Source organism: Synechococcus sp. R55.4, from assembly GCF_047461935.1.
In the GTDB taxonomy this organism is placed as follows: Bacteria; Cyanobacteriota; Cyanobacteriia; order Thermostichales; family Thermostichaceae; genus Thermostichus.
Window position 1 is genome coordinate 1 of the sequence record NZ_JANSIF010000024.1, and the last position, 41,799, is coordinate 41,799.

At 59.5% G+C, this 41,799-nt stretch carries 31 protein-coding genes; 17 read left to right on the forward strand and 14 right to left on the reverse strand.

All coding sequences use genetic code 11. The features are described from left to right. Positions 1 to 119: 119 nt before the first annotated feature. Positions 120 to 1,652, reverse strand: a complete 1,533-nt coding sequence (locus NW842_RS07165; RefSeq protein ID WP_414373682.1) for an ABC transporter ATP-binding protein — start codon at positions 1,650 to 1,652, stop codon at positions 120 to 122. A gap of 119 nt (positions 1,653 to 1,771) precedes the next feature. Between NW842_RS07165 and NW842_RS07170 the strand changes: the two genes are divergently transcribed. From NW842_RS07170 to NW842_RS07180, 3 genes are all read left to right on the forward strand, one after another. Further along, entirely contained in the window at positions 1,772 to 2,770 is a 999-nt protein-coding gene (locus NW842_RS07170) for a ribose-phosphate pyrophosphokinase (RefSeq protein WP_011433256.1), read from the forward strand. A 299-nt stretch (positions 2,771 to 3,069) separates the two neighbouring features. Beyond that, on the forward strand, positions 3,070 to 5,991 hold the full coding sequence (locus tag NW842_RS07175; RefSeq protein ID WP_414373685.1) for a PAS domain S-box protein: 2,922 nt from the start codon (positions 3,070 to 3,072) through the stop codon (positions 5,989 to 5,991). After that, a complete protein-coding gene (locus NW842_RS07180) occupies positions 5,988 to 6,998 on the forward strand; it encodes a response regulator (RefSeq protein ID WP_414417761.1) in 1,011 nt (336 codons plus the stop codon). The genes NW842_RS07175 and NW842_RS07180 overlap by 4 nt, the downstream gene beginning before the upstream one ends. On the opposite strand, the gene NW842_RS07185 is transcribed toward NW842_RS07180, so the two are convergent. After that, positions 6,999 to 8,165, reverse strand: a complete 1,167-nt coding sequence (locus NW842_RS07185) for a septal ring lytic transglycosylase RlpA family protein (protein WP_414417762.1) — start codon at positions 8,163 to 8,165, stop codon at positions 6,999 to 7,001. A gap of 144 nt (positions 8,166 to 8,309) precedes the next feature. Here NW842_RS07185 and purM point away from each other — a divergent pair, with 144 nt between their 5' ends. The 5 genes from purM to NW842_RS07210 all read left to right on the forward strand — a co-directional run bounded on the left by purM (position 8,310) and on the right by NW842_RS07210 (position 14,464). Further along, a complete protein-coding gene (gene purM, locus NW842_RS07190) occupies positions 8,310 to 9,374 on the forward strand; it encodes a phosphoribosylformylglycinamidine cyclo-ligase (protein WP_414417763.1) in 1,065 nt (354 codons plus the stop codon). A gap of 215 nt (positions 9,375 to 9,589) precedes the next feature. Then, positions 9,590 to 10,600 (forward strand): ABC transporter ATP-binding protein, encoded by a 1,011-nt coding sequence (locus NW842_RS07195; protein WP_414417764.1) that lies wholly within the window; start codon positions 9,590 to 9,592, stop codon positions 10,598 to 10,600. Continuing rightward, complete coding sequence (locus NW842_RS07200) at positions 10,597 to 11,382, forward strand: ABC transporter permease (protein ID WP_414343288.1); 786 nt, start codon at positions 10,597 to 10,599, stop codon at positions 11,380 to 11,382. Before NW842_RS07195 ends, NW842_RS07200 begins: the two co-directional genes overlap by 4 nt. Before the next feature lie 47 nt (positions 11,383 to 11,429). Next, positions 11,430 to 12,989 carry a GldG family protein gene (locus tag NW842_RS07205; RefSeq protein ID WP_414417765.1) on the forward strand — a complete coding sequence of 520 codons (1,560 nt, stop codon included), beginning with the start codon at positions 11,430 to 11,432 and terminating at the stop codon, positions 12,987 to 12,989. A 14-nt stretch (positions 12,990 to 13,003) separates the two neighbouring features. Beyond that, the gene (locus tag NW842_RS07210; RefSeq protein ID WP_414417766.1) at positions 13,004 to 14,464 is read left to right on the forward strand and encodes a DUF4340 domain-containing protein; all 1,461 of its coding nucleotides are present in this window, start codon (positions 13,004 to 13,006) and stop codon (positions 14,462 to 14,464) included. Between the two features lie 4 nt (positions 14,465 to 14,468). Here the strand turns inward: NW842_RS07210 and NW842_RS07215 are convergent, their stop codons facing one another. The 4 genes from NW842_RS07215 to rpsF all read right to left on the reverse strand — a co-directional run bounded on the left by NW842_RS07215 (position 14,469) and on the right by rpsF (position 16,706). Further along, positions 14,469 to 15,002 carry a universal stress protein gene (locus tag NW842_RS07215; RefSeq protein ID WP_414343284.1) on the reverse strand — a complete coding sequence of 178 codons (534 nt, stop codon included), beginning with the start codon at positions 15,000 to 15,002 and terminating at the stop codon, positions 14,469 to 14,471. 209 nt (positions 15,003 to 15,211) lie between these two features. Next, complete coding sequence (locus NW842_RS07220) at positions 15,212 to 15,916, reverse strand: M14 family zinc carboxypeptidase (protein ID WP_414350642.1); 705 nt, start codon at positions 15,914 to 15,916, stop codon at positions 15,212 to 15,214. A 27-nt stretch (positions 15,917 to 15,943) separates the two neighbouring features. Beyond that, on the reverse strand, positions 15,944 to 16,342 hold the full coding sequence (locus NW842_RS07225; protein WP_414417767.1) for a single-stranded DNA-binding protein: 399 nt from the start codon (positions 16,340 to 16,342) through the stop codon (positions 15,944 to 15,946). Positions 16,343 to 16,415: 73 nt separating this feature from the next. Then, positions 16,416 to 16,706 carry a 30S ribosomal protein S6 gene (gene rpsF, locus NW842_RS07230; RefSeq protein ID WP_011433268.1) on the reverse strand — a complete coding sequence of 97 codons (291 nt, stop codon included), beginning with the start codon at positions 16,704 to 16,706 and terminating at the stop codon, positions 16,416 to 16,418. A 240-nt stretch (positions 16,707 to 16,946) separates the two neighbouring features. Here rpsF and NW842_RS07235 point away from each other — a divergent pair, with 240 nt between their 5' ends. From NW842_RS07235 to NW842_RS07250, 4 genes are all read left to right on the forward strand, one after another. Continuing rightward, the gene (locus NW842_RS07235) at positions 16,947 to 17,192 is read left to right on the forward strand and encodes an acyl carrier protein (RefSeq protein WP_414343279.1); all 246 of its coding nucleotides are present in this window, start codon (positions 16,947 to 16,949) and stop codon (positions 17,190 to 17,192) included. Between the two features lie 45 nt (positions 17,193 to 17,237). Beyond that, positions 17,238 to 18,518 carry a beta-ketoacyl-ACP synthase II gene (gene fabF / locus NW842_RS07240; protein WP_414417768.1) on the forward strand — a complete coding sequence of 427 codons (1,281 nt, stop codon included), beginning with the start codon at positions 17,238 to 17,240 and terminating at the stop codon, positions 18,516 to 18,518. 12 nt (positions 18,519 to 18,530) lie between these two features. Further along, positions 18,531 to 18,800 carry a hypothetical protein gene (locus NW842_RS07245; protein WP_414350639.1) on the forward strand — a complete coding sequence of 90 codons (270 nt, stop codon included), beginning with the start codon at positions 18,531 to 18,533 and terminating at the stop codon, positions 18,798 to 18,800. A gap of 77 nt (positions 18,801 to 18,877) precedes the next feature. Then, on the forward strand, positions 18,878 to 19,690 hold the full coding sequence (locus NW842_RS07250; protein ID WP_414373706.1) for an HAD family hydrolase: 813 nt from the start codon (positions 18,878 to 18,880) through the stop codon (positions 19,688 to 19,690). Here NW842_RS07250 and queA read toward each other — a convergent pair. From queA to NW842_RS07270, 4 genes are all read right to left on the reverse strand, one after another. Then, positions 19,687 to 20,865: a tRNA preQ1(34) S-adenosylmethionine ribosyltransferase-isomerase QueA gene (queA, locus tag NW842_RS07255; RefSeq protein WP_414373709.1), complete on the reverse strand. Its 1,179-nt coding sequence runs from the start codon at positions 20,863 to 20,865 to the stop codon at positions 19,687 to 19,689. The two genes, NW842_RS07250 and queA, sit on opposite strands and share 4 nt — an antisense overlap. A gap of 142 nt (positions 20,866 to 21,007) precedes the next feature. Further along, entirely contained in the window at positions 21,008 to 21,589 is a 582-nt protein-coding gene (dcd, locus tag NW842_RS07260; RefSeq protein ID WP_414344682.1) for a dCTP deaminase, read from the reverse strand. A 73-nt stretch (positions 21,590 to 21,662) separates the two neighbouring features. Next, positions 21,663 to 22,370, reverse strand: a complete 708-nt coding sequence (locus NW842_RS07265) for a cob(I)yrinic acid a,c-diamide adenosyltransferase (protein ID WP_414356112.1) — start codon at positions 22,368 to 22,370, stop codon at positions 21,663 to 21,665. 1,042 nt (positions 22,371 to 23,412) lie between these two features. Further along, positions 23,413 to 24,624: a phosphodiester glycosidase family protein gene (locus NW842_RS07270; RefSeq protein WP_414417769.1), complete on the reverse strand. Its 1,212-nt coding sequence runs from the start codon at positions 24,622 to 24,624 to the stop codon at positions 23,413 to 23,415. Between the two features lie 336 nt (positions 24,625 to 24,960). On the opposite strand from NW842_RS07270, the gene NW842_RS07275 reads away from it, so the two are divergent. Then, complete coding sequence (locus NW842_RS07275) at positions 24,961 to 25,887, forward strand: D-isomer specific 2-hydroxyacid dehydrogenase family protein (RefSeq protein ID WP_414417770.1); 927 nt, start codon at positions 24,961 to 24,963, stop codon at positions 25,885 to 25,887. A gap of 56 nt (positions 25,888 to 25,943) precedes the next feature. On the opposite strand, the gene NW842_RS07280 is transcribed toward NW842_RS07275, so the two are convergent. From NW842_RS07280 to gltX, 3 genes are all read right to left on the reverse strand, one after another. Beyond that, positions 25,944 to 27,026: an isocitrate/isopropylmalate dehydrogenase family protein gene (locus NW842_RS07280; RefSeq protein ID WP_414417771.1), complete on the reverse strand. Its 1,083-nt coding sequence runs from the start codon at positions 27,024 to 27,026 to the stop codon at positions 25,944 to 25,946. A 166-nt stretch (positions 27,027 to 27,192) separates the two neighbouring features. Beyond that, positions 27,193 to 30,507, reverse strand: a complete 3,315-nt coding sequence (locus tag NW842_RS07285; RefSeq protein WP_414417772.1) for a GAF domain-containing sensor histidine kinase — start codon at positions 30,505 to 30,507, stop codon at positions 27,193 to 27,195. Positions 30,508 to 30,529: 22 nt separating this feature from the next. Next, positions 30,530 to 31,969, reverse strand: a complete 1,440-nt coding sequence (gene gltX / locus NW842_RS07290; RefSeq protein WP_414356106.1) for a glutamate--tRNA ligase — start codon at positions 31,967 to 31,969, stop codon at positions 30,530 to 30,532. A 234-nt stretch (positions 31,970 to 32,203) separates the two neighbouring features. Between gltX and NW842_RS07295 the strand changes: the two genes are divergently transcribed. The 4 genes from NW842_RS07295 to NW842_RS07310 all read left to right on the forward strand — a co-directional run bounded on the left by NW842_RS07295 (position 32,204) and on the right by NW842_RS07310 (position 41,270). Next, a complete protein-coding gene (locus tag NW842_RS07295; RefSeq protein WP_414356105.1) occupies positions 32,204 to 32,554 on the forward strand; it encodes a hypothetical protein in 351 nt (116 codons plus the stop codon). Positions 32,555 to 32,665: 111 nt separating this feature from the next. Next, positions 32,666 to 35,455 carry a cation-translocating P-type ATPase gene (locus tag NW842_RS07300; RefSeq protein ID WP_414417775.1) on the forward strand — a complete coding sequence of 930 codons (2,790 nt, stop codon included), beginning with the start codon at positions 32,666 to 32,668 and terminating at the stop codon, positions 35,453 to 35,455. 198 nt (positions 35,456 to 35,653) lie between these two features. Beyond that, positions 35,654 to 40,003, forward strand: coding sequence for a PAS domain S-box protein (locus tag NW842_RS07305; protein ID WP_414417773.1), 4,350 nt, complete (start codon positions 35,654 to 35,656; stop codon positions 40,001 to 40,003). Between the two features lie 34 nt (positions 40,004 to 40,037). Next, positions 40,038 to 41,270 (forward strand): response regulator, encoded by a 1,233-nt coding sequence (locus NW842_RS07310; RefSeq protein WP_414417774.1) that lies wholly within the window; start codon positions 40,038 to 40,040, stop codon positions 41,268 to 41,270. Positions 41,271 to 41,305: 35 nt separating this feature from the next. Here NW842_RS07310 and NW842_RS07315 read toward each other — a convergent pair whose 3' ends face one another. Then, a complete protein-coding gene (locus tag NW842_RS07315; RefSeq protein ID WP_414341999.1) occupies positions 41,306 to 41,677 on the reverse strand; it encodes a HesB/IscA family protein in 372 nt (123 codons plus the stop codon). Positions 41,678 to 41,799 lie beyond the last annotated feature (122 nt).

Below are 41,799 nucleotides of genomic sequence, written 5' to 3' on the forward strand. Positions count from 1 at the left end.
TGGTAGTAATCCGTACTGAACATATTATACATTATTTTCAGTATAGTTGAGCTTATTATTGACTAGAGTCATGCTCTTGCTCCGGCAGAGTGTCAGTTCCTGCTGATGCGACCAGCCCTCTAAACCTCAGTCGGGATCCCTGGGATCTCGCTGCTGTGAGTGCTGCGCAAGACGGGAAGCGTCATCATCTGTCCCAGGCGTGAAACGGTGAGCTCCGCCGCCGGAATGGGCTCCGAGACCTGTCCGCCGCTGAACACCATCACCCGGTTGCTGTACAGCAGGATCTCGTCCAAATCTGTAGAGGCAAAAAGAATAGCTGTACCCGTTTGGGTGCGTTCTAGCAATTGCCCCCAGACCCACAGCGCCGACTCGATGTCCAACCCTCGCGTTGGGTGCTCCATCAGCAAAAGACTCAGGGGTGTGGGCAAGAGAGCCAACTGGCTGCGCTGCTGGTTGCCCCCCGAGAGTTGCTCCACCCGGCTGTAGGGGTGACCCCGAATGCTGAAGTGTTCGATGGCCGCTTGGGTCTGCTGACGGGCCAGAGCCCAGTTGATCCAGGGATCCTGCTGCTGGAGGGCAAAATGCTCCTGCAACGTTAGGCCGGGGATCAGCCCTTCCCGCAGCCGATCCGCCGGAGAAAACCCCACCCCACAGCGCAGGTAGTCGACGTAAGGACGGCCTGTCATCTCCTGCCCCCTCAACAAGATCTGGCCCCGCCTGGGCGGCAACAACCCTGCACAGGTGAGAAGGAAAGAGCGTTGCCCACTGCCCTCCAAACCAGCCAACCCAATCACTTCCCCCGGCTGCACCGCCAGATCTGGCAAAGCCAAGGCAAACGGCTCATGCCGCACCACCAGGGAGCGCAACTCCAACAGGGGATCCGCCCTCCTTTGCGGAGAATGGGGCCGAGCCGGGGGTGCCAACTCCCGCCCGAACATCCAATCGATCAACCGCTGTTCCAGCAGGGCAATGTCCTCACCTCTAACAGGCAGCTCCCCCACCACCTCCCCCTGCCGCATCACCGTCACCCGATCGCAAAGGCACTCCACATCGGCCAGCTTGTGGGAGACGAAGATCACCGATTTGCCCTGCTCCGCCAACCTTCTCAGAGCCGCGAACAAAAGATCTTTTTGCGCTGCAGAAATGCCCGTCGTCGGCTCATCCAAAATCAAGGTGTTGATCCCCAGGGAAAGCAACCGCAGCATTTCCAGTTGTTGCCGTTCCCCCACCGTCAAGCTGCCGATGGCTCCATCGGGGTTGAGGTTGAAACCAAACTCTTCACAGGCTTTCTCAAGACGTTTCCGGCTTTCTCGCAGCCCCAAACCCAAGCGCCCTCGTTGCCCGGCAATAAAGTTTTCCAGCACCGTCAGAGAAGGAAAATCCAAGGGATCCTGGTGCAACATGCCAATGCCCAGGCGAATGGCCGCTGCAGGGCTGTCGATGCGAACCGGTTGCCCATCGATCCAAATCTCCCCCTGATCGCAGCGCAGAAAGCCGCTCAGGATTTTGACCAAGGTACTTTTGCCGGCCCCATTCTCCCCAAGCAGGCCGTGGATCGTGCCCGCCTCCACCCGTAAGGACACATCGCGGTTCGCCTGTACCGCCCCAAAACGCTTGTGGATGTGCAGCAGCTCGACCTTCATTCTGCTCATAGTAACCTGCCTCCCCAGAAAATCCCCAAGAATACAGTTGCTGAGGTTGCAAGTGCTGGTGCTACGATAGCGACAGCTCGCCGTTAGGCGTTGGCTGCGGACGAGTTCAGCATCGATCTGTGGTTCGCCCTGCCCCTCTTCTCCGCCCTTCCCCCCTGCCACCCATCTCGGATAGCAACCGCCTCAAAATCTTCTCAGGCAGCGCTAACCCGGCTCTGGCTCAAGAGGTGGCGCGTTACTTGGGCATGGATCTGGGCCCGATGTTGCGCAAGCGCTTTGCCGATGGCGAGCTGTACATCCAAATCCAAGAGTCGATCCGGGGTGCCGATGTCTACTTGGTGCAGCCCACCTGCCGCCCCGTCAACGACCACCTAATGGAACTGCTGGTCATTATTGACGCCTGTCGCCGTGCCTCTGCCCGGCAGATCACCGCCGTCTTGCCTTACTACGGCTACGCTCGTGCCGACCGCAAAACGGCAGGCCGAGAAGCGATCACCGCCAAGCTGGTGGCCAACATGATTACCCAGGCGGGAGCTCACCGCGTGCTGGCTATGGATCTGCACTCGGCCCAGATTCAAGGCTACTTCGACATTCCCCTCGACCACGTCTACGCCCAGCCGGTATTACAGGCTTACCTCAAGGAAAAGGGCTTGCTCGACGAAGACATTGTGGTCGTCTCTCCCGATGTGGGGGGTGTGGCTCGTGCCCGTGCCTTTGCCAAAAAACTCAAGGAAGCCCCTCTGGCAATCATTGACAAGCGCCGCCAAGCCCACAACGATGTGGAAGTCATGAATCTCATTGGGGATGTGCGGGGGAAAACTGCCATCCTTGTGGATGACATGATCGATACCGCAGGCACCATCTCGGAAGGGGCAAAATTGCTGCGCAAGCTGGGAGCCAAAGCGGTTTATGCCTGCGCCATTCATCCTGTTTTTTCTGAGCCGGCCATTCAACGCCTGCGGGGTGGTCTATTTGAAGAGGTGATCGTCACCAACACCATCCCTATCCCTCCAGAGCAGCACTTTCCCGAGTTAACCGTTCTCTCGGTAGCCAATGTGCTGGGGGAAGCGATCTGGCGCATCCATGAAGATAGCTCCGTCAGCAGCATGTTTCACTAAAGTAAGTTTCAAAGTAAGTTTCTCCAGAGTATCGCTAGAGTAGAGTGGGTGCAGAATGGGTGCGCCTGCTCCTTTTCCCTGTGGAGATCAGCCCAACCAGGCACCCCCGATCCGTCGTGATGGACTGGGTTGAGCCAGCTCCTCGGCCAGGTTTTCCCATGTCACCTCCCATTTCTCGCTCGCCAAGATCCGTTGTGCACGGTTTTGCTTTCCCGCGGACTGCTCCCAGGGAAGGGCAGTCCCTTCAAACCGAACTGGGTACAGCGCTGTACCCGCTGTTGCAATTACTGGGTCAACTGTTGAAGGTACCTTTGGTCTATCTAGAACTGGCCCAGCCGGGATCCGATCCCCACTCGCCTTCAAAAGGGATCCTCTACCGGGATCCGCAAGGGATCCCAGCCGGAGAACCTTTCAACCCCGATGTCGGCTCTGAGCAATGGCCTTTTCATGAGTCCTTTCTCTTGCAAACTGAGCAGGGGATCCGGTTGGCCGATCTGCACCTGCTTGACTGCCATCCTCGCCAACTGAGTTCCTTTGAACGGGAACAGATTGACCTCGTTGCCCTCAGCCTGAAGCACATTCTTCTCCAAGCCCAGGAGCATCGGCAAACCCTCGAGCAGCTCCAATCCCAACTGCAGGACAGCCGCAGCACTGCTGCCCGCTACCAGCAGATCTTCGAGAACGCCGTCGAAGGCATTTTTCAAACCACCCTAGAGGGCAAATATCTGGTTGCCAACCCGGCCTTGGCCCATATTTTCGGCTACGAATCCCCTGAGGATTTGATGCACAACGTCTCCGATATTGGCACCCAAATCTATAGCGATCCGGAGCAACGAGCCGAATTCATCCAGCGCATGCTGAGAGAAGGTCAAGTTGTGAATTTTGAACACCAAGTCTGCTGCAAAGATGGCAGGCTAATTTGGATTTCTTTAAATGCCCGTACCATCTACAACGACCAAGGGGATCCCCTCTATTTTGAAGGATTTGTTACCGACATCACAGCATCCCGTCAACTGAAAGAACGACAACAACAATTGGAAGAGGCCCGCCGAGAGAGCGAGCATCGTTTTCTGCAACTGGCAGAGAATACGCAGCAACTGTTTTGGATCACAACACTCTACAGCAAAGAGCTGATCTACGTCAGCCCAGCCTGTGAAGCCATTTGGGGCCTTTCCGCCGAAGAGGCCTACGCCAACCCCCAAGCCTGGATGCGCCAAATCCACCCCGACGATCGCTGGTTGTTCCCCACCATCCTCAAAGCCCAATCGGAGGGCAAATCCACCGATGTCGTCTTCCGCATTTATCGCACCGATGGCCGCCTGATTTGGCTGCGGGAACGCACTTTTCCCATCGCCGACAAAGAGGGCAAAATCTATCGGGTGGCAGGGATCGTCGAAGACATCACTGAGTCCAAGCAACTGGAAGCCGAACGGCGTCGTATAGAGCAAGCCTGGCAACAAAGCGCCAACCATTTTCGGCAGATTTTTGAGCTGGCCCCCAATGGAATTGCCCTTGTGGACTTGCAGGGGCGATTTATCCAGGTCAACGATGCCTTTGCCCAGATTGTCGGCTACACCCCCGAAGAATTGAAGCATCGGCAGCAACTGGACATTCTCCACCCCGAAGATGTCAACCCACTGCTGGGGGCCAATGAGGCTTTGTTGGCGGGGAAGGTCTCCGTCAGCCAGCGCCAGATTCGCTACACCCATCGTTCCGGTCAGGTTGTTCATGTGCTGTTTCAGGCCACCCTGCTCACCGACGAGGAAGGACAGCCCACCCAGTTTCTCAACCAGGTGATCGACATCAGCGCCCGCGTGGAGGCAGAAATTGCCCTCAAAGAAAGTGAAGAACGCTTCCGCCAATCCTTTGAATGGGCCCCCATTGCCAAGGCCATGACCCACCTGGATGGCACCTATTTGCAAATCAACGCCGCTTTTACCGAAACCCTGGGCTACACCCTGGAGGATCTCAAAGGGAAAACCGTCCTCGACATCACCCATCCCGACGACATCGCCACCACTCTGGAAAACAGCAACCGCCTGCTGGCCGGCCAGGTGCATCAGTGCGAACAGGAACAACGCTACATCCACAAGAACGGCCAAATAGTCTATGCCATTCTTCGCATCACCCTGGTGCGCACGGCCCAAGGGGATCCCAGCTACTTTCTGAGCCAGATTTTGGACATTACCGAGCGCAAGCAAGCTGAGGCAGCCCTTCGCCAAAGCGAGCTGAGTTTGCGGGGCATTTTCGAGCAGTCGGCCCTGGGCATTTCCATCGTCGATCACCAGGGCCATTACCTAAAAGTGAACCCTGCTCTGGAAGAGATCTTGGGCTACAGTGCCGCCGAACTAACCCGCATGAGCTTCTGCGACCTCACCCATCCAGAAGACATTCAGGAAGATTGGCGCCTTTTCCAGGAGGTTTTGAACGGCCAACGGGATCGCTACCATCTGGAAAAACGCTACATCCACCGCAGCGGAAAGGTGGTTTGGTGCCGCCTGGCGGTCTCTGCAGTCCGGGATCCCGAGGGCAAAAACCTCTTCATCATCGGCATTTGTGAAGACATTACCGAAGAAAAACGGGCAGAGCTGCAGATCCAGGCCGCCCTTCAGGAAAAAGAAGTTCTGCTGCGGGAGATTCACCACCGCGTCAAAAACAATCTGCAAATTATCTCCAGCCTGCTGCGGCTCCAAGCTGACCAGATCAAAAGCCGCAAGTACGCCCGCGTTTTTAAGGATGCCGGCAGCCGTATTCAAGCCATGTCTTTGATCCACGAAGGTCTGTACCAATCCAACAATCTGGCCGCTGTGGATCTCAAGCAGTACTTGCACAATTTGATCTCCAACCTCTTTCACTCCTACGGGGTGAACCCCGAGAGCATTCGCGCCAGCATCCGTGCCGAAGGGATCCGCCTCAACCTCGACGATGCAGTTTTGTGTGGCCTGATCATCAACGAGTTGGTGACCAACAGCCTCAAGTATGCCTTCCCGAAGGGCCGCAGTGGAGAGATAGAGGTTTGTTTCAGCCAAACCCGCAAATATACTCAGTTGCGAGTCTCCGACAATGGCATTGGCTTGCCCCCGAACTTTGACTTCAAGGAAACTCAATCTCTGGGTTTACAACTGGTTGCAACCCTCACCGATCAGCTACAGGGCAAGATACAATTGAGAAGCAAATCGGGTACTACTTTCATCATTACCTTTCCGAGGAGCGAGCCTTGAAGAGAGTTCCACCCCTTGTCAAAGGCAGTATTCTGGTCGTCGAGGACGAGAAGATCATCGCCAAGGACATTGCCAACGTTCTGAAAAAATTTGGCTACGCTGTGCCCGCCATTGCTTCTTCCGGGGAAGAAGCAATCCGAAGGCTGGAAGAGATGCCGGTGGACTTGGTCTTGATGGATATCGTCCTAAAAGGCGATATCGATGGCATAGAAGCCGCCAAGCGGATCACCGAGCGCTTCAACATTCCGGTGGTGCATCTGACGGCCTACGCCGACGAAGACACCCTCTCCCGCGTCAAGGAGACCCGGCCCTTCGGCTACATCATCAAGCCTTTCAAAGAGCGGGAACTCTACACCACCATTGAAATTGCCCTGCACAACCACCGCCAGAGCCTCGAGAACCGCAAGCTGGAAGAAAAAAGAATCGAAGAGCTGCGGCAAAAACTGCAGCAGCTGCAGCAGTTCACGGACGTGAAGGGCACTCTGTTCAAGAAATTCTTGCAGGATCTGAGCGAGCCCCTCTCGAACCTCAGCTTTGCCTTGGGTCTGCTCAAGGATGCCGAGTCGGAGCAGAAGCGGGAGCACTATCTGCAGGTGCTGGAGGATGAGTTTCGCCGTGAGCTGGAGCTGATCCACCAAACCTCTAACCTGGAAAATCTTTTAAACCTGGAAAATGTTGGCCTGTTGAGCCAGTTCAGCCTGCTGCGTCCCCAGGAGCCCAGCCGTAGTCACCGGTTGGAGGAGGAAGCGCCCACCCCTGCAGCCACGGCCCCCCAAGAGTCGGCAGGCTCTGCCCCCGCACCCAGCCCCACTGCCGCCACAGCGCCACGGGCACCGCTGCGCCCCCTCAACCAGACTCAGTTGGCGGAACGGTTGGGGGTGGTGGTTTCCGCCATTACCTACTGGAAATTCAAAACCGGGTTTCCGGAGTGGAGCCGCAGCCGGGATCCCGACGGCATTTCTTGGCGCTATTCCCCCGATTCCAAGCGCTTTTCGCCCGTGCCCTAGCTAGCGTTGCAGCACTTCCACCCGCACAGGTGCCAGCCCCGAGCGCACCATCCCCAACACCTCTGCCGCCCGCAGGGAGAGGTCGATGATCCGACCGGGGATAAAAGGGCCGCGATCGTTGATGCGCACGACAGCCTGGCGTCCGTTTTTCAGGTTGGTCACCCGTACCTCGGTGCCAAAGGGCAGGGTGGGGTGGGCAGCCGTCATCTCATGGCGGGTTGGGTGCAGGTCATACCAAGAAGCAATGCCCTCTTGCACAGGCCCAACCACGCGGACAGGGGCGGGTTCCTGTTGAGGGGCTGTTTTCGGCTTGGAACCTGCAACAGCGGCTTTGGCGGTCAGAGCAGCCGGCTGGGGCAGGGCCGGAGCTGCAATGGGCGGGGCATCGAGCAGCAGACGGCGCAGACGATTGGCAGCCAAAACAGCCACATCCACCGGGCGCTGGTTGTCGATCAACAGCACTCCAGCGTCGATGCGCAGCAATTCCTTGTTGTTGACCTGAATGGTGTAGAGAGGAACACCCAAGCCTTGTTCGGCCAATTCCAGATCTGCCCAACCTAAGGTGATGGTGGTGTCTTTCAGGGATCCCTGGGCCATTTGGTTGAGCTGGGCCACAAGGGTGCTGGCCCGCATCAGCGGTGGTTCTAGCCCAGGGTGCTCGACAAAACTGACAATGGGCAGATCCCGCACATAGACAGTAACCACCTGTTGCCCGTCCATCTGATAGTCGTAGAGGGTGGAGATGGGCTGGCTGGTTTGCTGCCGTTGCTCGCCGATCTTGAGAATGGGATCCTCTTCCAGGCGGTGCGGGATTGCCTGGCGAGTTCGGTTCAAAGAAGGATCCAAGTTCAGGGTACCCAGTTTGGCAGGGGCAAGACCTTTGTGGTCGGAGATAGAGGTTTGGGGAATTCTCGGCAGCGTTCTGACTGGGGCTGCGGCAGCAGGGAGGGGTTGGGAAGGGGTGGCCGGGGGGGGCAATTTGGATGCAGGTGACAGCTCTGCTGCTCGGGTGTTGGGGGATCCGGTTCGCGTCGAGGCTTGTGCTCGCGAAGTCAAGCCGCCCAACATGCCTACCGGCAAGCCCAAAGCCGTGACACAGAGACAGCTGACCAAGCCCATTTTGCGGGCGGGATCCAGTCCCTGTCCAAGCTGTTTCCAATTTCGCATGAGGCCGCGCTCCTCTCCAATCCTGTACAACTTCCAAGGCGACGGTTAAAACAGAAGTTAATGTACCATAGGTTTCTGAGTTGACCAGTTTGCACAGTCGGGCACAAAAGCCCAAGTCTTGATAGCATAAGGGGTTTCGGCATTTTGGACTACCGCTCAGCAGGGGTTGACATCGATCTGGGCCACGCCTTTGTCAGGGGGATCCGCGAGCGCGTTGAACGGATTCAAATTCCGTCTTCAGGTTCTTCAGAAACCTTGGGTGGCATCGGCGGCTTTGCCGGCCTGTTTGAGCTGCCGACAGGGTATCAAGCGCCGGTGTTGGTGGCGGGCACCGATGGGGTGGGGACAAAGCTGGACATTGCCCAGCAGTGGGGTCAGCACCGGGGGGTAGGTGTTGATCTGGTGGCGATGTGCGTCAACGACGTGCTGACGGTGGGGGCCCGGCCGCTGTTTTTCTTGGACTATGTGGCCACCGGCAAGCTGGAGCCGGAAGCCCTGTTGCAGGTGATCGACGGCATCTTGGCGGGCTGCCAGGAGGCGGGCTGCCAACTGCTGGGGGGGGAAACGGCGGAGATGCCGGGGTTCTATCCCCCTGGGAAGTACGACCTGGCCGGGTTTTGTGTGGGAATTGTGGAGAAGGCGGCCATTCTGGATGGGTCGCGGGTACAGCTTGGGGATCGGTTGTTGGCTTTGCCCAGCAGCGGCCTACACAGCAACGGCTACAGCTTGGTGCGGCGGATTGTGGCCGACCGGGGTTGGCGCTGGGATCACCGGCCTCCCGGCTGGGATCGGCCTTTGGCGGAAGTATTCCTCACCCCCACCCGCATCTACGTGCAGGCGGTGCAGCGGCTGCAGGCAGCAGGGATCGCCATCCACGGCATGGCCCACATCACCGGCGGCGGGATCCCGGAAAACTTGCCCCGCTGTTTGGCCCCCAACCAGGCGGCGCGGCTGCAGCCCCATAGCTGGCCCATCCCACAGGAGTTTCTCTGGCTCCAAGAACAGGGCCAGGTGGAGACCTTGGAGATGTTCCGCACCTTCAACCTGGGGGTGGGCTATGTGCTGGTGATCCCCCCTGAGGCGGAAAATCAGGTGAGATCCCTGCTCCCCGAAGCCTTCCCCATTGGGGAGGTGGTGGCAGCCAATCCAGGGGAGAGCCGCGTTCTGGGACTGGAACAGTGGGGATCCCTCACAAGCCCTGCCGACTAGCCAACCGATGGATCCCCACCAAAAGGGGGAAAGGGATCCCAGTTCCCTCGACTCATCCTCGCCGTCGCTATGCTAAGTTGGCATGTGGCCTCAGCGCTGTTGCCCGCCTTCTTGCCCGAGCCTGCTTCCCGACATTTGTCCTCTTTGGGAATAGGGGTAACTCGGCCTTGGACCGTTTGCTAATCGCTGCTGACCCTCTAGGTTAGGAGTTGCTGATGACAGGTTTACCCACTGCTCGTGCAACCGCGGGTGCCATCGAAGTTGAGCATCTGAGCAAAACCTACGGCAGCTTCACTGCCATCCGCGATGTTTCCTTCCAGGTGAACGCCGGCGAGATCATGGGGTTTTTGGGGCCGAACGGAGCCGGCAAGACCACATCCATGCGCATTTTGGCCGGGTATCTGCCTGCCAGCGAGGGGACGGCGCGGGTGGCCGGGTTTGATGTTCACGAAAACTCGATGGCGGTGCGGCAGCGCATTGGCTATCTGCCGGAAAACCCACCCCTCTACCCCGACATGACGGTGGAGGCGTACCTGCACTTTGTGGCCCAGATCAAGCGGGTCAGCGCTGGCGATCGGCCCAGGCGGGTGGACGAGGCGATCCGGCGGTGCAGCCTGGAAGAAAAGCGCCACACCCTCATCCGCAAGCTCTCCAAGGGGTTTAAGCAGCGGGTGGGCATCGCCCAAGCTCTGGTTCACGACCCGCCGGTGATCATCCTGGATGAGCCCACCATTGGGCTGGATCCCAAGCAGATTATCGAGGTGCGCAAGCTCATCAAGAGCCTGGCGGGGGAGCACACCATCATCCTCTCCACCCACATCCTGCCCGAGGTGAGCATGACCTGCGACCGAGTGGTGATCATCAACCGCGGCCAGGTGGCGGCCATTGGCACGCCTGCCGAGCTGACAGCCCAGCTCCAGGATCGGCAGCAGGCAAAGCTGGTGGTGGGGGCAATCGAGGCAATGGCCATCCGGACGGCCCTGCAGCCTTTGCCCCAAGTGGAGGTGGTGAGCCTACAGCCCTTGGCGGCGGATCCCTCCCGCTGGCAGGTGCAGCTCAAGAGCAACGCTGCCGCGGACGGCTGGATCCCGGAGGTGGCCAGGGTGCTGGTGCAGGCAGGGATCGACCTCTACGAGATAGGCCGCCCGCAGGCTTCTTTGGAAGAGATTTTCCTGCAGCTCACTACGCAAGAGGGATCTGAGGGCGCATTGGAGGAAGCGGCATGAACGGAGTGGTTGCCATTTTTCGCAAAGAGCTGCGCGGCTACTTCACCTCCCCCATTGCCTATGTGGTGGCCGCGGTGTTTTGGGGACTGGCGGGGTTTTTCTTCTTTAATATTCTGGTGCGGGTGATCAGCTTTTCTCAGCAGGTGGATCTTTTCGCCCAGTTCGGCCAGGAGAACCCTTTTGACGCCGCCACCATCCTGTCGCAGCAGTTTCTCAACCTCTTGGGCACTCTTTCTCTCTTCTTATTGCCCATCTTCACCATGAGTTCCTATGCCGAGGAGCGGCGGCGAGGCACGATGGAGCTGCTGGCTACTTCTCCCATCACCAACTTGGAGGTGGCCCTGGGCAAATGGTTGGCGGTCTGGGTGTTTTTCATCACGCTGCTGCTGCCGCCGCTGGTCTACCATGTGCTGGTGCTGAGCAGCGCCAACCCGGCAGTGGACTACCGCCTGACCCTGATGGGTTATGTGGGCCTAACCCTGCTGGCGGGTAGCGTTATGGCTTTGGGGTTGTTTATCTCTTCTCTGACAGACAGCACCCTCATCGCAGCAGTGGCCACCTTTGGCTTGATTTTGTTGCTCTGGGTGATCGACGCGGCAGCCGGCCAGGAGGAGAACTGGATTGCCGCGACGCTGCGGCATGTGTCTTTGCTGCAGCAATATAGCAACTGGGTGCAAGGGATCCTCAGCAGCAGCAGCCTCATTCTTTTCTTGAGCATCATCGTCCTGGGGCTGTTTGCCACGGTGCAATCGGTGGAAAGCCTGCGCTGGCAACAGAGCTAGGGTCAGATGGGAGGAGTGTGGTGTTTGCGGCAGCGGTGCGGAGCATTATGAAGGACTGGCGCGCGTTAAAGGACTGGACAGGGATCCTGGGCATCGGCGTCATCGCCATTGGCCTGGTGGTGGGATCCGCCTTTACCGGTTGGACGGCTGTGCCCCTGAGCATGCTGGCAACAGGTTTGGCCCTGCTGGTGGCTTGGGGCATCACCCACCGGCAGGAGGTGGGGGTCTTCCTCGGTTTGCGTTCCACCCAGACCAACGCCAACATCCTGGTGGCGGCGGCGGCGATGGCCGTCATTCTGGTGCTGGTGAATGTGGTGGCGGTGCGCTACGACCTGCGGCTGGATCTCACTGAGGAGGGTCTGTTTACCCTGTCGCCCCAAACCCGGCAATTGGTGCAGGGATTGGCGCAGCCGGTCAAAGTTTGGGTGGCAACCACGGCGCCGGATCCCAACTTGCGGGAACAACTGGAGCGCTATCGCCGCCTCAACCCCAACCGCTTCCAGTTTGAGTTTGTGGATCCCAACCGGGATCCCCTGACCATTCAGCGGCTGCAGGTGACCCAGAACAACACCCTGGTGGTGGAGGCCGGAGAAAGCCGGCAACAACTGCCTCAGCCCCCTGCCCCTGATCTGGAGAGCAAACTGACCCCCGTCCTGTCCAAAGTGGTCAACCGAGGGGAGTTGCTGGCCTATTTCGTGCAAGGGCACGGGGAAGTGGGGCTGGAAGCGAGGGAAGGTACTCCAACTCTGGCCCAGGCGGCGGCAGCCCTGGGTCAGGAAGGCTATCGGGTAGAGCCCCTCAACTTGGTGCAATCGGGGATCCCAGAAGAGGCGGATGTCCTGGTGCTGGCGGGGCCACAGCGGGCTTTGTTCCCCGGCGAGGTGGAGAAACTGCAGGATTATCTGGCGAAAGGCGGACGGCTGCTGTTGCTGATCGGGCCGCGGGTGGAGGCTGGCCTGGATCCCTTGCTGGAAGAGTGGGGCGTGGTCTTGGGGGATGACATCCTCATTGAGGTGAGCAGCGTCAGCCAACTGTTGGGGACAGGGCCGGCGGTTGCCCTGGTTACTACCTACGGGGATCACCCCATCACCGCCCCCTTGGCGGCCCAGCGGCTAATGACCCTGTTCCCCCTGGCCCGCTCTGTGGAAACCGAAGCCCGCGAAGGGATCCAAGCCACGCCCTTGCTGCGCACCGGCCCGCAAAGTTGGGGGGAGACCAGTCCTGAGCTGGAACGTGGCCCCTTGCAATTCGATCCGGATCAGGACAAGCCCGGCCCCCTCACCTTGGGTGTTGCTTTAACCCGCCGTTTGGACGCCGACCAGGCCGACACAGGATCCCCGCAGGAGGCCCGCCTGGTGGTGATCGGCAATGTCAACTTTGCCCTCAACGGCAACTTGCGGCAGCAGGGCAACCGGGATCTCTTCTTGAACACCCTCAACTGGCTGACTGAGCAAACGGAGCAGATCTCCATCCGCCCCAAATCCATCACGGATCGCCGTCTCACCCTGACCGGTCAAAACTTCCGCTGGCTGGTGCTGGGATCGACGGTCCTTTTGCCCTTGGCGGCCCTGGGTTCCGGAGCTGCCCTGTGGTGGCAAAGACGGTAGGAGGAGAGTCCAGTATGTTCAAGCGAACCACCTGGGTTCTTTTGGGTTTGGCGGTGGCCTGTCTGCTGGGCTACTTCCTCTTGGACAACATCCAGCAACTGCGCCAGGAGCAACAGGCGGAGCGAGCGCGGCTGTTCCACTTTGCCACCGACACCATCGCCCGCATTGAAATCCGCCAACAGAAAGAGGGGGAACCTGTTCGCGGCAGCGGTGCGGAGTACTTGGAAATCCTTTTGGAGCGCAATCCAGAAGAAGAGGGATCCCACTGGCGGATCGTCGGTCCCATCCAGTCGGCGGCGCTGGACTTCCCCATTGAGCAGTTGCTCAACACCTTCTCCCGCCTCACTCCCCAAATCACCCTAGAGGGGGCCACCGACCTAGCCGCTTTTGGCCTGGATCAGCCGCGACACCAAATTGCCCTTTTCCCCAAAGAAGGGGATCCCTACCGCCTAGCCATCGGCAACGACAACTTCGACGGCTCTGGCTTCTACGCCCAGCCCGAAGGGGGACAGGTGGTGCTTCTAAGCAGTGCCCAGAAGGGATCCCTGTTGCCCTCTCTCTTGGCTTTGCGGGACAAGACTTTGCTTCAGTTTGATACAGCCGAGGTGAAAGCCCTGCAAGTGCAGTTGGCAGAGGCGGAGCCGGAAGTTGTTCGCCTGCAGCGGCAAGACGATACTTGGCAGATTGTCCAGCCCCGCGAGCTGCCTGCCGATGACCTCAACGTCGATCGTCTGCTCAATACTTTGTCTCGCCTGCAAGCCGTGGAGTTCCCCGCCGAGACCAAAGACGAGCTCGCCCCCTATGGCCTGGAGCAGCCTTCCGCCCGCCTGACGGTGGAGCTGGAGGGCGGCAAAACCCTGAACGTCGCTTTGGGATCGAAGAAAGATGGCCAGGTGTACGTCATCACCTCTGAGCACCCGGCAGTGGCCACCCTGCTCACCAGCACCGCCGATATTCTCCGCTCTGACTTGGAAGAGCTGCGGGATCACCGCATTGCCCGCCTCAATCCCAACCAGGTAGGTCAAGTGACCCTGGAGTCGCTGGGGGAGCGGGTTACCCTTAACCCTCTGCCGCAGGAGAAGGGATCCCTGGAGCTGCGCTGGGAAAACCCGGAGCAGCCGGGCCAGCCTGTGGATCTCAGCTCTCTGTTCTCCAGCCTAAATGCTGCCCGCGCCAAAGAGTTTGTGGAACAAGCTGATGCAGAAGCCCAGAGGGTGTTGTCTGATCCGGACCTACGGCTGACCTTTGAGCCCAAACCCGACGCCGAGCAGGATCCCTTGGCCCTGAGCTTGGCCTCCTCTGGCTTGCGGGCCTATGTGCAAAGCAGCCGCCAGCCGGACATTGCCGTGATCGAGCTGAGCACCTTCAACAGCCTGGAAACCGAAGTGAATCGCCTCTTGGAAGGCCAGCCGGAGAGCAAGGACTCCGCCCCACTCAAGCAACCGCCTTCCACCCCCTCGCCCCCGAGTTCCTAGAGCCTTAGCCAGCAGAGGTAGCTGTCTTCTCCTCCGCGGTTTGGGTTGCTTTTTTCAGGGCTTCCCCTTGTATCGTCAACACCGAGCAGGGGGCGCGGTGCAGCACGTAGTTGCTGACGCTGCCCAGAAACAGCTCGCTCAGGCCGGAGTGGCCGCGGCGGCCCACCACCACCAAGTCCGCATCCCAAGAGCGGGCCAGATCGCAGATGACCCGACCGGGGTTGCCGTAGTTGAGGGTGTACTCAGCGCGGATCCCGTGCTCAGCCGCTTTCTCCACCAGCGAGCGCAGGTAGTCCATCTGGTTTTGCTCGAAGATGGCACATTGCTCCCGGTAGGACTGCCACAGCTCGGCGCTGATGGTGGAGCTGTAATCTACCCCCAGGATCATCGGCGGCTCTGGGGCGCCCGGCTCTTCCTGAGACAGAACATGGAGAATCATCATCTGGGCCTGCATGGCCTTGGCCACTTGGACGGCCTTTTGAAATACTCCCTGGCTCAGCTCCGACCGATCCACTGCCACCAAAATCCTGCTGAACATATTGGCTTCCTCCAGATGGCTAACAGCGGGGCACAAGGCAGAAGCAGCGTGACTTCGGGGTTGACCTCTGACCCCTTTTCCCTCGACTCCAAGCTCCCCTCTGCTCTGCCCCACCTATCTGTGTTGTAGAAGATTTGGGCGAGAAAACCCCAGATATCTTGAACGAACTAGGCAGATTGGCAACGAAAGTTCAGAGATCTTGACACCGGTCAGAAGGCATCGCCTTGGGCTGCCCACTCCAACACCGCCTGCAGCGCCTCGGCCTGCTCTTGCCAGACTTGATCGAGGGGAGTGCCCCGCAGGATTTCCAGCGTTAGGGTTGGGATCCGCCGTTCCTGCCCTGCCCAAGTGCCCAGAGAACCAGGGGTAGGGTAGCCAATGTCGGCGGTAATGGGCAAGCCGTTGCAAGCGGCCATCACCTGGGCCAGCTCAAGGGCAGGGCCGTTGTAGTTCACACAGGGGTGTGCCTGACAGGAGTGGGCAGAAAGGATAAACTGGGGCCGCATCTGGGCCAAGCCCCCCAACAACGCCTGCGTCTCGGGCTCGGAGCCTGGGGCTGCTCCGGGCGGATAGCGAGCTTCCAAAGAGGCCGGGATCCAATCTTGGGTGGGCAGATTGCGGTTGAGATCGACGCCGTTGGCATTGAGACGTTGCCCCAGGGCACAGCCATCCGGGTTCAAGCGAGGGATCGCCCACAAGGTCGCCTTCCCGGCCAAGGATCCCCATCTCCCCGAGGCCACATAGCGCTCGATCAGAGTGTATCCTTCCACCTCGTCCCCGTGTACTCCGCCGATCAGCAGCAAGGAGCGGATCCCTTGGGTGAGCTGCCAAAGGTGAATAGGACGTCCCTGCACCGAGTAGCCGATGACCCGCAGGGATCTCAAAGGTTCACCCGCAGCAAGTTCCTGAGACATGGGGGATCCCGGCAAGTCTCGCAACCGTTAGAACGGGAGATCGTCCGGCTCCGGTGGAGAAACCACATCCCCTTCAGAGGATTCCCCAGTTGCCGGTTCACCCATCCCCGTCAGGGAGAGGACGCGAGCGGATCCCAGCTGATGGACACGGCGCGCGGTGATCTCGGCCAGCTTTTCCTTGCGCCCATCTCGCTCCACCACATTCATGTGCAGTTGGCCTTCCACTGTGATTTGGTCGCCCACATGGCAGGTGTCCACCACCCTTTTGGCCAGTTCTCCAAAAGAGGAAACACGCACCCGGTAGGGCGGCTCATCCGGGCGCAAGCTGGGAAAGCCAATCACCAAGGACGCAACAGCTAAGTTACCAGGGGTGTAGCGCAGCTCTGGCTCAGACAGAACCTCGCCCATCAACACAATCGAGTTCATAACGGAGCCATCCAGGGATAAGGGGCAGCTCAGGGCACTTCCATCATGCCCGCAGGCCAGGATGCCGTCAAACCTAGCCGACGCGGAGAGTCATGTGGCGCAGCACACTCTCGTTGATGCGCAGGTTTTTCTCCCAGGCAGCCACCGCATTGGGTTCGGCTTCGTAGTTGAACTGGATGTACAGACCCTCCTTGAACTTTTTCATCTCAAACCCGGCAAAGCGGCGCTTGCCCCTATTGGTAATCTCCACGTGGGTTACTCCGTTCTCTCGCAGGATTGCCTCCTGACTGCTGAGCAGTTGTTCGAGGGGTTCATCTGACAGATCAGGACGCACAATCAGCATCGTTTCGTAAGCGCGGGGCATGGAAGCGAGTTCTCCTTGAGGATCCAGTTGTAGAGATGCAGTAGACTATACTAGCTTTTCTTTCCTGCAACCGAAAAGGCCGCGGCTCAATCCCCACACCTCCATACTCTGGCCGCAGCAGCCAATGCAGGTGAGGCTGCTCACAAGAGGGGATCCATTGTCCGATACAATAGGGATTGCTTCATTGGCCGCTGGTTGGCCCGGCCAAGACACGCTGAATCGAGAGTTGGGATTCCAAGCATGAGCGCAGACGAAGTTTACAGCCGTGTTCGTAAGATCGTGTCCGATCAACTGGGCGTGGAAGATGACAAAGTGACCCCAGAAGCCAATTTCCAGAACGACCTGGGGGCCGACAGCCTTGATACGGTGGAGCTGGTCATGGCTTTTGAAGAGGAATTCGATCTGGAGATCCCCGATGAAGATGCAGAAAGGATCGCCACCGTGCAAGACGCTGTTAACTACATCCTCTCGAAGAAAGCTGCCTAGTCTGCCCCCAGTTCTGACTCTATACCCCCGGGCTAACACCGGACGATGGCTACCACAGATCCCGCCACTGCTTACAGACCAACCCGCCGCGTTGTGATTACGGGCCTGGGTGCGGTCACCCCTATCGGCAACTCTCCTGCCGAGTTTTGGCAGAGCCTGCTGGCAGGGCGCTCCGGCATTGGGCCGATTACCCATTTCGATGCCTCCCGCCACGACTGCCGTATTGCCGGAGAGGTGAAGGGATTTGATCCCCTCGACTACTTGGATCGCAAGGATGTCAAGCGCACCGACCGCTTTGTGCACCTGGCGATGGCGGCCACCCGGCAAGCCTTGGAGGACGCTGACTTTCGCATCACCGCTCTCAACGCTGAGCAAGTGGGGGTGATCTTGGGCACCGGCATCGGCGGCATCCGCGTCTTGGAAGAGCAGCAGACCATCTATCTGCAGAAAGGGCCAGATCGCTGTAGCCCCTTCATGGTGCCCATGATGATCGCCAATATGGCTGCGGGTCACCTGGCCATTCATTTTGGCGCCAAAGGCCCCAATTCCTGCACAGTTACGGCCTGTGCCTCTGGCTCCAACGCCATTGGCGATGCCTTTCGGCTCATCCAGAGGGGAGAGGTGCAAGCGGCGATTACAGGTGGCACGGAAGCGGCGGTCACCCCTTTGTCCATGGCGGGGTTCAGTGCCATGAAGGCCCTTTCCACCCGCAACGACACCCCGGAGCAAGCCTGTAGGCCCTTTGATCGGGATCGGGATGGCTTTGTCATGGGGGAAGGAGCAGGGATCCTGGTGCTGGAGGAGTTGGAGCATGCCCGCGCCCGCGGGGCCAAGATCTATGCGGAGATAGTCGGCTATGGCCTCACCTGCGATGCCCACCACATGACCAACCCTGCCCCCGGCGGCGAGGGAGCGGCCCGGGCGATGCGGCTGGCCCTCAAGGATGCCGGGCTTCAGCCTGGGGATGTGCAACACATCAATGCCCATGCCACCAGCACCCCTGTAGGGGATATCGCCGAGGTCCAGGCCATCAAGTCGGTCTTCGGCGAGCATGCCCCCCGTTTGGCCATCAGCGCCACCAAGTCCATGACCGGCCACCTGTTGGGGGGAGCGGGCGGCATTGCCACGGTGGCCACAGCTTTGGCCATCCACCACGGCTGGGTTCCTCCTACCCTCAACTTGGACAACCCTGATCCCGAGTGCGAAGGGCTGGATTTTGTACCCCACAAGGGGCGGCAGATGGCTGTTGAGGCCGCTTTGGTCAATGCCTTTGGATTTGGTGGGCACAACGTCACGCTGGCTTTGCGCCGCTACTCTCCCGATTGAAAGGCTTGGCCTATGTCTTCTCCCGAAAGTTCACTGCCCTCAGTTCGTCAACAAGCCTTGGCCGCTTTGACAGCGGAGCTGGCGCAGCAGGGTCACCCGCCCGAATATGCTCAGCACATGGCGGCGGCGGTTATTTTTCAAGCGGATTTGGATCTGTGTGCAGCTCAATTGGCGCGGGTGCTCAGTTGGCTGAAGCAAAACCATCCTCAGCTCTATCCAGAGGCAGTGCAATTGGTGGACACCACTCGGGAAGAGTTCGAGCGTCGCGTTCAAAATGGATAGACAAGCCATCTGCTGTGATCTGAAGCAGGGATCCGGCAGTTGGGTTGCGGTCGTTAGCAGAGGGTGATGTCCCCCCTATGGGACTGCAAGGGGTGATCTTGAGCTGGAGTGGAGTGGTGGCCGATGACGAGAGCCTGCACCTACAGGCCATCAACCAACTGCTGGTGGAAGAGAACCTGCGCCCCTGGAACCTGTGCTGGCCCAAGTCGGGATCCCCTGGGCAGTGGGAGCTTTACCGGCTGCAATACCTGGGCCGACCGGATCGAGAGCGCCTGCCGGCTCTGTGGGGGGATCAAGGGCGGGTGCTCAGCCCCAAACAACTGGAAGAGCTGCTGAAACGCAAGGCCCTATACTACCGACAGGCTTTGCAGGGGCAGAGGGAATTGCCTCTCATTCCCGGTTTGGCGGAAACTTTGGAGACGCTGGAGCGGCTGCAACTGAAGGTCGGCCTGCTGTGCGGCCAATCGGCAGCCGAGGTGGCCGCTTTTCTAGAGCGCTTCCAGCCATGCTGCCCGGCCCTGACGCGGTTGACCGATGGGGGATCCTACCGAGTGACGGGGGATGATGCAGGCCCAATGCTTTCCCCAGGACACTTGCACCGCCTGCTTTTGCAGCGGATGGAATTGCCTGCCCAGGAGTGCTTGAGCATTGAGGCCACCTACCCCGGCATTCAGGCAGCCCGTTCGGCAGGGATCCCAGTCCTGGCGCTGGCTACCTTCTTTCCTCTGCACATGCTGCAGCGGCGGGCCAATTGGGCGGTGGACGGCTACCACCAGGTGGAATGGGAGCGCATCCGGAACTGGTTTGCCGGCGGGCAAGACCGTCCTTCGACCCCAGAAGCGGAGGCCGGTTCCTTCAAGGGATCCCAGGGAGGTCAGCCCCAGCCCTAGGGCAGGATCAGCATGCCATCCCCAAAGGAATAGAAGCGATACCCCTGGTCGACGGCCTCTCGGTAGAGATCCAGCAGCCTTTGCCGCCCGATCAGCGCAGCCACCAGCATCATCAGGCTGGAGCGGGGCAGATGAAAATTGGTGACCAGTCCTTGAATCACCCGCCAGGAGTAGCCGGGGTAGATGAAGAGATCGCTTTTCCCCTGCCAAGGCTGCAAGGTGCCAGAGGCTGCCGCGGTTTCCAAAGAGCGCACCACAGTCGTTCCCACCGCGATCACCCGCCCCCCTCGGGCTTGGGCTTTTTGGATGGCTGCCACCGTTTCTGCCGGCACCTTGAGCCACTCGCTGTGGAGACGATGCGCGGTTACCCGCTCCGCTTCCACCGGTCGGAAGGTACCCAGGCCGATGTTCAGGGTGATGTAGGCCGTTTGGATCCCTTTTTGGGCCAGCCGCTCCAGCAGCTCCTGGGTAAAGTGCAGCCCTGCCGTGGGAGCAGCCACCGAGCCGGGGTGTTTGGCCCAGAGGGTTTGGTAGTCTTCAGGGCGAACTTGTCCTGAGCCCGGGGATCCGGAAGCCTTGATGTAGGGAGGAAGCGGGATCCGGCCCACCTGCTCTAGGATTTCCTCAAAAGGCTGTGCCCCCTCCCACTCAAACTGCACCACTCGCCCACCGGTCTCCGGATCCAAATCCAGGACAGTGGCTCTCAGCCCAGAGGGGGATCCCTCCTTGCTCCAAAAACCAATCCGATCCCCCACCTTCACCCGTTTGCCCGGCCTGACCAAAACCCGCCAGTTCCACGCCTGATCCGGCAGAGGTTGGGCGGCGGCAGGGATCCCTTCCAGGCAAGGCTCCAGCAGCAACACTTCGACCCGCGCCCCAGAGGGTTCCTTAGCCCCGAACAGGCGGGCCGGGATCACCTTGGTATCGTTGAGAACCAGCAGATCCCCTTCCTGCAGGTAGTCAGGCAGATGGCAGAAGCGGCGATGCTCGTGCCTATCCGGGTACACCACCAGCATCCGCGCCTGATCCCTGGGCTCCACCGGCGTTTGCGCAATCCGATCTGGAGGGAGGGTGTAGTCGTAGGAAGCTGTGAGCAGATCGGGATTGGACTCCCTATCGCCCAAAGGCTCAGCCTCACCGGGGGGAGCGGCAGCAGGCGAAAAAGAGTCAGGCATGGAGATGAATCAAGATGGGGTTCTACGTGGATCCAGCATAGCCAACCGGATCCCGCCAACTCTTTCCCTTTTGGAGGAAGAAAGACGGGTAACGCCCTCCCCCCAATAAACTGAGGGGGATTACTGGCATTCCCCCGTTTCGCTAAACCCTGGCCACCACCACCTGCTGCGGCTGATCCTGATACTTGCCGGCGCGGTCGGCGTAGGTCACTTGGCAGGGATCCCCTTCCAGAAACAGAAGCTGTACCACCCCTTCGTTAGCGTACACACGGCAGTCGGCGCTGGAGGCGTTGGAAAACTCCAGAGTGAGATAGCCCCGCCATCCCGCTTCAGCCGGCGTCAGGTTGGCAATCAGACCCACCCTGGCATAGGAAGATTTGCCAATGCAGATCACGGTAATGTTATCCGGGACTTGCAGCCGTTCCAAGGACACCCCCAACCCATAGGAATGGGCCGGGATGATAAAGTAATCCCCCATCTCGTCGTGGTGCAGCTCCACCGCTTCCAGATTCTTGGGGTTAAACCGCTTGGGATCCACCACCGTGCCGGGCACATGGCGAAAGATCTTGAACTCCACCGGCGACAGGCGGATGTCGTAGCCGTAGGAAGACAGCCCGTAACTCAAAACGGGCCGAGATTCAACAGCGCGCACCAGCTCAGGGCAGAAGGGCTCGATCATCCCTCGCCGCGCTTGCTCACAGATCCAGCGGTCGTTTTTTAACATGGATGCAGCCGGTTCCCTAGGGAGTGGGGGGAAAAGCAACAGTTACCATATGTACTGTTTCTGTCAGCTTCTGTCAGCAGTGCGGAGCAACATAGGGTGCCGTAGGCATAGCACTTGTGCCGTTGAATTGAGGGGGATCCAGAGAACAGGCAACATTCCCATCGGCAGTGCGGAGCCCTGGGCCTGGGATGCCACGTAGGCGCAACTGCGTGATCAAGTCGGCCCGCTCCAGAAACGAATCTGGCATCTCCGGCCCGGTGATCACCATGTCCATGGAGATGGGGCGTTGGTCGATTAAGCTCAGCACTTCCGCTTCTGGGATCAGGCCCAACTTCACAGCCAAGCTCAGCTCATCCAACACCACCAAGTCATAGCGGCCACTCCTGACAGCCTCCTGGGTAAATTGCCACAGCTCATCCAATGCCACCCGCTCCTCAGGCTCTAGGTGAGGTGTATCGATGCAGCGGTGCAGGCGACAACGAACCCACTCCAAGGATCTGCCCAGGGAGAGACGATTTTCGGGCCCCTGATTGATCCCACCCTTGAGAAATTGCACGATCAGCACCCGCGTTCCCTGGCCTGCCAAGCGCATCGCCTGAGCCATGACGGGCGTAAACATGCCCCGGCTGGGGTGGGTGTAAAGCTGCAGGGATCCCTGGGGAACCAACTGGGCGGAGAGGGCTCCATCCCGCTGAAGGAAGCGGTCGCCGGCAGCAGAGCTGGCTTGAGCAGTAGGCTGTTTGACGCGGGCCACAGGAAAGGCATCCTTGGGGGAGGGCATAGGATTTGGGGAGGCAGTGCAAACCACGTTCTAATCTCACGAGCAGGCTAGTGGACACGGCCCTAGGTTATAGGGCCTACAAGTGGTGGAGAGCGTCGGCTATGGATTCCATGAAACACCACCTGTGCGTATCCGTCAACGAGTCGGTTCTGCTTCCGGCCAGCATACAAATCATCCTAAATAGAGTGATAGAAAATACAATCCTTGCCCATCCTAGCTTTTCGGCACGAGAGGCAATACCTGAAAAGAAAAGCTTTGACAGAGGATCTTAATAAAATTTCAGGCCCAGCACAAAAGCTTGTGTGCAGGGCTACCTTACTTGAGTATAGAGGTGCTCTATAAAAATTCGAGGAAAAGATAATTTCTTCCAAATAAGGTTGACTCTCACAAACGGGAATGCCAGCACCGGCAGCCTATCCACCGAGAGCAGCGAGACTTAGCCCACCCCAGAAGCCTTGCCCGACAGGAGCTCCACTCTGTCGGGAGTTGGATAGATCCACACATTGCCGAACATTCGCAGTGGAAAGAATTGCGACCACAACTCCAAATACTTAATTTCCAGACTCGAAATTAACAAAATGCAAATTCGTCAATTATCTTCGTCAAAAAATGATTTATTGACAATATTTTTGAGAATCGCATCCGATTCAGCGAGAAACACAAGGGATTGTGTACATTTTAGATTCTGAGGCCGTTTTCTTCGAGAGATTGACTCTTTAATTATTTTTCTTACCGATCTCGGAGCCGATATTTCCATTTAATTTAACCTCTATTTCTACTCTGAGAAATGAGCATTGGGCATTCAGTTTGGATCCCATTTAAGATTGACCTGCACAAGCTCCGGAGCTTTGGGTGCCGAGATTGCCGGGATCCAGAGCCGAGTCCTTTCCTTCTTGAGAAGTCTTCTCCTAGCAAGGTAGATCCAATCCTGGAGAATACCTGATCCCTCATCCAAGCAGCCGGGAAGTCCAGGGATCCCACCCTCGATCCCTGGATCAAAAAGACACTTCCTGCCAGTACGAAAGGCTGCCTTTGTTCTCTGCTACCGACTTGGACTTGGGAAAAATCCCAAGCCATTGTGAACTCGGGGTGTGCGCCGCCGGGAGGGACTGGGATCCGTCTCACTGTTGGGTGGGCTGGCTTCTGGGTGTCGGTGTTCCAAATTGACGGCTTCTCCCCCCAGCACCAAGGTGGAAGCATTGCCCCCATCCAAGTTCAGGGCATGGCGACAGCCCAATTGCTGCATCAACTGTGCCATCTCCAGCAGGGTGAGCCCTTGATTTTCCTGGGCATTGCCGGCGGTCACCAGCAGCAAATGTCCGCTGTCCAGTTGGCCAATGGCACTGCGGGCGGCTCGCTGCCTGCGAAAGAGGGGTTGAAATGCCTCCAATCGGGCATCCAAAACCACCTGTCCATCCAAGAGCAAGAGCGGCCCTGCCCCTAGGATGTGGGGATAAGCTTCCAGCTCGGGCGGATCCAAGCGCAGATGAAGGCTGAGGCGATCCCCGGGAACCAGCTTGCGGGCTTCTAGGGCACCTTCTAGCCCCCGCCCTGCCAATACATACCCCTCGCTGGGAATCCGTACCGTCAAACTGCCGGCCAGGCCCGCCACCAGAATTTCTTGCACCTGATCCTGCCGCACCATCACGAGCATTTCGTCGTCCGTTTGGGTGGTGTAGGTGGATCCCCAGTCGGGGGTGAACTGGGAGATGCCAGGCAGGATATAGCCTGTATTGATGCCCACCACCGGGATCCGGTCCCCAATGGCATTGCGCAGCTCTGCTTGCATCCGCAAACGGGCAAAGCGCACGGATCCCCCTTCTTGCCCTGCCGTCCCATCCGACCAGGCGATGACCCCACGACCCAAAATGGGGCTGGAGATCCAACGGCCATCCCGACGAATTGCCCCCAGCGGCTGACGGGTGTTGCGGTTGAAAAACCCACCGTTAATGGCGGCCACTGCCCCCTGTTCGGGGCCAAAGGAAGACAGCTCCCCCAGACCCACCAGCCCCGCAGGTGCAGCCCAGATAGGCCGCAGTTGGCCCGCTGCGAGAGAAATGACCACGATAGAAACGGGGATCCGATTGTCCTCAATCCAGACTTCCTTCTGGTACAAAGGGATCCCTTGCACCACCCGCACCGGCTGCACACCGAGGGTCACCTGAGCTTGAGCAGCCACGCTGGGCAAAAAGAGAGCAGCAGTGCAGGCTAACCCCCAGCCCATGACCCAGGCGCTCAGCTTGGTTTTGGACATGTCTTCACGTCTTTAGGGCTTCACCATTGTCATTGGGAGATGATTATCCCCCTGCGGCAAAGGTTCCCATCACAATGAGCGACAACAGGATCCCGGGAAAGAGCAGCGTCACCAAGATCAGCAGTTCGGATAGGGTCATTGGGGAATGCTACCTACTTAAGGATTGAGCCAACACAGCAGCCCTAATTTTCACCCTAGCGATCCTATGGAAGTGGCCCAGGATCCCTTTGGGATCCCTTAACACTCGATCACCGGTTTTTGCGGCTGCCCGTGCATGCCATCTCTCGCTCTGCCGACAGTATCCTGGCAAGGGGAAAGCCTTATCCAACGGTTCCTATGGGCATCCAAGGCAAACGCATTGCCGTCGAACCCGGCCATCTTCGCCCCTGGCTCAAAGAGGCTGTTTTGGCAGGGGGTGGCGAAATTGTGCCCCTGGCAGAAGCAGAAGCCTTGGTCTGGGCCGATGCCTTTGATGTGCCCGGCCTGAAGTGCTGTCTGGCGGAAGGGAAAGGGATCCGCTGGGTGCAGCTGCCCTGGGCGGGGGTAGAGCCTTTTGTCCGGGCAGGGGTTTTGCATCCTGCCTATGTGTGGACTTGTGGCAAGGGAGTCTATGCTCAACCGGTGGCGGAACATGCCTTGGCCCTGACCTTGGCCGGCTTGCGCGACTTGAAGATCCGCGCCTTGGCCCAAACGTGGCAGGAAGGCTCCGGTACCAGCCTCTGGGGCAGCCGCGTGGTCATTTTTGGGGCCGGGGGCATCGCCCAAGAGTTGATCAAGCTGTTGCAGCCTTTTCAATGCTCCATCGACGTGGTGCGTCGCAAGGCGGATCCCTTGCCGGGGGCCACACGGGTGGTGACGCTCGCGGAACGGCAAACGGTGTTGGCAGAGGCAGACGTGGTGATCTTGGCCTTGGCTCTCACGCCGGAAACTGAGGGGATCATCGCCCAAGCTGAGTTGGAGCAGATGGGATCCCAGTGCTGGCTGGTGAATGTGGCGCGAGGCAAGCACATCGTGACCTCCGACTTGGTGGCCGCCCTGCAGCAGGGGGTCATTCGCGGGGCCGCCTTGGATGTCACGGATCCCGAACCCCTACCGGATGGGCATCCCCTCTGGAGCTTGCCCAACTGCCTGATTACCCCCCACACTGCTCTTACCGATGCCATGATTGTCCCAGCCCTCTCTAAGCGGGTGCGAGAAAATGTGCGGCGCTTCCGGGCCGGGGATCCCTTGCTGGGGGTGGTGGATCTGGCTTTGGGGTACTGAGGCCCCCAGTCCCTCCCTTTTGAGGAGCCTGGGATCAGAACATTTGACGCCAAACCCTACTGCGGAGCCATCTCCTGCACGCGGGCAGCAATGGCCTCTGCCATCTCCTGAGTGCCGACGGGATCCCCTGTGGCCAGGTCATAGGTGACCTGCTTGCCCTCGGCGATCACCGCCTGCACCGCCGCCTCCACCCTTGCGGCAGCCTCCCGCTCTCCTAGGTAGCGCAGCATCATCGCCCCGGAGAGGATCAGAGCGCAGGGGTTGACTTTGTTTTGGCCGGCATATTTGGGAGCAGAGCCGTGAATGGCCTCAAAAACCGCAATGCCGTCGCCGATGTTGGCCCCCGGCGCCACCCCCAGCCCGCCGATCATCCCCGCGCACAAGTCGGAAATGATGTCCCCATAGAGGTTGGTGAGCACCAGCACATCGTAGAGCTGCGGCTTTTGCATCAGTTGCATGCACATGTTGTCCACGATGCGATCTTCAAACTCGATGTCGGGATACTCCTGGGCCACCTCCCGCGCCACCTGCAGAAACAAGCCATCGGTGAATTTCATGATGTTGGCTTTGTGCACTGCCGTCACCTTCTTGCGGCCATTCTGGCGGGCGTACTCAAAGGCAAATTTGACAATGCGGCGGCTGCCGAAGTCCGAAATGGGCTTGATGCCGATGGCGGATCCCTCGCGGATGGGTTTGCCGGAAAGGCGCATCATTTCCTCCCGCGCCTGGATGGCTTCCGGCGTGCCCCGTTCAAACTCGATCCCGGCATAGAGATCTTCGGTATTTTCCCGCACCACCACTAGGTCGATGTCTTGAAAAGGGCTTTTGACACCGAGCATAGATTTGGCCGGGCGCAGGTTGGCGAAAAGATCCAGCTCCTTGCGAATGGCCACGTTGACCGAACGAAAGCCAGTACCTACGGGAGTGCCAATCGGCCCTTTGATCGCCACTTTGGTTTCCCGAATGGACTCCAACACCTGGGGTGGCAAGGGGGTGCCGTATTTTTCAATCACCTCCACCCCTGCCTCTACCGGGATCCATTCCAACCCAACCCCGGTAGCCTCCAAGACCGTGGTCATCGCCTTGGCCACTTCCGGGCCAATGCCATCCCCAGGGATCAAAGTCACACGATAGGCCACAGATGCTTCTCCTCGCAGTGTCAACGACAGCGCAAAAACTCCGCCTTGCCAGCGTGAGAGGATCCCCTACAAACGGGTCAGACAACCGGGGATCCGTTGAGCTTAAACGACTATAGAACAGGTTGAGACCGAAAATGCTGCGTCTGCTACCTCAGAAAAGGGGGGGCTAGCCGCAAGATCGGGGACTCGGCGGCAGAGGGACTCGCAGCTCTACAACTGTGCCACTGCCAAAGCGGCGATTACGCCAAGCAATGCTTGCCCCGATCAACTCGGCTCGGTAGCGCATGTTGAGCAACCCGTGGCCATGGCCGGGCGGCTGGGCGGGATCCGCCCCGCTCTTGGACTCCGGCATACCACAGCCATCGTCGATGATCTTCAGCTCCAAGTGGGTGTAGGGAGCCTGAGGGTTGGTAGAGGAACCCGCGTCCTGTTGCGCCTTGGGCTGAATGATGAGATCGATGCGCCGTGCCCCTGCGTGTTTGACGATGTTGTTCAGAGCCTCCTGCACGATGCGGAAAATGTTGCTCTGGCAGGTGGGGCTGAGACGGGAGAGCAGGCCATCGGCTTGGTTGTCGAAACGGGTGAGGAGAGGATGGGGGGAACGTTGGGCGGCCCGTTCCAGGAGACTGCGCAGAGCCGGGCCAAGGTTAAAGGCCCGCATGGCCGTCGGCTGCAAATCTTCCACGATCCCGCGCAATTCGGCCATGGTCTCTCGCAGTTGGGCGCTCATGGCCCGCAACTGAGCCTGTCCGGCTGGGCCAATGGTCGGATCGCCGGATAGCTCTTGGATCTGGCGAGACAAAGCTCCCAGATCTGCCAAGGTTTGGTCGTGCAAATCGGCGGCCAACCGACGACTTTCCGCCTCTCGCCCCTCGGTTAGGCCCCGCAAAGCTGCTGCCGTCGCCTCCTGACGGCGAACCTGCTCGTAGAAAGAGGCCCGCTGCAAGGCTACTGCCGCAATGTCCGCCAGCGCGTTCACCAAGTCCGTATCTCTGGGGGAAAATCCGGCGGCTTCTGAGGCGATATCGGCGGTTTTGCTTCCCCGAACTGCCGGCTCAAACGGCGGCATGAAGGCGCAAAGCACCCCGGCCACCTGGCGAGCATCGGTGACTATCGGCACACCCAACAGGGAGCGGATGCCCTTTTGCAGCAGATGGCGGCGGGCGTGGGCAGACAATGGGAAGGTGTTGACATCTGGAATCAGCAGCGTGTTCAGGTGGCTGTAGCAATTGACCCAGAGGAGCTGGCTTAGCTCAGGGGGCAGCGTCTGTCCCCTTTGGGAAGGGATCCCCGGCTGACGGCAATACTCTTGGATGATGGCCAGAGGTTCTGCAGGAGCGCCGGCCAAGGGTTGCTGAGCCAAAGGACTCCGTCCCGCCTCTGGTGGGGCTGTTGCTCTGCCTACGGCAGGGGAAGGGGAACCGCAAGGCTGTCGCGACGAGGCTGCGAACGGCTCATGGCCACTGCAGGGCGCCACAAAACTGCACCGCTCAACCTGCAAAGCCTCTGCCATGCCCTCGAGGGCAATCTGCACCACCTCCTGGGGATTGTAGGTGCCGCTGAGGCGCTGGGCAATCTGGCGCAAAAGGCTTTCCCGCTGGGCAGAGCTACGGGTTTGCTCGTAAAGCCGCGCTTGCTTGAGGGCGATCCCCGCCTGCTCGGCCACGGCTTCTGCCAACTCCAGATCCTCCGGCTGCCAAGGACGAGGGGTCAGGGAATCGCTGCCAGGGTAGCGGATTAGGGCAATGCCCCCCAACAGTTCTTGGGGCCTGTCCGGATGCTCAGAAGCAAATAGGGGCACCAACAACAGCCCACTCCCCTGGCTCTGAGGCTTTAGATCGGCCCAGGACTGAGCCGTCTGCGGCTCCGGCACCACCACAGGCCCCCTCAAGGTGGCGAGCAAACTGGCCCCCAAGCGCAACTTGGCTCGAATCGTCTCCGGCAAGTCCGGCGGGATCCCAGGCTCAACCCAGGGGCAATCTGGGGATCCCACCAACGGCCCCCTTGTCGGCAACAGAGTGTCCAGCAACGACTCCGTCCCGCCCACGCGAACGGTGGGGGAAAGCTGCGGCGCATAAAGGCCAACAGGGTGTAGCAGCTCCTGCTCCGGCTGCCAGAGGGCCAAGATACACACATCTGCCTGAAAAGCCGCCCCGATCTGCTGGGTGATCGCATGGAAGAGGGTGGTGGGCTCCAGGCTGGAGCGAATCGCCGCCGTGATCGAGTGCAACAGAGCCAGCCGTTCCGTCTGCTGATGGGCATGCTCGAACAGGCTGGAACGGGTGAGGGCAATGGCCAGTTGAGAGGCCACCGAGCGCAACAGCTCGATCTCCTCCGGCTGCCAAAGGTGGGGTGTGGTGACGTACACTCCCAACAACCCAATCATCTCCCCTGGCTCTGCAGCCAAACCGGGCCGTCCCCCATCCTTCCCGCCAACCTCCGAAAGCCCTACTCCTGCCGAGCCCACCGACTGCACCGGGATCAGCACCGCCGAGCAAGCCTGCAGCGCCTGGAGAGCGGCCAACCCCTCTGGGGTCAGGAGATCTCGATCCGGCAGCAGAGGCAAGGCTATTTGCACCACCTGCCCCGTCCGCAGGCGCTCGCACAGCGAGCCAAAGTCCTGGATCCGGTACACCTCTCCTAGGGAGGGGGTTAGCCCAGGGCTCAGGGCCTCATGGCTGACCCGAACCGTCTGCTGATCCGGGCTGAGACTGTAAAAACAGCAGCGGCTCAGCCCCTTCACCCCTTTCGAGAGAAAGGCCTGCTGCAGCTCCTTCAGGGCAGTGCTGACGATTTGATCCCACTGCAAAAAGCGGTGAACAGTGCTGGTGATGCGGTTGAGCAGCGCCTCCCGCACCGCCTGCCGTCGGCTGCGCTCCAGCAGCTTGGCATTGATGATGGCGCTGGCGATATAGGAACAGAGGAACTTCACCACTTCCAGAAAGCTGGCTTCCAGAGGTGTCCGGCTCAGCAGAGCCAAAGCCCCCAGCCGCTCCTCCCCTCGGTTAATCGGGTAGGCAACAAAGCCCCGCAAGCCATTGGCCTTCACCCACTCCGGGGCGGGCATCCAGGCTTCTTGGGCGGGATTGTTGCTCAAAAGCGGCAGCCCCTCCTGGGCCACCCGTCCTAAAGGGCTGTCGTCAGGATAGATCCGCTGAATTTGGTCGTGAGCAGGGCTGAGCAGGCCGGCATGGGCCACCGACTGAAAACATCCTTCCTGCGGGTCGAAAATCCAAAGGCGAGCTGAGGCCGCGCCCAGGCGATTTACCATCTGCTGTACCAAGGTCTGGGCCAGCTTGAGCACACACTGCTCCAGCTCCCCCATCTCTACAGAGTCCGAAGAGGATGGGGAAGATAACTGAGAAGAGAGCAGCACCAGTTCTTGGACAATTTGGTTTGCAGCCTGTAGCTGGCGTGACAGCATGGGATCCCGATTGCGGCAGCGGTGCGGAGCACTTTCAACAGAGGCAACCGAAGGCATGACAGCAAGAGATGGGCTTCCATCAACAAGAAACCAACTTCTGCACAGCCTCTAACCGCCCCAAAGCCCAGCCCCGCCGCTGGAGAAGGGCAAAAGATTCCAGCAAATCCGGCCCCTGCAGATCCCCTGTCAGGGCGGCCCGCAAACTCTTCATCAGCAGGCCCTTTTTCATGTTCTGGCCCTTGGCCACCTGATCCACCAGCGGTTTTAAGCTGTCCGCCGAAACCTGGGGCAGCTCGGCAGCAGCCAACGTGGTGGCCATTGCAGCCATAGCCTCTGCCACCCCAGGCAGGCGCAACTGTTCCAGAGCTGGCAACGTGTAGCTGAGGGGCTCCTGAAACAAAAAGCGGCTGAGCGGAGGAGCCTCTGCCAGGCGGTCGATACCATCGGCAATCAGGCGGGCCACATCTTCCAACCAGGTGGGATCCGGCACCTCGGAAAGGTCAAACCCTGCCGCCTGCCAAAAGGGGGTGAGCCGTTCTACCAGTTCTGGCGGAGAAAGCCGCTTGATGTACTGGCTGTTGATCCAGTTGAGCTTGTCCCAGTCAAAGCGGGCAGCCGCACGGTTAACCCGGTCAAAGTCGAACAGCGCAGCCGCCTTTTCCAAAGAGAAAAGCTCTTCCCCATCCGGGGGCGACCAACTGAGCAAAGCCAAATAGTTCTTGAGAGCTTCCGGCAAAAAGCCCAGTTGCTGGAACTCTGCTACCGAAGTTGCCCCATCCCGTTTGGAGAGCTTTTTCCCCTCCGGGTTCAGGATTAAAGGAGAATGCGCGAACTGGGGAGGTTCGTAGCCAAGAGCGCGGTAGAGCAAAATCTGCTTGGGGGTATTGCCGATGTGATCTTCGCCGCGAATCACATGGGTGATGCCCATGTCAATATCATCCACCACCACCGCCAAGTTGTAGAGAGGGTAGCCATCCGCTCGGGCAATGACCATATCCCCCCCCAAGTCCTGGGTGTTCCAGGTAATGGGGCCGCGAATGAGATCCACCCAAGACACTTCCAGGGGCTCCTCGATTTTGAAGCGGATCACCGGCTGCCGACCCTCGGCTTCGTAGGCCCGTCGCTGGGCTTCGGTGAGAAAGCGGTGGCGGTTGTCGTAGCGGGGGGCTTTGCCGGCGGCCTTCTGGGCAGCGCGCATCTCCTCCAGCTCCGCCTCGCTGACGTAGCAGCGGTAGGCCAACCCTCGATCCAGAAGCTGCTGTACCACCGCTTGATAGCGCTCGATGCGCTTGGATTGGTAGACCGGCCCTTCGTCCCAGTCTAGGCCCAACCAGGCCAGGCCCGCCAAAATGTTGCGGGTGTAGCGGGGCAAAGAGCGGTCGCGGTCGGTGTCCTCGATGCGCAAAATGAACCGGCCACCGTGGCGACGGGCATACAGCCAGTTGAACACTGCCGTTCGGGCGGTGCCGATGTGCAGATTTCCGGTTGGGCTGGGGGCAATGCGAACACAAACACTCACAGGTCTAAGGATCCCAAGCAGAGTATCCCGATCCTAGTCGGCGGCGAGATCCTTTGTCATGTTGGCGTTCTATTGGGTTGCAGGCGGTTGCCAATCGAGGCATTTCGAGTAGAATCCGCCTTAGCTGCCGGTCAAAAGGTAGGCTTCATGGGGATCCAAGTCAATGAGCAACGTTCAAACCCCGCTTTTTTCCGGTGTTGAGGAAAAGCTGTAGCGCAGGAGGAATCACAGCACATGCGTCTGACTTCGGCCATTCTTCTGGGTTGTCTATCCGCCGGGATCCCGATTGGATCCGCCTTGGCCCAAATTGCCTATCCTTCCTATCCGGTGGGAGATGCCCTGGATAGGATCCTGTTGGATACAGGCAGGAATGTGGATCCGGTCATTTTCCCTGAGGAGGTGGTGCGCTCCCAGGCCCGGCAGACCACCGCCTTCTTCACCACGCTGCTGAACCAACGCACCAACATCCCACCCCTGCGCTCGCTAGATTTGCCCAGTCCCTATCAGGCTTCGGTTCGTACCCAGGCCGGGTACTACCGCGTGACCCAGACAGAGCCCGTTTTGGATTTTGAAATCTTGCGCTAGGCAGGGCAGGTATTCGGGGCCTACTCCAGCACCGGTCTGCTGCTGTCAGAATCCTCCTCCTGTGGGGCGGGGAGTATGTCAAAATTCGGCAAGAACCCTTGAGTGGCCGCAATGATCCCACCGGATGGATCCTCCCTTTCCTCTGTCCCTGCTTGGCATAGCCTCACCCTTGCCGCCGCCATCCAGAAGTTGCAGACCGATCCCGATCGCGGCCTCACCACTCAGCAGGTAATCCAGAGGCAGCGGGAGTATGGCCCCAATGAGCTGATCACCTCCTCTGGCCGTAGCTCCTGGCAAGTCCTGCTGGATCAATTCCGCAACGTCATGCTGCTGATGCTGATCGCTGTAGCCGCGATCTCGGCCACTTTGGACTTGCAAGAAGGCGAGTTTCCCAAAGATGCCCTGGCCATTTTGTTGATCGTCGGCCTCAACGGCAGCCTGGGCTATTTGCAAGAAAGTCGGGCGGAAAAAGCGCTGGCAGCCCTGAAAAAACTGGCTTCCCCTACCGTGCGGGTGGAGCGGGATGGCCTGTGGCAAGAAGTTCCGGCCAGCCAACTGGTGCCGGGGGATCGCGTGTTGCTGGAGGCGGGGGTGCAGATCCCAGGCGATGGGCGCTTGGCCGAGGCCGTGAACTTGCAGGTGCGAGAGGCAGCTTTGACCGGAGAAGCCACCCCTGTAACCAAACAGGCAGACTGCGTCCTCCCGCCGGATATCGAGCTGGGGGAACGGCGCAACATGGCCTTCATGGGCACCGAAGTGATTCAGGGGCGAGGGATCCTCTTGGTTACTGCCACCGGCATGAACACGGAGCTGGGCAAGGTGGCGAAGCTGCTGCAAACGGTGGAAAACGAGCCCACTCCCCTGCAGCGGCGCATGAGCCAACTGGGCAATGTGCTGGTGTCGGGATCCCTGGCTTTGGTGGCCCTGGTGGTGGGGATAGGGCTGCTGCAAGCCGGGAGCATGGCCCCCTTTACCTCGCTTTTGGAAACTTCCTTGAGCATGGCCGTGGCCGTGGTACCAGAGGGGCTGCCTGCGGTGATCACTGTCACCCTGGCCATAGGCACCCAACGCATGGTGCGCCGCCACGCCCTGATCCGCCGCCTGCCGGCAGTAGAGACCCTGGGATCCGTGACCACCATCTGCTCCGACAAAACCGGCACCCTCACGGAAAACAAAATGGTGGTAACCGACATCATTACCCCCGACCGCCATTACCACGTCAGCGGCACCGGTTACATTCCCAAGGGATCCTTCTACTGCGGCGGCCAGCCCATAGATCCCGGGAGCGCCCCGGATCTGCAGGCCATCTTGCGGGCCGTGGTGTTCTGCAACGATGCCCTGTTGCAGGCCAGCCTCCAACCCGTTGCCGGTCGCAACCCTCGGTCTGCAGTTTCTTCCCCCCCTTCAACGCCCACCTGGTCCATCCTGGGGGATCCCACCGAGGCCGCCCTGCTGGTGGCAGCCGCCAAGGCCAACCTCCACAAAGGCTCTTTACAGGAGCGCTACCCACGGGTGCAGGAGCTCCCCTTCAGCTCGGAACGCAAGCGCATGAGCGTGGTGATCCAGGAAAACGGCGGCTACTGCGTCTACACCAAGGGATCCCCAGAGCTGGTGCTGGAGCGGTGTGATCGCATCCAGAAAGGGGGAACTTGGCAGGAGCTGTCGGAAACCGATCGCCAAGCCATCCTCGGCACCAACAACCGCCTGGCCGCCCAAGGTATCCGGGTTCTGGGGGTAGCCACCCAGAGGCTAGAGCGGATCCCGGACAACGGGGAAGAAGTGGAGCACAACCTGGTTTGGCTGGGCCTGATGGGGATGCACGATGCTCCGCGACCAGAGGCACGAGAGGCCGTGGCCCGCTGCCGAGAAGCCGGGATCCGCACGTTGATGATTACCGGCGACCACCAACTGACAGCTGTTGCCATTGCCCGCCAGCTGGGCATTCTCGAGTCGGAGGATCAGGCGATTGACGGGCGTACCCTCTCCCGCTTGAGTTTCGAGGAGCTGCTGCAAACGGTACAAACCGTCAGGGTCTATGCCCGCGTCGCCCCCGAACACAAGCTGCGCATTGTCCAGGCCTTGCAAAAGCAAAACGAGTTCGTGGCCATGACTGGGGATGGGGTCAACGACGCCCCTGCCCTGCGCCAAGCGGATATTGGCATCGCCATGGGCATCACGGGCACCGATGTGAGCAAAGAGGCCAGCGATATGGTGCTGCTGGACGACAACTTCGCCACCATCGTGGCCGCCATTGAAGAAGGGCGAGTGGTCTACAGCAACATCCGCCGCTTTGTGAAGTACATTTTGGGCAGCAACATCGGCGAAGTGCTGACGGTGGCTGCCGCCCCCATCCTGGGCTTGGGGGATGTGCCGCTGACACCCCTACAGATCTTGTGGATGAACTTGGTGACCGATGGCCTGCCCGCTCTGGCCTTGGCTTTGGAGCCGGCGGAGCCAGGGGTGATGCAGCGCCCCCCCTTCAACCCCAAAGAGAGCATCTTCGCCCAGGGGCTGGGAGCCTACATGGTGCGCATCGGCGTGGTTTTTGCCATCTCCACAATCCTCATGATGGCCATTGTGGAAGCCTACATCCCCCACTGGCGCACGATGGTCTTCACCACCCTGTGTATCGCCCAGATGGGCCATGCGCTGGCCGTGCGCTCCAACGAGAAGCTCACCATCGAGACCAACCCTTTTTCCAACCCCTACCTGCTGGGCGCGGTCCTGACCACTCTGCTCTTGCAATTGGCTCTGCTCTATGTGCCTTTCTTGCGCAGCTTCTTTGGCACAGAGGAGCTAACCCGCACTGAACTTTTGATCTGCTTGGGCTTTAGCACCGTGGTTATGGTCTGGGTGGAGTTGGAAAAACTCTATTGCCGCTGGCGCAAGGGATCCCGCTGAATCTTCACAATTATTTTTCACAATAAAGCATCTTCACAATAAAGAGTCTCTCTCCCTACTGCACCCAGAAACAAAGCTTTGAGCCAAGACTCATTTCCCCAAAAAGCCACTCTTGAGGAATCCTGCCCATTGCATAGAGGCCATTTCCGCAAGTTGGCTGAGCTTCCTCTTTTGACCTGCAGGATAAGCTGGAAAAACTTGCTGGAATACCTTGCTCTGGGTTTTATGCACGGGGGGCTGTGGGCAGCAGGGAAAACGGTGGGCCTGGTGGATCCCTCTGGCCTTGCCTTTTGGCTGCTGGGATCCCTCTTCTTGGCTCTCCTGCTGCTTGGCGTCAGCCTGGGGGAAAGTCAGCCGCTTTCTGTCTTCAGAGGGATCCTGGGATCCCTTTCTCGAAGATTTCCCTTCCAACCTCCTAGAGGCACCCCCAGCCCAGAGGCTCGTTTTCGGGCAGCCTTGGAAGCCAGCTTGGATGCTATTTACCTGCTGGAGGCGGTGCGGGATCCCGTTACCCGCGAGATCATCGACTTTGTCTTTGTGGATGTCAACGCCAAGGGGGAAGAGCTCATTTCCCTCCAGCGCCGGCAGATCATCGGCCAGCGGCTGTGCGAGCTGCTGCCCATCAACCGCTGGGGGGGCTTTTTTGAGAAATACAAGCGAGTGGTGGAAACCGGCATTCCTCTGGAAGAGGAGTTCCCCATTTCGGGGCAGCCGGGCTTGAAGGCCAGCTGGATCCATCACCAAGTGGTGCCGGTGGGAGACGGGATCCTCATCACCAGCCGCGACATCAGCGAGCGGGTCAAGATGGAGCGGGCTCTACAGGAAAGCGAGTCTCGCTACCGCGCCCTCTACGAGGCCATTCCCGACTTGATTTTTGAGCTCAGCGCCGAGGGAGTCATTCTTCATTGCAAGCCTTCCCCTTACGTTCCCACCCGACATCCGCCTGAGTTTTACGTGGGTTGCCGCGCCCAAGACGTGTTTACTGGCTCGCTAAAAGAGCAGTATCCATCTCTGGCGGAGGGGGCCTTGGTCAGCCAGACGCCGCAGTACCTAGAGTACGAAGTTGAGATTGAGCCGGGGATCCGCTGCTATCGGAGAGCCTGCGTTGTCGCTCACGGGAGAGACAAAGTTTACATCCTGGTGCGAGATATCACCGAGCGGAAACAGGCGGAGTTGGCCCTTAGAGAAATGGAAGCCACCCAGCGGGCCATTCTCCAAGCCATCCCCGACCTCATCCTTCGCCTGAATAGCCAGGGCATCTGCCTGAGCTTTATTTCCGGAGGCGATATCCATCTCTACACTCCAGCCGAGCAGCACTTGGGCCGATCCCCCCGGGAAATTCTGCCGCTGGAGCTGGCAGAGCAGCGGCTTTTCTATGTTCAGCAAGCTCTGGCCACCCAAACCCAACAGCGCTACGAGTACAGCATTGAAGTTCAAGGGGAGGTACGCTACGAAGAGGCCCGCATTGTCCCTCTCAACAGCCAGGAAGTCCTGGCAATCGTGCGGGATATTACAGAAGCCAAGCAGGCGGAGCTGGCCCTGAAGGCTGCTGGACAGCTGCAGCGAGCCATTCTAGAAGCCATTCCCGACTTGATCTTTCGCCTGGACAGCCAGGGCATCTGCTTGAGCTTTGTCTCGGGGGGCGAGGTTCTTCCCTATGGCTCGCCGGACACCTACGTGGGCCGATCCCTGCAGGAGCTTTTGCCACCGGAGTTGGCCGAGCGGCGGCTTTTCTTTATTCGGCAGGCCCTGAGCACCCAGACGCGGCAGCGCTACGACCAAAGCATCGAGATTGAAGGGGAGACCCGCCACGAAGAGGTGCGCATTGTGCCCCTCAACGCCCAAGAGGTGGTGGTGATCGTCCGCGATGTAACCGACAGGGTGCGATCCCAGCAGGCCGTCCAGGAAAGCGAGCAGAAGTTCCGGGCTCTGTTTGAGAATGCCGCTGTGGCCATCCTCATCCGTCATGCAGAGACGAGCGAGATCCTGGAGGCCAACTCCCAAGCCATTGCCGCCTACGGGTTTTCCAGCCTGGAGGAGCTGCGAGCCTTCGACACTTCCGAGCAGTCTCCCTATCGCCGGGCTTTGCAGGGGAGGGAGTTTGCTTTGCAGCCCCACTTGGAGCAGGCCCGCCAGCAGGGATCCGCCCGCTTTGAGTGGCAATGGCAGCGGCAGGATGGCCGAGTTGTCTGGGAAGACGTGTTTGTGCAGCCCCTTGTCTTGCGCGGGATCCCGTGTTGGGTGTTTACCGCGGTGGACATCACTGCCCGCAAGTCGGCAGAAGCGGAGCTGGAGCAGTTTTTCTCGGTGGCTCTGGATTTGCTTTGCATTGCCGATGCCCAAGGGTACTTTCGCCGTCTCAACCGCGCCTGGGAGACCACCCTGGGCTATTCCCTGCAGGAGCTCCAGAGCCGACCGTTTTTGGAGTGGGTTCATCCGGACGACCTCCCCGCCACGCAGGCGGCCATGCAGCAGCTTATCGAAGAGAAACGGCTGGATCACTTTGTCAACCGCTACCGCACCCAGGACGGCAGCTATCGTTTCATCGAGTGGCGAGCCTCTTTGGCCGGATCCCTGTTCTACGCCGCCGGACGGGATATCACCGTAGCCAAGCTGGCAGAAGAGCAGATGAAAGCAGCCAAGGAAGCTGCCGAAGCCGCCAGCCGGGCCAAGAGCGAGTTCCTGGCCACCATCAGCCACGAGATCCGCACCCCCATCAACGCCATTTTGGGGATGACCAGTCTACTCCTGGACACCTCCTTGGATCCGCAGCAGCAGGATTGGGTACAGACCATCCGCTATGGAGGCGAGGTGCTGCTGAACCTAATCAACGACATCCTCGATTTCTCCAAGATCGAGTCCCAAAAACTGGAACTGGAGGAAATACCCTTTTCCTTGCTGCAGTTGGTGGAAGAGCTGCTGGATTTGATGGCCGCCCAAGCCCAGAGCAAGGATCTGGAACTGGTGGCCTGGGTGGATCCCAACCTGCCGCCAACCTTGATAGGGGATCCCAACCGGCTGCGCCAAATCCTGGCCAATCTGCTCAGCAACGCCATCAAGTTCACCCCCCAGGGAGAGGTAGTGGTGACGGTCGAGGCAGGGGAGAGGGATCCTGAAAAGCAATGGGTCAACGTTCAGGTGCGGGATACAGGCATTGGCATTCCCCCCGAAAAATTGGATCGCCTCTTCAAGCCCTTCAGCCAGGTGGATAGCTCCATCAGCCGCCAGTTTGGGGGCACCGGCCTGGGCTTGGCCATCAGCCAGCGTCTCTGCCAGCTCATGGGGGGAGCAATCGGGGTGGAAAGTCAGCCGGGCCAGGGATCCACTTTTCGCTTTCGCATTCCCCTGAAGAGGCCAGACCAGGAGCTGTTGCCAACCGCCGCACCGGATCCGTGCTTGGCCGGCAAGCGGGTTTTGCTGGTGGAAGACAACGCCAGTCAACGGCAGTTGCTATCCCGACTGCTGAGCGCTTGGGGCATGGAGGTAACCTGTTGCGCCTTGGCGGCAGAAGCCCAGGCTGCAGCTAGAACCCATTCTTTTGACCTAGCCCTTCTGGATGCCACCCTGCCAGACCGGGATGGCTTGACCCTGGCGGCTGACCTGCAGACAGCGCAACCCCGCCTGTTGCCCATAGTGCTGACGGGGCGCAACTTCATCTCCACAGCAGACCCTCTCCCCACTTTGGCCAAGCCGGTCAAAGCCTCCCAACTGCGGAAGCTGCTGCTGGGGCTTGTGGGAGAAAAAGCTCCTTCCTCCTTATCTTCCTCTCCCGCCGCTCCTCCCTCCATTTGGGACGCGACCCTGGCCAGCCGCTACCCGCTTCAGATCCTGGTGGCAGAGGATAACCCGGTTAACCAGAAGGTGATTCGCCTCATGCTGGAGCGATTGGGCTACCGGCCCGACATAGTCGGCAACGGTCTGGAAGCCGTCCAAGCTCTGCGCCTGCGACCCTACGATCTGGTGTTGATGGATATGCAAATGCCGGAGCTGGATGGTCTTGCGGCCACCCGTCGCATCCGCGCTGAACTGCCTCCTGAGCGCCAGCCTCGCATTGTTGTCCTCACGGCCAATGTGTTTTCGGAAGGCCGTGCTGCTGCCCAAGCTGCTGGGGTAGATGGCTATCTAACCAAACCCTTGGAGCCAGCCGCCCTAGTCCGGGTTCTTCAGGGATCCCTTCCCCTTCCCAAGCCGGCCAGCCAAGAAGAGGATCCGCCCCTCGACCCCGTTATCCTCGCCCAGATGCGGGCAGTCTTCAGCTCTCCAGAAGCCTGGCAGGAGATGATCCAAACCTACCGGCAGGACAGCGAAGCTCTATTGGGATCCCTGCGGCAGGCCCTAGAGCAGCGGGATCCCCAAGCCATTGCTCGGTTGGCCCACCGCCTCAAAGGCGGCAGCAGCACCCTGGGCGCCAAACGTCTGGCCGAGCTGTGTCAGCAGTTGGAAAAGCTGGTTCATGCCGAGCCAGCCAGTTCTGTAAAATGGGATACTATAGAGCAAGCCGTGCAGCAGCTGGAGGTGGCATATCGGCAAGTTATCCTCAGTCTCTGAGTGCAGAGCTTTTCTCCCTCTCCTCTTGATGCCTATGCTGAGGCCCAATCCCCACCCTTCGGCCAGCTCGCCGGCGGTTCCTGAGGCCCAGGCAGGATCCCCCTCGCCTGAAAAGAAACCGTTGTTGTTGATCGCGGACGATGAGCCCAGCCAGCGACTCTTGGTTCGCTACGCCCTTGAGCGAGAAGGCTACCAAGTCCTGGAAGCCAGCAGCGGCGAGGCTTGCTTGCAGCTAGCCGCTCAACACCCAGTGGATATGGTCTTGCTGGATGCGGTCATGCCGGATGTGGATGGGTTTGAGTGCTGTCGCCGCCTCCATGCTCAAAACTCGGATCTGCCCATCCTCATCGTCACGGCGCTGGAAGATGAGTCCTGCGTGGATGAAGCCTTTGCTGCCGGGGCCAACGATTACATTTCCAAACCCATTCGCTGGTCGGTTTTGAAGCGGCGCATCCGCCACCTGATCCAGGCCAGCCAAGCCCAACGCCACCTGCGGGAACTTAACCAAGCCCTAGAAGCCAAAGTGCAGGAACGTACCGCCCAGCTGGCCTGCCAGGTACAGGACTTGCAGCAGCTCAACCGCCTTAAGGATAGCTTTCTGGCCAGCGTTTCCCACGAGCTGCGCACCCCCCTCACCAAGATCAAGCTGGCCCTGGAGCTATTGGGCCGCTCCCCTCTAGACGAGAAGCAGCGCCAATACCACCGCATCGCTTTGGAAGAATGTCAAGCTGAAATCGAGCTGATCAACAAGTTGCTGGATCTGCAGGGCCTGGAAGCCAAGGAGTTGGGCTCTGCGGCTGCCGCCATCGATCTCCACAGCCTTTGCACAAGCCTGCTCGACGGGGTGCGAGAACGGGCTCAAGCCCGGCAACTGAAGCTGGAGATGGCAGAGCTGACCTCATTCCCGGCAGTGCTCTACAGCTACCCGCAGCGGCTAACCCTGATCCTGAAGGAACTGCTGGAAAATGCCTGTAAGTTTACCCAGCCGGGCGGAACCCTCCGCTTGGAGGTGCAAGCCTTTCCCGGTGGGGTTGAGTTAAGAGTCGGCAACACCGCCCAAATCGAGCCTGACCACCTGCCCCACCTTTTCGAACGCTTTTACCGTGTGCCTTCTGAGGATCCCTGGGCGCAACCGGGCAGCGGCCTTGGACTGGCCTTGGTGAAGCATTGGGTGGAGTATCTGCAGGGCCAAATCCGGGTCACCAGCCAGAAGGGATGGACTTGGTTTGTCCTTTGGCTGCCCAGCCTAGAGCCCTCCAACCGTTGACGCCCAAAGGCGGGTGGGAGGCAGCGATTGAGACTTTAGTGACCAACGACAGCAGCAGTCTCAGCAGTGGCAAAGGAGGTGCCACACCCACAACTGGCGACTGCGTTGGGGTTCTTGAAGCGGAAACCGCCCCCCAGCAGATCCTCGGAAAAATCGACGGTGGTGCCGCTGATCAAGGTCATGCTCAAGGGATCCACTGCCACCTGGATATCCCCAAAGTCGAAGGTATGATCGTCAGGGTTGGCCTGAGACTCGAAGTTCATCACATAAGAGAGGCCAGAGCAGCCGCTCGGCTTGACCCCCAGACGCAGGATGGGCTGGGATCCCTCTTTTTCGTACTTGCTGCGCAGGCGCTTCAACTCTTGGATGGCGCTATCGGTCAGGGTGATCATGACGAGAAGGCTCAAGGGTACGTTCTACTCCCCATCCTATCAAGGGTTTTTTCTCGGCCAGCGAGAGCATGACTCTAGTCAATAATAAGCTCAACTATACTGAAAATAATGTATAATATGTTCAGTACGGATTACTA

What these genes read in the sequence shown, in the direction of transcription:
- NW842_RS07165 (WP_414373682.1), bottom strand. Translation starts at nt 1,652, where the DNA reads ATGAGCAGAATGAAGGTCGAGCTGCTGCACATCCACAAGCGTTTTGGG.
- NW842_RS07185 (WP_414417762.1), bottom strand. Translation starts at nt 8,165, where the DNA reads ATGCGAAATTGGAAACAGCTTGGACAGGGACTGGATCCCGCCCGCAAA.
- NW842_RS07195 (WP_414417764.1), top strand. Translation starts at nt 9,590, where the DNA reads ATGACAGGTTTACCCACTGCTCGTGCAACCGCGGGTGCCATCGAAGTT.
- NW842_RS07200 (WP_414343288.1), top strand. Translation starts at nt 10,597, where the DNA reads ATGAACGGAGTGGTTGCCATTTTTCGCAAAGAGCTGCGCGGCTACTTC.
- NW842_RS07205 (WP_414417765.1), top strand. Translation starts at nt 11,430, where the DNA reads ATGAAGGACTGGCGCGCGTTAAAGGACTGGACAGGGATCCTGGGCATC.
- NW842_RS07210 (WP_414417766.1), top strand. Translation starts at nt 13,004, where the DNA reads ATGTTCAAGCGAACCACCTGGGTTCTTTTGGGTTTGGCGGTGGCCTGT.
- NW842_RS07215 (WP_414343284.1), bottom strand. Translation starts at nt 15,002, where the DNA reads ATGTTCAGCAGGATTTTGGTGGCAGTGGATCGGTCGGAGCTGAGCCAG.
- NW842_RS07220 (WP_414350642.1), bottom strand. Translation starts at nt 15,916, where the DNA reads ATGTCTCAGGAACTTGCTGCGGGTGAACCTTTGAGATCCCTGCGGGTC.
- NW842_RS07225 (WP_414417767.1), bottom strand. Translation starts at nt 16,342, where the DNA reads ATGAACTCGATTGTGTTGATGGGCGAGGTTCTGTCTGAGCCAGAGCTG.
- rpsF (WP_011433268.1), bottom strand. Translation starts at nt 16,706, where the DNA reads ATGCCCCGCGCTTACGAAACGATGCTGATTGTGCGTCCTGATCTGTCA.
- NW842_RS07235 (WP_414343279.1), top strand. Translation starts at nt 16,947, where the DNA reads ATGAGCGCAGACGAAGTTTACAGCCGTGTTCGTAAGATCGTGTCCGAT.
- fabF (WP_414417768.1), top strand. Translation starts at nt 17,238, where the DNA reads ATGGCTACCACAGATCCCGCCACTGCTTACAGACCAACCCGCCGCGTT.
- NW842_RS07245 (WP_414350639.1), top strand. Translation starts at nt 18,531, where the DNA reads ATGTCTTCTCCCGAAAGTTCACTGCCCTCAGTTCGTCAACAAGCCTTG.
- NW842_RS07250 (WP_414373706.1), top strand. Translation starts at nt 18,878, where the DNA reads ATGGGACTGCAAGGGGTGATCTTGAGCTGGAGTGGAGTGGTGGCCGAT.
- queA (WP_414373709.1), bottom strand. Translation starts at nt 20,865, where the DNA reads ATGCCTGACTCTTTTTCGCCTGCTGCCGCTCCCCCCGGTGAGGCTGAG.
- dcd (WP_414344682.1), bottom strand. Translation starts at nt 21,589, where the DNA reads ATGTTAAAAAACGACCGCTGGATCTGTGAGCAAGCGCGGCGAGGGATG.
- NW842_RS07265 (WP_414356112.1), bottom strand. Translation starts at nt 22,370, where the DNA reads ATGCCCTCCCCCAAGGATGCCTTTCCTGTGGCCCGCGTCAAACAGCCT.
- NW842_RS07270 (WP_414417769.1), bottom strand. Translation starts at nt 24,624, where the DNA reads ATGTCCAAAACCAAGCTGAGCGCCTGGGTCATGGGCTGGGGGTTAGCC.
- NW842_RS07275 (WP_414417770.1), top strand. Translation starts at nt 24,961, where the DNA reads ATGGGCATCCAAGGCAAACGCATTGCCGTCGAACCCGGCCATCTTCGC.
- NW842_RS07285 (WP_414417772.1), bottom strand. Translation starts at nt 30,507, where the DNA reads ATGCCTTCGGTTGCCTCTGTTGAAAGTGCTCCGCACCGCTGCCGCAAT.
- NW842_RS07295 (WP_414356105.1), top strand. Translation starts at nt 32,204, where the DNA reads ATGCGTCTGACTTCGGCCATTCTTCTGGGTTGTCTATCCGCCGGGATC.
- NW842_RS07300 (WP_414417775.1), top strand. Translation starts at nt 32,666, where the DNA reads ATGATCCCACCGGATGGATCCTCCCTTTCCTCTGTCCCTGCTTGGCAT.
- NW842_RS07310 (WP_414417774.1), top strand. Translation starts at nt 40,038, where the DNA reads ATGCTGAGGCCCAATCCCCACCCTTCGGCCAGCTCGCCGGCGGTTCCT.